This window comes from Phaeobacter gallaeciensis, from assembly GCF_001678945.1.
In the GTDB taxonomy this organism is placed as follows: Bacteria; Pseudomonadota; Alphaproteobacteria; order Rhodobacterales; family Rhodobacteraceae; genus Phycobacter; species Phycobacter gallaeciensis_A.
Map to the genome: position 1 here is coordinate 3318031 of NZ_CP015124.1, position 55416 is coordinate 3373446.

The window sequence follows — 55416 nt, forward strand, 5'->3', positions numbered from 1 at the left end:
CTGCCATCTTTGCGAACGCCGAAGATTTCGCGGTTCTTGGCCATCTGTTTAGGGTGCCCGGTGAGCAGGGAGCGCGCCACGTGAAGATGGTGTATGTTCGCATCTGCTGTGGGCATCAGCATGGTCACGTTCTGGCCCACGACCTCTTGCGCGGTATAGCCGAACAACTTTTCCGCAGCAGGGTTCATATCCTCGACTGTGCCATCGGCATCGATGGTGATGATCCCGTCCGCCGCACCGTTGAGGATGGCATCAAGCCGGTTCGCTTCCTCAATTCTGGTATTGATCATTTCCGAAAAGCTGAGCGCGAGATCGGAAACCTCATCATTGCGGCTGGTTTCAAAATTCACCGGTTCCGCGCTTTGAATCTTGCTGCGGATTTCGTGGTTGAGCCGGGTCAGGGGGGAGAGCAGGCGCGATGCGGGAAAGGAGGCCGCTAGCGCTGCCATCGCGGCCAGCAGCATCGACAGGCCGGCGGTCGTGCGCAGCTCCTGAAATGCGGGAGCAATCAGGATCTCATGCGGGGCGATGGTCAGAATGTTCAGCCGGAACGGCGTCGCGTTCTGTTGGCCCAGCACGGCCGAGAGATATCCCATGTCATTTGAGCCGGTTTCGAAAAACGCTCCTTCATCGTTGGACGTAAGCCGGTCGGAATAGGGCGGTGGCTGCCAGTCCGGATCCTGATGAAAGGCGAGTGGAGAGCTTTGGGCCTCGCCGTGATAGGAGATGTAATCGAAGTTGTTGCTGACCGCGTAGACCTGAAACCCGGGGGCAACAGAGAGTTCGGCGCTCTGCAGCAGGGGTTCAGCGTCGGCGTTGATGACGATCGCACCAAAGATGTCCCCGTCGCTGTCCTGCAGCGGTCGAACCACCCGGATGGTGGGCGGCCCAACGACACGGCCGTTTTCCCGGTTATAGGTTACTTCTGAAAAATACACCTCGCTGACGCCACGCTCTTTGATGGGCTGCAGATAGGGCTCATTTCCCTTGATCTGGAGTTCGCCAGCGGGGACGACGATCAGCTCTTCGTCAATGCGGTTGACCCGCACCAGTTCCTTCCAGTTGCCTTCTTTCACCAAGAGCCGGACTTGCGAGTATTTCGGCCTTGTCCCCAGGAATTTCAGGAAAATGTCCGATACGCTCTCGGTCCAACCCTCGGTGGATCGGGCAGCGCTGGCCCCCGGAACGTTGGGTTGTTCGTCGCTGAACCGCACCGCGCTGGGTTGTGTGGCAGTGGGTGGTGTCACTGTGGTCTCGGTCTGATCGGGCGCAGGGGCATTGGCTGTCTGCGTCAGCCCTGCGAGGCCTACCGCCTGCGGTACAGAGGCGAGAATTCCGGTATCCAGCTCCATCATGTAGAGCACGCTGTCGATCCGCTGTGCGTAGATGTCGCCGGCCCGCTTCATGCGTTCGCGGGTGGCTGTTTTTACCGTTTCCAAGGAGTGGAAATATCCATAGGCGGAAAAGATCGTCAGTGCCAGCCCAGTGGACAACAGGACAACCAGGGCTATCCGCGTTCGCAGTGTGACGCGCCTACGGTGTGGCATCAGGGCTCTCGTTCGTTAGCTTATGTCTCGCGTTGGTCGCTCCGGGAATTGTATCCGGGCAAACGGGTGTTTATCGGCCAGGTACCGCCTTGGCACTGCACTGCAGTCGCGCAATCCAAATTAGCGGAACAGGGCTTGATGCATATTATTTGCTGATCAAGGGCCGCTTGCGCACGGGTACGCCGCGGGCTGCAGCCACCACGCTCACCAGATCATCGACGAGTACCGTCAGATCCTTGCAGCCACGTTCCAGCAGCGTGAAATTCGACAGGATGACCGGATCCAGGGTCTGGTCTGCTTTCTCGATCGCCTTCAGGCCGCGCAGGGTGGCCAGGGTCTTGCTCAGGATCTCACGCATTTCCGGGCCGCAGGTCAGCATGAACCGCTCGATCACTTCGCCAACCGAGCGCTGGAAGGCCTGTGCTCCTGACAGGGCGGAAAACAAAATGCGCCGCTCGATTGCGGATGTCACGGATTTGATCAGCGCTGATACTGTCAGCTCTTCCTTGACGATGTAATCCGCGCAGCCGTTTCGCATCGCCTCGACCGCGGTATGGTGAGAGGTGACGCTGGTCAGCATGATTGGGATTGCGTCGGCCTGGTCTTCATGGGCAATCAGCGCCCTCAGCGCATCCAGCCCGGTTTCCATGCCCAGATTATGATCAAGGAACACTATATCGAACGTGTTCTGGTCCAGTTCCCGGCGCATGTCGGCGACGGTGGCGACCTCTGTGAACTCGATCTGCAGTCCTGCCTTCTTGCAGGTTTTGATCAAGCGCAATCGGTCGATCGGATCGTCATCCAAAGTCAGCGCAGTCAAAGGTTGCTGTGCTTCCTGAGGGACCTCTTCAGGAACTGTGGAACTGATGGTTTCTTCGTCAATGTCATTCGTCATACCGGATCACCTTCTAACTAACATCGGGGATCTATGGCACTTCAGATCGCCCGGGAGTGGGCTTGGCCGACGTTCAACCCCTGACACACATCGGGGTACCCTGTCACTATTCGCCACAGTGGCTAACAATCTGTAAAACGCGCTGCGGCGGCTGGTGGCCGTAAGCAGGGTATTCTGGAGGGGTTTTCGCTGCAGGGCAGTAGATTTTCCTATCCATTTTTTTGACAATTGGCAGGGCATTGAAATCGCTCAAATTATTCGCGTTAAAGGGGAGGGCGCGGGCTTTGTGTCGCGTCAGAAGCCGCGCATCCCGAAGGTTCTAGGCGCCATCTGATGATAGAGCATCAGCAAAGTTTAGGTGGCGCAAAAACTGCAATAAAAATGGTAGTTTGCGGGAATTTTATCTTGGATAGGCGAAGGAAAATCAGACAGAAGTTTTGACCTTTTTGGTATCTCTTACTGGGCTGGCGCATGGCACGCCGCCCCGGCCAGGATATCCAGCCGGGCAGGGGGAGAGAATGACCGGTGTGAACCGGCGGCTTCTGCGGTAAGTTGTGCGGTGCCATCGTGGCACTCACGATGAATTTGTGGCTTTGCTGCCGCTGTGTAGGCAAGGATAGGCGGCGGCTGGACTTTGACCTTTCACTGGACAACGGCCATTGGTACGTTCTGCACAATAACAAAAACCGAGGCAGGCAAGAGCAATGAAAACGGGCTTTATTGGCACGTTTGTCATTTCTTGGTCGCAAACAGAATTGGACGGTCTGGCGTCCGCGCCGACCGATGCCCTGAGGATGGGGGCGGTCTGGTCGTGGCACGGGGACAGCCTGCGCCTGGACGGGCCGACAGAACTGTTGCGTCTGGAAGTGGCAGAGGGTGAGGCGGATATGCGACGCCGGGCGGCGCGGTCAGTGCGCAGGCTGGTGGGCGCTGCTGTCGATCCGGGCGCAGCCACCGCGACAGGGGATGAGACGGTTCCGGATCGGAGCTTTGTCATCACCGATGGTATGCGCCGATACACCGCGACGCTGATCGAGGCCGGAGCGGGCAGGCTGCCGCTCTTGATGTTTGTGGATGAGCTGCCGCCACGGGATGCGGACCTGTGGATCGTGCATCTTGCGCTGGACGTCGGACAGGCGCCGAAGCCGCAGGAGGATGCAGACAGTGGCTTGATCTGCTTCACGCCCGGAACCCTGATCGACACGCCCTCTGGTGCATGCCCGGTTGAGCACCTCAGCCCGGGTGATGTGGTGCAGACCCGCGATAATGGTCCTCAGAAAATCCGCTGGATCGGAGCCCGCCGGATGAGCGGCGCGCGGCTGTTCGTCTACCCGGGGCTGCGGCCAATTCGGCTGCGCGCTGGGGCGCTTGCGTCGGACCGTCCCGAGGGCGATTTGCTGGTCTCCCCGGAACACCGCCTGTTGCTGCGTGGCGGACGTGTGCGGGCGCTGTTCAATACGCCGGAAGTTCTGGTCGCGGCGCGGGACCTGATCAATGGGACCAGTATCGCCGCGGACACGCAGTTGCGTGAAGTGACCTATATTCATCTGCTGTTCGAAGAGCATCAGGTGCTTTGGGCGAATGGCGTGGAAAGCGAAAGCTTTCATCCCGCCAACGCCTCCCTTACAGCCTTGTCAGAGGGGGATCGCCAGCGACTGCAGACCCTGTTGCCGGGCGTGGATGAAAACCCGCTCAGCTATGGCGCCTTTGCCCGCCGCAACTTGACCGCATCCGAGGCGGCAATCCTGCGGCACGAGGCGGCCTAGGCTGTTTTGCTCCCCGAATGGCAAAAACCGCAGCCTGCGGGTATTGACTCGGGCGAGGCTGCCTATATAAGCGCGGCTTCATTGGTGTTGGTGGCCCCCGCAAGGGGATCCCTGTCATGCCGTAAGGCAAGAGGACAACGCCCTTTATAGCCGCCGTTTGCCCGGCTGCGTTCTGGCTGATCTGGTTTGCTGGCCCCCGCGTCCGCAATCCGAAAAGTGGGAACCGGTTTTCGGATCAAATTGCGGAGCCATAAATAAAGGAGATCAGCCGTGACCAAACGCACGTCTGCCAAGTACAAAATCGACCGCCGCATGGGCGAAAACATCTGGGGCCGTCCGAAGTCCCCGGTCAACCGTCGTGAATATGGCCCCGGCCAGCACGGTCAGCGCCGCAAGGGCAAACTGTCCGATTTCGGCATCCAGCTGCGTGCCAAGCAGAAGCTGAAAGGCTACTACGGCGACCTGACCGAAAAGCAATTCCGCCGCATCTACGGTGAAGCCGAGCGTGTCAAAGGCGACACCGGTGAAAACCTGATCGGTCTGCTGGAGCGCCGCCTGGACGCCGTCGTATACCGTGCCAAGTTCGTGCCGACCGTCTTTGCTGCCCGTCAGTTCGTCAACCACGGCCACGTTCTGGTCAACGGCCAGCGCGTCAACATCCCCTCCTACCGTGTGAAAGAGGGTGATGTGATCGAGGTCCGCGACAAGTCCAAGCAACTGGCTGTCCTGCTGGAAGCCACTCAGCTGGCCGAGCGCGACGTTCCGGATTACATCGAAGCCGACCACTCCAAAATGAAAGCCACCTTCGTGCGCACCCCCTCCTTGGGCGATGTGCCTTACCCGGTGATGATGGAGCCGAACCTGGTCGTCGAATTCTACGCCAAAAACTAAGTCGGATCCCTTTCGGGATTTGCGCAGGGGCTGCCTTCGGGCAGCCCCTTTTCCATTTTGGCAGTCGTTACGACCCGCCGCTACCAACTTCACGCGGCGAAATGGTGCTGAGCGGCCGATTCTCATTTGTCTATTTGGCGTATCCAGTTGTAGGCTTGGGGCCGAGCATTGGGAATGCGCAGCCCATCAGACTGAGGTGACCAAGATGAGAACAGTATTCGGCACGTTTCTGGCCGCAGCTTCAATGACACTGGCAACGGCCCTGGCAGCTGCGCCTGTCAAGCTGCAACCAGCAGATCCGCAGCCGGGTAGCGTCCGCTCGGGTCTTGCTGTGCGTTATGCCTATCCGCAGGACGTACGCACCCTGTCCGAGGCTTCGGCGGCGTTGAAACAGGGATCCGAAGCCGGGCGCCCGCTGAAGGGCCTTGATCATCGGGATACTAACGAAGGCGACATCACCCTAACGTCGAAACAGGCCCAGCACGTGGTAGCCCGGATCACCGGCTATGTCCGCTTTGACAAACCCGGCGTCTACAATATCGATTTCCTGACCAATGACGGGCTGCGGGCGAAAATCGGCGGGCAGATCGTTGGTCAGTTCGATGGGCGGCAGACCTGTGACAGCACCGTCATGACCGAAGTCGAAGTGCCGGTAGCCGGATGGTATCCGCTGGATGCCTTGTATTTTCAGCGCCTTGGCACGGCTTGCCTTCACATGCGCATGGGCGCGGAAGGCGCGCGGATGAAGTGGATGCCTGACGCCGCCTTCGGCCACTGATCACACCGGGCCCTTCCTGCCTTCCTGCGCCCTGATCGATCACCCCGGTGAGTCACAGGGGCAGGGGGCGTCCTTCGGCAATGGCTTCCATCGCGAAATATGAGGTGACGCTGTCCAGCTCTACCCCCGCGATCAGGCGCTGGTAGACCTTGTCGTAGCTGGTCATGTCTTCGGTAACCACTTTCAGCTGGTAGTCGTAATCACCGCCGATGCGGTGGAAGTCCACGACTTCGGGGATGGTCAGAACGTGCCTGCGGAAGGTTTCCAGCCAGTCCGCAGAATGGTGGCGCGTGCGCAGCATGACAAAGACCACCAGATCCAGTCCCAGTTTCGCGCGGTCAATCCGCGCGGTTGCCCCCTGTAGCACGCCGTTCTCATTCAGCGCCTTCAGCCGCCGCCAACAGGCGTTCTGCGATAGGCCAACCTTTTCGGCGAGTTCCCGTTGTGACAGGCTGGCATCCCCCTGAAGGCAGCGCAGGATGGCGCGATCAATATGATCTAGATTGTTAGTCATTTAGCGATCATATGACACAAATTTGCGCGCCATCAACCAAAATTAGGCGGAGTATTTCCAGCTCCAGAGGGTCAAGTTTCTATGGTGAAGAGCGGAGAAACAGATGATCCTTGCCACCATAAAACAAACCCTGAAGGATGCGGCCCGCGAGGGGCGTCTGGCAGATGAACTGATCGGTGAGGGCGTGCAGATCCCTGGCGCCGATGGAATGGTGCCGCTGGTCTACGCCGATTATGTCGCCTCTGGCCGGGCGTTGCGGTCGGTCGAGGATTTCATCGTCTCCGACGTTCTGCCCTTCTACGCCAATTCCCATACCGAGGCCTCCTATTGCGGTGCCCATATGACCCGCCTGCGCCGCGCGGCGCGCGCGGAAATCGCGCGGATTACCGGGGCAAAACAGGAGGACGCGGTGATCTTTGCCGGGTCAGGGGCCACTGCCGGTTTCAACCGACTGGTCAGCCTACTGGGCGTGAATGAGGCCCGCGCGCCAGTGGTCTTTATCGGCCCTTATGAACACCACTCCAATATTCTGCCCTGGCGGGAGAGCCGCGCAACAGTCGTGGAGATCCCCGAAGCGGCGGGGGGCGGGCCTGATCTGGAGGTTCTTCAGGTGGCGTTGAGCGAATATGCCGCCTGCGATCTGAAGATCGGCAGTTTTTCGGCGGCCTCGAATGTGACCGGCATCCTGACCGATGCGGATGCGGTCAGTGATCTGCTGCATGCCCATGGCGCGCTTGCGGTTTGGGACTACGCCGGGGGCGGGCCCTATCTGCCGATCGACATGGGCGGCAAGGGGGGCGCGCGCAAGGATGCCGTGGTCGTCTCACCGCACAAGTTTCCCGGTGGACCCGGTGCATCGGGCGTGCTGATCGTGAATGGCACTGCGGTGCGCCGCAAATGCCCTTCTTGGCCCGGGGGCGGCACGGTCAGCTTTGTCTCGCCTTGGGATCATGCCTACAGCGCGGATCTGGCGGCGCGTGAAGAGGCGGGAACACCGAACGTGATCGGTGATGTTCGCGCCGCGCTGGCGTTTCTGGTCAAGGAAGCCGTGGGTGAAGCTGAAATCGCCCGCCGGGAGGCCCGCTTCGGCGCCATGGCGCGGGAGGGCTGGCAGGGCAATCCGCAGCTGACCCTTTTGGGCCACCCGACTGCGCCGCGCCTGCCGGTGTTTTCCTTCACCGTCCGGGGGGCTTCGGGGCGATCCGTGCATCAGCAGCTGTTCACTCGGATGCTGAGCGACTTCTATGGCATTCAAGCGCGGGGCGGCTGCGCCTGTGCAGGTCCCTATGCGCATCGGCTTCTGGATATCGATGCGCAGGATTCAAACGCGCTGTTCGCGGATCTTCAGGCAGGAAAAGAGCTGCGCAAACCCGGCTGGGTGCGGCTGAATTTTTCCTACCTGATGCGGGATGAAACCGCGCGATACATCATCGACAGCGTCAATGATCTGGCTCTTCGGGCCGAGGATCTGGCTGCGCGATACGAGGCGGACCCGGCGACCGCGCGGTTCCAGCCAAGGGCAGCCTGATCAGGCCAGGGTCGGCGACCACAGGACGACAGGCGGCGCAAAAAGCGCACTGCGTCTGTTGAGGGCATCTTGCGGCTTTTCGATTGCGTTGTGCGCGGGTATGAACGGGGCGGAACCAAGGAGTCCCTCTTATGACCCAGATCACACCGCAGCCCGGAATTATGGACATCGCCCTTTATCAGGGTGGGGCTGCCCATGTGGATGGGGTGAGCAACACGGTAAAGCTCTCCTCGAATGAGAACCCTCTCGGCCCCAGCCCGCGCGCCATCGAAGCGATGCGCGAGGCTGCGGCGACGATGCATCGCTATCCGAGCTCGGATCATGCTGAGCTGCGCGCCGCCATTGGTGAGGTGCATGGGCTGGACCCGGCGCAGATCATTTGCGGTGCTGGCAGCGACGAGATCATCGCTTTTCTGTGTCAGGCCTATGTGGGGCCGGGGGATGAGGTGCTTTATACCGAGCACGGTTTTGCCATGTACCGCATCAGCGCGCAGGCGGCAGGGGCGACCCCGGTCGAGGTGCGTGAGAATGAGCGGGTGACCGATGTTGACGCGCTGCTTGCAGGCTGCACCGAGCGGACCAAGCTGGTGTTTATCGCCAACCCCAACAACCCCACGGGCACCATGATCGGCGCGGCCGATGTGGCGCGTCTGGCCGATGGCCTGCCAAAGGGCGCGCTGCTGGTGCTGGATGGCGCCTATGCCGAATATGTCGAAGGCTTCGATGCAGGCGCTTCGCTGGTGGCCGAGCGTGACAATGTCTTCATGACCCGCACCTTCTCCAAGATCTACGGGTTGGGTGGTGCGCGCATCGGCTGGGGCTATGGCCCGCAGGAAATCATCGACGTTCTGAACCGCCTGCGCGGCCCGTTCAATGTCTCGACCACCGCGCTGGCTGCGGCCGAGGCTTCGGTGCGGGATACTGATTATGTCGACCGCTGCCGCGCGGAAAACGCCAAATGGCGCGGTTGGCTGGCCGAGGCATTGGCTGAACTTGGGGTGCCCTCGGATACCTCCTGCACCAATTTCATCCTTGCGCGTTTCGCCAGCCAGTCAGAGGCCGAGGCCTGTGACGATTTCCTCAAGGCGCAGGGGCTGATCGTGCGGCGGGTGGCGGGCTACAACCTGCCCAATGCGCTGCGCATCACCATCGGCGACGAAGCCGCTTGCCGCGCCGTTGCTGCTGCCGTCAAGGCCTTCAAGGCCGGGCAGGGCGCAGCATGAGCGCGCCAGTCTACAACCGTGTCGCGTTGATCGGGCTGGGGCTGATCGCCTCCTCGATGTTCTGGGCGATGAAGCGGGCCGGGCTGGCGGGTGAGGTCACTGGCTATGCTCGCAGCGCCGAAACCCGGGACACCGCCCGGCGCATCGGGCTGTGTGATCGCGTCTGCGACAGCGCCGCCGAGGCTGCGGAGGGCGCCGATCTGGTGGTGCTTTGTGTGCCGGTTGGCGCCATGGGCGCGGTGGTGCAGGATATCGAGAGCGTGCTGAAACCTGGCGCCACGGTGTCTGATGTCGGCTCGGTGAAGGCCCATGTGATCGAGGCTGTCGCGCCGCATATCCCCGATGGCGTGCATTTCGTCCCGGCGCACCCTTTGGCGGGGACTGAGCATTCCGGGCCCGAGGCAGGCTTTGCCGAACTGTTTGATAATCGCTGGAGCCTTCTGGTTCCCGTCGAAGGCACCGACCCCGATGCCGTGCAGCGCCTGCGTGACCTCTGGGAGGGGATGGGCGCCAATGTCGATGAGATGGATGCGGATCACCACGATCTGGTGCTGGCTGTCACCAGCCACGCGCCGCACCTTATTGCCTATACCATGGTGGGGGTTGCTGACGATCTGCGCCGCGTGACCGACAGCGAGGTGATCAAATACTCGGCTGCTGGTTTCCGAGACTTTACCCGGATCGCGGCCTCTGACCCGACCATGTGGCGCGATGTGTTCCTGACCAACAAGGACGCGACGCTGGAAATCCTAGGCCGTTTCACCGAGGAGCTTTTCGCCCTGCAAAGGGCGATCCGCACCGGCGACGGGGAGCATCTGCACCAATATTTCACCCGCACCCGCGCCATCCGCCGCGGAATCATCGAGGCAGGGCAGGATACGGATGCACCGGACTTCGGACGGGCAAAGAAGACATGATCGCCCGGGCTGCTTTTGCGCTGGGCCTTTTGTTGGCCGATGCCGCCGCTGCAACGGCGCCAGAGGACTCCTTGCGTCCGGCCGGGCGCCCGGCAGGCATTGCAGCCTCACCGGGCCCCGAGCTTGAGGTCTCTACCTTGGCGGGGCCCGAGCTGATGCGACCAAAAGGGCGGCCGATGTCAGAGCAAACCTTAGCCGTGGCGGCGCTGGGTGTGGTCACGTTGCCCGATGTCGGGCCGGGCAGTTCGTTGCGCCCCAGCTTGCGCCCCGATGCCATTGTTCAGCAGGTGCTGTTCAAGCGGCGCAAGCTGCGTAAAACCTCGGTCTGCGGCGATATTGATATTCAGGGAGAGCCGGTTGGCTCTGTCGTCGGCTCTCTACCGGGCTGCGGTGCGAAATCGGCGGTCCGGGTGTCCTCGGTCGCGGGTGTGCAGCTTAGCAAGAAATCGGTGATGACCTGCGATATGGCGAAATCGCTGAACCGCTGGGTCGAACGGGACGTGGAAAAGGCATTTGGCCGCCGCAACCGCGTAGTGTCGCTGCGGGTGGCTGCGCATTATTCCTGCCGCACCCGCAACAACCGCCCAGGCGCGCGCATCTCGGAGCATGGCAAGGGCAAGGCGATCGATATTTCCGGCTTTACCCTGGAGGACGGTGAGACGATCACCGTTCTGGAAGGCTGGCAGAAGCGCCGTACCCGCAGGAAGCTGCGCAAGATCTGGAAAGCGGCCTGCGGTCCGTTTGGCACGGTTCTGGGACCCGATGCGGATCGCTATCACAAGGATCACTTCCATCTGGATGTGGCGCGACACCGGGGCGGATCCTACTGCCGCTGACAGGAACCGGGTTCGTCAGAGCGCCCGATGGCCTCCTCAGTAAAGCGTGATGCGGGGAGCGGTGCCGAGCGGCAGCGGACCAAGAAACATCTGCCCGTCGGAGAAGGACAGGGCGATATCGAGATCCTGTTCGCGCCCATGCATTTCAGCCAAAACTGCGAGGATCCGTTCGGTTCCGCTGCGCAGGCGCGTTGGAAGAAGACCGGAGCGTTCGGCCATCCGCAGCATGTCGCGCCAGTTCTCGGCGCGGATTGCGACCTTGCCACTGATCCGGCCAGCCTCATCGACCTCCACGTTGCCGCTGGCCCGCAGGGCCAGTGCGCCCCAATGCGCCTCTGCCTGCGTCAGGGTGATCCGGCGCGGTTGAGGGCGGCGCAGTTCCAGCGCGCGCCGGTCCCATGCGGTGTCAAACAGGATATCCGCCGCGAGTGTGACGTCGCTCAGGCTGGGCGGCAGGTCTTCGGCTGCGATCAGCATCCGTTGCAATCTGCCGCGGGGGGTCAGCGTCTCTGCCCGGGCCGAAATGCGATAGCTCTCCGTGTCCCCCGTTCGGGTCATGTCCAGGGCAAAGGCAGGGGCGGATAGCAGGACCTTACCCGCCCGCGATATCTTCCACTCTGCCGCCTGCAGTGACATCCGTTCCAGTGACATGGCTGATCCGGGCGCGAGCTGCAGGTCCGCCTGCATGTCCGCAACCTGCAGGACTGCTGTCTTGTCGAAATGGGACAGGCGCTGCGGGGCGGGGGTGAACTGCAGCGTCACCTCCTGCGGCTTCAGGGGCAGGCTGTAGAGGCTGATCCAATCCGCGCTCCAGGCGGCGCCAGTACCGGGGTCGGCCAGCGTTGGATGCAGGATGCGCGTCCGGTGCGCTGTCGGGAAACCGGAACTTTCCAACGCAGCGTATTCCGCCAGCCAACCCTGCCGCTCCTGCTCATCGAACCATTGGGCAATACCGCTGCGCAGGCCCCAGGCGCTGGCGGCCCAATACAGGCTCCACACCAGCCCGGCAGCCACCAGAAGTTTCACAACGCGCATGCCAAAGACCCTCTTTTGCCCGGAGCAGATTTGCTGTTTACAGACAGGGATCAGAAAGGACCAGTTGTCATGACCATGTGGGTGTTCGGATACGGATCACTGTTGTGGAACCCGGGATTCCCCGTCGCGCGCCGCGAGATCGCGACGCTGCAGGGCTATGCGCGCTCCTTCTGCATGAGCTCGGTTCACCATCGCGGTACCGAAGAAAAACCGGGCCTGGTGCTGGCCCTTGATGAGGTTGCTGGCGCGCATTGCACGGGCCTTGCCCTCGCCGTGGAGGGCGGCGCCGAGGCCGAGACACTGGACTACCTGCGCGAGCGTGAGCTGATCTCCTCGGCCTATGTCGAGCGGGATCTGGAGGTGGAGCTGCACACCGGGGATCTCGTCACTGCGGTGACCTATGTGATCGACCCCCATCATGTGCAGTATTGCGGCGGGATGAGCCTTGAGGAACAGGCCCGGATCATTGCCCATGCGGTGGGCGGGCGCGGTCCCAACACCGAATACCTCTATAATACCGCAAGCCATCTGGCCGAGATCGGGCTGAATGATGAAGATCTGGACTGGCTGGCGGGGCGCGTGCGGCAGATCACAGCATAAAGCCTTGGCGTTGCAGTCTCTTTCCTTGTAGGCTTCAGGCGCGAGAAGAGCACTGAAAGAGGCAGGAGCCCCTTAATATGGCGCAGCCAGACGGTAAGATCAGGCCCCAGTTTTCCCAACCGGTCCGACAGGTCATTCTGATGCTGATTGCATTGGGACTTGCCGGTTTTGGCGCCTTTGTTGCGCTGCCACGTGTGCTGCCGGTGTTTCAGGCCAACCCCTGGCTCAACGGGTTTATCCTTTTCGTCTTTGTGATTGGGGTGCTGGCCTGTTTCTGGCAGGTCGTGCAGCTGATCGGCTCGGTGCGCTGGATCGAAAGCTTTGCCGGCGGCGGCAGCCGCGGCGAAGACCGACCGCCGTCGATGCTGGCGCCGCTGGCCTCGCTCCTGCGGTCGCGGGGGGCGCGGATGCAGCTTGGCTCTTCCTCGACCCGCTCGATCCTGGATTCCGTGGCAACGCGGATCGATGAAGACCGGGAGATTACCCGCTATATCGTCAACCTTCTGATTTTTCTTGGTCTTTTGGGTACGTTCTATGGTCTGGCGACTACGGTTCCGGCGGTTGTAGATACCATTCGCAGCCTTGCCCCGCAGGAGGGCGAAGAAAGCCTGACCATCTTTAACCGGCTGATGACCGGGCTTGAGGCGCAGCTGGGCGGCATGGGTGTTGCTTTTGCCTCTTCCCTTCTGGGGCTTGCCGGGTCGCTCATCGTCGGTCTTTTGGAGCTTTTTGCCGGGCACGGCCAGAACCGGTTCTATCGCGAGCTGGAAGAGTGGCTGTCCTCCTTTACCCGAGTCAGCTTTTCTTCGGGCGAAGATGGGGCCGGGGACAGCGGGATCGTTTCCGAGGTGCTGGATACAATGGCCGAGCAGATGGATGCCCTGCAGGGCATGTTCGCCGAAACCGCACAGGGCCGCGTCGCGGTCGAGGAAAAACTCTCGCAGCTGGTCGATAGTATCAACGACATGAACCAGCGTCAGGAACAGAATGAAACGCTGAGCGCGGCCTTGGAGCGGGTGGCTGTCGGGCAGGAAACCCTGACCGAAATCATGCGCGCCCATGGCGACGTGGGCCTTGATGCCGAAAGCCGCATGCGGCTGCGCTCGATCGACGTGCAGATGCTGCGCATCCTTGAGGAAATTTCGGCCGGTCGACAGGAAAGCCTGGCCGAATTGCGCAAGGATATCGACCTGATGGTCAAGGCCTTTGCACCGCCACGGGGCGGCCAGCGCGCAGCCAAGGCCGCCTCTCAGGACGAGGGTTGACCCATGGCCCTGTCCCGGCGCACTGGGCAACGGTTCCAGGCCTCGATCTGGCCGGGCTTCGTCGACGCGATGACCGGGCTTTTGCTGGTGCTGATGTTCGTGCTGACCATTTTCATGGTGGTGCAATCGGTTCTGCGCGAGACCATCACCGGACAGGAAAGCGAGCTGGACGAACTCTCGTCCGAGGTACAGGCGCTGGCCAATGCGCTGGGGCTGGAGGAACGTTCGAACAACCTTCTGACCGCCCGGCTTGGCGCGCTCACGGCGACGCTGAGCACGACACAGGACGAACTTCAGCAGGCCGAGGGACAGATCGCCGAGCAGAAATCGCTGATTGCCTCGCTCACATCCGAACGGGACGCGCGGGTTGCCGATCTGGAGGCCGCGCGTAGCCGCATTACCGCCTTCGAGGCGCAGGTAGCCGCCCTGATCGCCGATCAGGAGGCCACAACGGCGGAAATCGCGGATCTAAGCGCGGAGCGGAAACAGCTGGAGGCGGACAGGGCTGAGTTGCTGAGCGAGCAGGAAGCCTTGAACCTGGCGCTGGCGCAGGCTCGTGATGAAATCGATGCCGGTGTCGAAGCGGCGAGGCTGGCTGCGGCTCGGCGCGAGGCGCTGGAGGCGATGATCGCTGATTTGCAGGCGGAAGGCACGGCGCAAGAGGCTCAGCTGGCCGATCTAAAAGATCAGCTGAGCGAAGAAGAAACTGCCCGTCTGGCCGAAGCTGCGGCGGCTGAGGCCCTGCGCAAGAAACTGGAAGACGCTGATGCCGAACTGACCGCCATGACCCTGTCGCTGGAGGCGCAACGCCAGCGGGCCGAGGATACGCTGACCCTTCTGGCCGCCGCCGAGGCTGCCAAGGCGCAGCTGGACAGCCAGCTGGAAGAGGCGCTTGCCACGCTGGAAGCCGCCCGCGCGCAATCGCGGGAACGGGACGAATTGGCCGAGCGGCTGACCCGGGTTCTGGCGCAGATGGAGGTCAGCCAGTCCGAGGCCGAGGCGCGGGTCAGCGCTCTCGAGGCGGAACTCGACCGGGTGCGGACCGATGCCGACACAACCCGCGCCAGTCTGACTGCAGATCTGCAGGCCGCCCGGCAAGAGGCCGCCCGCACCCGTGACGAGTTGGAAGCGGAACTTGCGCGGCAGCAGGCTGCCTCGGTCGAGACGCAATCACAGTATGAAGACCAGCTTGCCCAGCTTCAGGCAAACCACGCCAAGGCCCGGGCGGATCTGGAAGCGGCGCTGAGCGCGGCCGAAGACAAGGCCGACGCAGAGCGGCGTGCCTTGGAACAACAGCTGGCCGAGGTCCGGGCGGATGCTGCCAGCCTGCAGGCCGGGCTTGAGGCACAACTGCAGCAGGCCCGCGCTGATCTTGCCGCTGCCCGCAGCGCTGCCAGTTCCACTGCAGAGGACCGCGCTGCGGTGGAGCAACGTCTGCTGACTGCGCTGGAAGCACTGGAAAACGCCCGCGCGGCGGCCAGCGATACGGATGTGCTGCAACAGCGCTTGCTTGCTGCGCTCAATGCCCAGAAGGAGGCAGAGACCAGCGCCGAGGGGCAGCGCAACCTTGCAGAGGAACGCGCCGCGCTGCTGGCGCAGGCCCGCGCAGCACTTGCCGATCAGAAACAGCTATCGACCAAGGCACAGCGCGAGGCGGCGCTGCTGAACCAGCAGGTCGCAGCCCTGCGCGAACAGCTGGGTAGCCTGCAGGCCATTCTGGACGATTATCAGGCGCGCGATGCAGCGCAGCAGGTTCAGTTGCAGAACCTCGGTCAGGATCTGAACGCCGCGCTGGCCCGCGCCGCCTCGGAAGAGCGCAAGCGCCGGATTCTGGAAGAACAGGAGCGCAAGCGGCTGGAGGCCGAGGCGGCAGCTCTGGCCGACAAGGCGCAGGATCTGGAGCGCTACCGGTCGGAGTTCTTCGGGCGGCTACGGGATGTTCTGGGCAGCCAGGACGGTGTGCGGATCGAGGGTGACCGTTTCGTCTTTGCCTCCGAGGTGCTGTTCGCTCCGGCAAGCGCTGAGCTGTCGGAGGCGGGCAAGGCGGAAATCGCCAAGGTTGCCCGTATCCTGCAAAGCGTGGCCGCTGCGATCCCGCCAGAGATCAACTGGATCATCCGGGTCGATGGCCATACCGACAACACGACATTGCTGGGGCATCCGAAGTTCAAGGATAACTGGGAGCTTAGCCAGGGGCGGGCGCTGTCGGTGGTGCGCTACATGATTGATGCACTTGGCATTCCGCCGGGGCGGCTGGCGGCGAATGGGTTTGGCGAATATCAGCCCGTCAACACTGCCGACACGCCAGAAGCCCGCGCCCAGAACCGGCGGATCGAGTTGAAGTTCACCGAACGCTAGGGCGGGGCGAAAGGGCGCGGATCAGTCGATCCGGATCGGCTGGATGATCCGGTCCACTTCTGCCCCGTCGCGCATCAACCGGGCAATCCCGGTATAAAGCCCGGCAGGCCAGGCTGCCCTGCGCAGACGTTTGCCCGCAGCGCGGAAGAATTGCGCCTGATCCTTTTTCAGAGTGGCCTTCTGATCGATCATTTTGCCGCTCGGCCCGTCAATGGTAAGGGTAAGGGTGTCGCCCTCCCGTCCACCAAAGGCATAGGCCCAGAACACCATCGCAGGCGCATCCTTTGCCAGCATCTCTCCCTTCGCTGCAGTGGTACCGGATTTGATCGCGTCATAGGCTGGAACGCCGGTGCTGAACCCGGCACCGAGGAAGCCACCAGCCTCATAAGCAACTGGCTGCGCCCACAGGGAGGCGCCGGATGCGGTGCCGCAGGCGGCGCTGCTATCTGGCTGGAAGGGGTCGACAACCGCGCCATCCTTGCGCAGCGACAGATGCAGGTGCGGGAATTGCGTCTTGCCGGAGAGGCCAACCTCGCCCAGGGCGGTTCCAGCGGCCACCCGGTCGCCCTTGGCGACGCGGAGCGAGCCGCGCTTCATGTGACAATACTGGGTTTCCCAGCCGCCCGCGTGGCGCAGCACCAGACCGTTGCCGCATTCTCGGTCCTTGATCTCGGCAGCGTTTGCCTTGGTCGCGTATTGATCCGGCATGCCATCGCGCAACCCCGCAACGACTCCGTCTGCGGCGGCACGCACCGTGACGCCGGTCTGCATGTCCGAAAGGTAGGGCAGGGCGATATCCGTGCCCTTGTGCCCGTCATAAGTCAGGCCGTTGCAGGTGAAATCCTGCGCCCCGGGGCCGGGATCCCGGTCGACGTATTGCTGAATGTGGCAGCTGTCGCCCAGCACGCAGTCGATGGGCCAGTTCAATGCGAAATCGCCCGCCGCAACGGGTGCGGCGAGCGATGAAAACAGCGCGAAAAGCGTGCGATACATTATTCTGCGGTCAGCAGCGGCGGCTTGTTACCGGAAATCCGGGGCTTGCCTGGGCCTTCAAGGCGCAGGTCGATCTTGCCGTCCTTGATGCCAACCTTGACGAGACCGCCCTTGGTCAGCTTGCCGAACAGCAGTTCCTCGGCCAGCGGTTTCTTGATGTACTCCTGAATGACCCGGCCCAGCGGACGCGCACCCATCTTGTCGTCATAGCCCTTCTCGGCCAGCCATTCGGCAGCCTTGCGGGTCAGTTCGATCGACACGTTGCGGTCCATCAGCTGCGCCTCAAGCTGCAGTACGAATTTCTCGACAACCTGCAGAATGACCTCTTTGGGCAGCGGCGCGAAGGAGATCACCGCATCCAGACGGTTGCGGAACTCCGGGGTAAAGGTCCGCTCGATAGCGGCGGTGTCTTCGCCCTCGCGGCGGTCGCGACCAAAGCCGATGGCGGCCTTCGCCATATCCGAGGCACCGGCGTTGGAGGTCATGATCAGAACCACGTTGCGGAAGTTCACGGTGCGGCCGTTGTGATCGGTCAGCTGCCCGTTGTCCATCACCTGAAGCAGGATGTTGAAGACATCCGGGTGCGCCTTTTCGATTTCATCCAGCAGCAGCACACAGTGGGGATGCTGATCGACGCCATCGGTCAGAAGACCGCCCTGATCAAAGCCGACATAGCCCGGAGGCGCGCCGATCAGGCGGGAGACCGCGTGTTTCTCCATGTATTCCGACATGTCAAAGCGCAGCAGTTCCACACCCAGCGTATCGGCCAGCTGTTTGGCGACCTCGGTCTTGCCGACACCGGTGGGGCCCGCAAAGAGGTAGTTGCCGATGGGCTTTTCCGGCTCCCGCAGGCCTGCGCGCGCCAGTTTGATGGCGCTGGACAGCGCGTCGATGGCATCGTCCTGACCGAAGACAACGCGTTTGAGCGATTTCTCCAGATCCTTGAGCACCTCTGCATCGTCCTTGGACACGCTCTTGGGCGGGATGCGGGCGATCTTGGCGACGACGGCTTCAACCTCTTTGACGCCAATGGTCTTGCGACGCTTGTCTTCGGGCACCAGATGCTGCGCGGCGCCGGCCTCGTCGATCACGTCGATGGCCTTGTCGGGCAGTTTGCGGTCGTTGATGTAACGCGCCGACAGCTCCACCGCCGATTTGATCGCATCGGTGGTGAATTTGACGCTGTGGTGTTCCTCGAAATAGGGCTTCAGGCCCTTCAGGATCTCGATGGCGTCTTCGACCGTGGGTTCGTTCACGTCGATCTTCTGGAACCGGCGCGACAGGGCGCGGTCTTTTTCAAAGTGCTGACGGAACTCCTTGTAGGTGGTGGAGCCCATGGTGCGCAGCTTGCCGCCCTGAAGCGCAGGCTTCAGCAGGTTAGAGGCATCCATGGCGCCGCCAGATGTGGCGCCAGCGCCGATCACCGTGTGGATCTCGTCGATGAAGAGAACCGCGTCGGGGTGTTGTTCCAGCTCGGTCACAACCGCTTTCAGGCGTTCCTCGAAATCACCGCGATAACGGGTGCCGGCCAGCAGCGCGCCCATGTCGAGCGAATAGATGGTGGTCTCGGAGAGAACCTCCGGCACCTCACCCTGCACGATCTTGCGCGCCAGACCTTCGGCGATGGCGGTCTTGCCAACGCCGGGATCACCAACCAGCAGCGGGTTGTTCTTGCGGCGGCGGCACAGCACCTGAATGCAGCGCTCCACTTCATGGCTGCGGCCGATCAGCGGATCGATGTCGCCTTCGCGGGATTTCGCGTTGAGATCGACGCAATACTTGGCCAGCGCGCTTTCCTTATTTTCGCCCTCGGCGGCCTGCGGCTGTGGTTCTTCTTCAGCCTCGTGAGCGCCGGAAACCGGGCGCGGTTCGCCAAATGCAGGGTCCTTGGCCACACCATGGGCGATGAAGTTCACCGCGTCATAGCGGGTCATGTCCTGATCCTGAAGGAAATAGGCGGCATCGCTTTCGCGCTCGGCAAAGATCGCAACCAGCACGTTGGCGCCGGTGACTTCGGTGCGGCCCGAGCTTTGGACATGGATCGCAGCCCGCTGGATCACCCGCTGGAATGCCGCGGTGGGCACAGCTTCGGAGCCGTCAATATCGGTAACAAGGTTCGACAGATCCTCATCCACGAATTCCACCAGGGCCGTTCGCAATTCGCCGAGGTCGACGCTGCAGGCGCGCATTACGCGGGCTGCGTCGGGTTCGTCCAGCAGCGCCAGCAGCAGGTGCTCCAGCGTTGCGAATTCGTGTCGCCGCTCATTCGCCAGCGCCAGCGCTGCGTGAATGGCTTGTTCCAATGTGCTCGAGAATGAAGGCACGGGCGTGCTCCTCTGTCTTGGGTTGAGGGGGGCGGGGCGGCGTATTTACCATCCTTCCCCACTCTCAACCATGGCCTCATAGTATTAGAGTTTGGTTGATAGACCGCCGGCTTCAAGCGCTTTCTTTTATTTTTCGGTCACATTTCTTGTTGCTAAGCCGGAAATGATACACGCCAGAGGTTAGAAATTGTCCTTTCTGCGCCGGATTTCTGTAAAGACATCAACGTCTTCAGCGTTCTGCATGGCCATCGATTCCTTAACGCTGGAAAGATGGGCACGCAGGAAGGGATTTGTGTCCAATTCCAGTTGCAGCGTAGAGGGCACGGTTGGCTCGCCCGCCGCGCGGGCGGTGTCGATCTGCGCGATGCGGGTCTTTAGGGCGTCGTTGCCCGGGTCGATCGTAATGGCAAAGGCGGCATTGGCCTGGGTGTATTCATGGCCGGAATAAACCACGGTTTCGGGAGGCAGGGCGGCGAGGCGCGACAGGCTGTTCCACATCTGCTCGGGGGTGCCTTCGAAGAGGCGGCCACAGCCAAGCGCCATCAGGCTGTCAGCGGTAAAGACGGCGTTGCTGTCCGGGATGTAAAAAGCGATGTGGCCGACGGTGTGACCGGAAACATCCAGCACCTGAACCTCGTGACCGAACAAATCGAAGCTTTCACCATCCTGTACTGCGCGATCCAGATCTGGCAGCCGGTGCGCATCTGCCGCCGCGCCAGTCACCGAGGCGCCAAAGGTGCTGCACAGCTCCTTGGTCCCGTCGATATGGTCCCAGTGGTGATGGGTCAGCAGGATCTCGTCCAGCCCCCATCCGCGCTTCTTAAGAGCCGCGGTGATGGCGGCAGGATCCGGAGCGTCAACCAGTGCGGTGCGCCCCGATGCGGCGTCATGCAGCAGGAAGGCATAGTTGTCAGAGAGGCAGGGAACGGTGACGATCTCAAGGGGCATGGTCATTCGCTTTTTCATTGTTAGACTGCCCCCAGAGTGACCCAAGCAGCAGGCGCCCGCAATGCATCTTGATGTTCAGGATCTGAGGAACTTCTACTACCGCAGTACCCTTGGCCGGGCCGCGCAGGCGGCAATCCGGGCGCGCCTGTTGCAGATGTGGCCCGATGCGACGGGGCAGACTGTTGTGGGCTTTGGCTTTGCCGCGCCGCTGCTGCGTCCCTATCTGGCGGATGCGCGGCGGGTGATGGCGATGATGCCGGGGCCGCAGGGGGTGATGCAATGGCCTGCGGGCATGCCGAATGTTTCGGTTCTGTGCGAAGAGGTCAGCTGGCCTATCGAAACCGGGCGCGTCGACCGGTTGGTGATGCTGCACGGGCTGGAGACCTCTGAACGCCCGTCGGATCTGCTGGAGGAAGCCTGGCGCGCACTTGGCCCCGGCGGGCGGGCGATTTTCATTGTCCCAAACAGGGCAGGGTTCTGGGCGCGGTCGGACAAAACCCCCTTTGGCTATGGGCGCCCCTACACGCTGACACAGCTGGAAAACCAGCTGCGGCTGCACCAGTTCACCATCGAGCAGCATACGGCGGCGCTTTACCGACTGCCGAGCTCCCGGCGGTTCTGGCTGAAATCCGGCGCGCTGCTGGAAAAGATGGGGCGGCGCCTGCCGGCGGTGCTGGCAGGGGGGGTGATCCTGGTCGAGGTCAGCAAGCAGACCCATCAGCAAAAGGGGCTGATGACCCGCGTCAAACGCAGCAACCCAATCCGGGTGCTGGAGGGGCTGTCGAACCCTGTGGCAGAACCCGCCTGACCTGCAACATGTCCCCGTGCCATGGCTACAGCCATGCACAGGGCGCAATGCTACCGGTGATTCCCGCAGGTGCCCTGCCGGGCGCGTGGCGTGCTCATTTTGCGGCAAGACTGCACGAAGGGGGAACAAATGCCGTTTTTTGACCCTCAGGAATCGCAATTCGATGAAGAACTTGTTCATTTTTTGTAGCCTGTGGCGGGGGCAAAGGGCCGCAGTTCCGCTAAGGCATTGAAAACACTTAACTCGGTCATTTTGCCGTTACCGTTATAGGCAGTTGATAGGTTGGGAACGCTCTGCTACATCCACGCTGATTTCGATGGCCTGCCACGCTGGTGGGCTGACTCACACCCCCGGGTGCTGCCTGACGCAGGTATGCAGACCGGGGCCAAAATAATATCGGAAGGGTGGACGTGTCCGAACCAGCTTCGATTTCTGCAGGCATCGCCGCGCGCTATGCCACAGCGGTCTTTGAGATCGCTGACGAGAACAAGGCGCTCGACAGCCTTGAGACCAGCATCAATGACCTGGCAGCTGCCCTGGCTGACAGCGAAGACCTTCAAAACCTGATCAGCTCGCCTCTGGTGACGCGCGAAGAGCAGGCCGCCGCAATCGATGCGGTCAGCACCAAGATGGGGCTGGACCCCACCTTGCGCAACACCCTGTCGCTGATGGCTGCGAAACGCCGCCTGTTCGTGGTGCCGGCTCTGATCGACTCCCTGCGCGCCAGCCTGGCTGAAGCACGTGGCGAAGTGACCGCAGAGGTCACCTCGGCCAAGGCGCTGACCAAGACCCAAAGCGAAAAGCTGGCCAAGACTCTGGCCGAGCGCGTGGGCAAGAAGGTTACCATCAATGCAACCGTCGATGAGAGCATCATTGGCGGTCTTGTCGTTAAAGTGGGTTCGAAGATGATCGATAGCTCGATCCGCTCCAAGCTCAACTCCCTACAGAATGCAATGAAAGAGGTCGGATAAATGGGTATCCAAGCAGCAGAGATTTCTGCGATCCTGAAAGACCAAATCAAGAATTTTGGTCAAGAAGCAGAGGTGGCCGAAATCGGCCGCGTGCTGAGCGTCGGTGACGGTATCGCCCGTGTGTACGGCCTCGACAACGTCCAGGCCGGCGAAATGGTCGAGTTCCCGGGCGGCATCATGGGCATGGCGCTGAACCTCGAAGCCGACAACGTCGGTATCGTGATCTTCGGTTCGGACCGCGACATTAAAGAAGGTGACACCGTCAAGCGCACCAACTCGATCGTGGACGTTCCCGTTGGCCCCGAACTGCTGGGCCGCGTTGTTGACGGTCTGGGCAACCCGCTGGACGGCAAGGGCCCCATCAACGCCAAAGAGCGCGGCATTGCCGACTCCAAGGCACCGGGCATCATCCCGCGTAAATCGGTTCACGAGCCGATGGCAACCGGCCTGAAATCGGTCGACGCGATGATTCCGATCGGCCGTGGCCAGCGTGAGCTGATCATTGGTGACCGTCAGACCGGTAAGACCGCTGTTGCTCTCGACGCGGTTCTGAACCAGAAAGTCTACAACGACGCCGCAGGCGACGACGAGTCCAAGAAACTGTACTGCGTCTACGTTGCTGTCGGCCAGAAGCGTTCCACCGTTGCCCAGCTGGTTAAGAAGCTGGAAGAAAGCGGCGCGATGGAATACTCGATCGTGGTTGCCGCAACCGCGTCCGACCCGGCTCCGCTGCAGTTCCTGGCACCCTATGCCGCAACCGCGATGGCCGAATACTTCCGCGACAACGGCAAGCACGGCCTGATCATCTATGATGACCTGTCCAAGCAAGCGGTTGCTTATCGTCAGATGTCCCTGCTGCTGCGTCGTCCGCCGGGACGTGAAGCTTACCCGGGTGACGTTTTCTACCTGCACTCCCGTCTGCTGGAACGTTCCGCGAAGCTGAACGAAGACTTCGGCTCCGGTTCGCTGACCGCTCTGCCCGTCATCGAAACCCAGGGCGGCGACGTGTCCGCGTTTATTCCGACCAACGTGATCTCGATCACCGACGGTCAGATCTTCCTGGAAACCGAACTGTTCTACCAGGGCATCCGTCCTGCTGTGAACACCGGTCTGTCGGTTTCGCGTGTGGGCTCCTCGGCTCAGACCGACGCGATGTCCTCGGTTGCCGGTCCGGTTAAACTGTCGCTGGCTCAGTACCGCGAAATGGCGGCCTTTGCGCAGTTCGGTTCCGACCTCGACGCTGCAACCCAGCAGCTGCTGGCCCGTGGTGCGCGCCTGACCGAGCTGATGAAGCAGCCGCAGTACTCGCCGCTGACCAACTCGGAAATCGTCTGCATCATCTTTGCTGGCACCAACGGTTACCTCGACAACGTCGACGTCAAGGACGTTGGCCGGTACGAAGCCGAACTGCTGAGCTTCCTGCGCGGCAAGAAGGCTGACTTCCTGCAGTGGATCACCGACGAAGACCCCAAATTCAAAAAGGGTGAGCCGGTCGAAAAAATGAAGGCGGTACTCGACGAATTCGCTGCCGACTTCGCGTAAGGAGATAAGGCAGTGCCAAATCTCAAGGACCTGAAAAACAGGATCGCGAGTGTCAAAAGCACTCGTAAGATCACAAAAGCCATGCAAATGGTGGCCGCGGCGAAACTTCGCCGCGCCCAGGAAGCTGCCGAAGACAGCCGTCCCTATGCCAAGCGGTTCAACGCCGTTATGGCATCTCTGGCAGCCTCGGTCGGCGACAGCGAAGCAGCGCCCAAGCTGCTTCGTGGCACCGGAAGCGATCAGGTACAGCTGCTTGTCGTTTTGACAGCCGAGCGTGGTCTGTGTGGTGGCTTTAACGCCAACATCGCCAAGCTGGCCCGTCAGAAGGCAGCTGAGCTGAAAGCGGCAGGCAAGACGGTCAAGATCCTGACCGTTGGCAAAAAAGGCCGCGACGCGCTGCGTCGTGACTTTGAAGCCGATTTTGTCGGTCACGTTGACCTGAGCGAAGTCAAGCGTCTTGGCTATGCCGATGCGCAGGGCATCGCAAAGGACATCCTGACCCGCTTTGACGCTGGTGAATTCGACGTTGCGACGATCTTCTACTCGGAGTTCGTCAACGTCGTGACACAGGTGCCGACGGCACAGCAGATCATTCCGGCCTCTTACGAGGGCGGCGAAGCCGAAGAAGCCTCGGCGGTATATGACTACGAACCCAGCGAAGAGGCGATTCTCGCCGACTTGCTGCCTCGTGGCGTATCCACCCAGATCTTTTCGGCGCTGCTGGAAAATGGCGCATCCGAACAGGGTGCCCGGATGAGCGCGATGGACAATGCGACACGCAACGCGGGCGATATGATCGACCAGCTGACCATCGAGTTTAACCGCTCCCGCCAGGCCGTGATCACCAACGAGCTGATTGAAATTATTTCGGGCGCCGAGGCGCTCTAAGAGACAACCGGAGACCAACAAATGGCAAATGCAAAAGGCAAGGTGGTTCAGATCATCGGCGCCGTTGTCGACGTCCAGTTCGACGATGACCTGCCCGCGATCCTGAACGCCCTCAACACCGACAACAACGGTAAGAATCTGGTTCTGGAAGTTGCGCAGCACCTGGGCGAAAACACCGTCCGTACAATCGCAATGGACGCAACCGAAGGTCTGGTTCGCGGTCAGGAAGTCACCGACACCGGCGCGCCGATCTCGATCCCCGTTGGTAACGCGACCCTGGGCCGTATTCTGAACGTCGTCGGCGAGCCCGTTGACGAAAAGGGCCCGGTGACAGCCGAAGAAACCCGTCCGATCCACGCGGCGGCGCCTGAGTTCAACGAACAGTCGACCGAGTCGGAAATCCTGGTGACAGGCATCAAGGTCATCGACCTTCTGGCGCCTTACTCCAAGGGTGGTAAGATCGGCCTCTTCGGCGGTGCCGGCGTGGGCAAGACCGTTCTCATCATGGAACTGATCAACAACATCGCAAAAGTGCACTCGGGCTTCTCCGTGTTCGCCGGTGTTGGTGAGCGGACCCGTGAAGGTAACGACCTTTACCACGAGATGATCGAATCCAACGTGATTAAGCCCGACAACCTGTCGGAATCGCAGGTTGCGCTGGTTTACGGTCAGATGAACGAACCTCCGGGAGCCCGTGCGCGTGTTGCTCTGACCGGTCTGACCCTGGCGGAACAGTTCCGTGACCAGTCCGGTACCGACGTTCTGTTCTTCGTGGACAACATCTTCCGCTTTACCCAAGCCGGTTCCGAGGTTTCGGCTCTGCTTGGCCGTATCCCCTCCGCTGTGGGCTACCAGCCGACGCTGGCGACCGACATGGGTGCGATGCAGGAGCGTATTACCTCCACCAAGAACGGCTCGATCACCTCGATCCAGGCTGTGTACGTTCCCGCGGACGACCTTACCGACCCCGCACCGGCAACCACCTTTGCTCACCTCGATGCGACCACGGTTCTTAACCGTGCCATCTCCGAGCTGGGCATCTACCCGGCTGTGGACCCGCTCGACTCCTCGTCGCGCCTGATGGACCCGCAGATCGTTGGCGAAGAGCACTACGCAGTGGCTTCCGACGTTCAGCAGATCCTCCAGCGCTACAAGTCGCTGCAGGACATTATCGCGATCCTTGGTATGGACGAACTGTCCGAGGAAGATAAGCTGACCGTGGCCCGTGCCCGTAAGATCCAGCGCTTCCTGTCCCAGCCGTTCGACGTTGCGAAAGTGTTCACCGGTTCTGATGGTGTGCAGGTTCCGCTGGAAGACACCATTGCCTCGTTCAAGGCAGTTGTGGCCGGCGAATACGACCACCTGCCCGAAGGCGCCTTCTACATGGTTGGCGGCATCGAAGAGGTGAAGGCAAAAGCCGAGAAAATGGCTGCTGAGGCGGCCTAAGGAGGGCCCTGATGGCTGATACCATGCAATTCGACCTCGTGAGCCCGGAGCGGAGCCTTGCTTCGCTTCAGGTGAGCGCGGTTCAGATCCCCGGCGCGGAAGGCGACATGACGGCTATGCCGATGCATGCGCCGACCATCACCACGCTGCGCCCGGGTGTCCTGCGGGTCGAAAGCCCCCAAGGCACTTCGGAGTATGTGGTCACCGGTGGGTTTGCCGAAATCGGTTCCGAGGCGCTCTCGGTTCTGGCCGAAAAGGCAATCCCGATGGATGAAATGACCCGTGCGCACCTGGATGAGCTGATCGAGGACGCACGTGAGACCTACAAGACCGCTAAGGAAGAAGAGCAGCCCCACGACATCGTCGAGGAAGCCGCGAAACTTCTGGCGGACATGGAGGCCCTTGGCACCCACATGAGCCTCTAAGGTTCCGCGCCAAGCGAGAAAGACTTTGTAAACCGGCCCTTATGGGGCCGGTTTTCTTTTGTGTGCTCAGATGGTTTTATGACGCTTCAGGGTTGTGGGTGCGTCAGGCTGCCCGCGAGCGGAGGATTGGAAATTCATGAAAAGACTGCGAAACCCGCGCACCGGGATTGATCAGGGCGATCTTGTGGTGTTTTCCGAGTTCGACAGCGGCGGCAGCATGTGGACAGGGGAGGGCGCCCGGGAGCGGCGCAAGACCGTGCGGTTTTCCGAAGCCTTTGCCCGCCCGCCCGCGGTGCAAGTGTCGATGTCGATGTGGGACATGGATACCTCGGCTGCCGTGCGGGCCGAACTGGTAGCCGAGAATATAACCGCCACCGGGTTTGATGTGGTGTTTCGCACGTGGGCCGACAGCCGCGTGGCGCGGGTACGGGCAGCTTGGATGGCCATTGGCGATATGCCGTTCGAGGATGACTGGGTGGTGGACTGACCGGCCTCTGAGCGCAGCTCTGCTGAGCACATCCCGGTAATCAAACGGCCCCGGCGAAGATCTCGCACGGGGCCGGTGTTATTTCGGACTTCCGGTCGCTGCACCCAGCGGGGCGCGCAGGCCGTCAGACGTGGCTGTAAAGCGACTCGTAGATCGGGATCAGGGTCTTGTCTTCGAACAGCGACGAGACCGAAGTTCCGTGCCAGATGTTGAGGATCGCCTGCGTGAATAGGGGCGCGGTCGGCAGGATACGGATGTTCGGCGCGGCCGAAACTGCCTCGGTCGGCTGGATGGTGTCTGTCAGAACCAGCGATTTCATCACGGAGTTGGTGACGCGCTCTACTGCCGGGCCGCTCATGACGCCGTGGGTGATATAGGCGTGTACCTCGCGCGCACCATTGTCGAGCAGCACCTGTGCCGCCTTGCAGAGCGTGCCGGCAGTGTCGCACATGTCGTCGACGATCAGGCAGATCTTGTCCGTCACATCCCCGATTACGGTCATCTCGGCCACTTCACCGGGCTTTTCACGGCGTTTGTCGACGATCGACAGGGGGGCATTGATGCGTTTCGCCAGCTCGCGGGCGCGGGCCACACCGCCGACGTCGGGCGACACGACCATCAGATCGGCCATGTTGTCCTTGAACTGGTGCTTCACATCCAGCGCAAAGATCGGCGAGGCATAGAGGTTGTCCACGGGAATATCGAAGAAGCCCTGGATCTGCGCCGCGTGCAGGTCCATGGTCAGGATCCGCTCGATCCCGGCGCCGGTCAGCATGTTGGCCACCAGTTTGGCCGAGATCGGCGTGCGGGCCTTGGTGCGGCGGTCCTGCCGGGCATAGCCGAAGTAGGGGATCACAGCGGTGGTTCGGCGGGCCGAAGAGCGGCGCAGCGCATCCGAGATGATCAGCAGCTCCATCAGGTTGTCATTGGCCGGGTTCGAGGTCGGCTGAATGATGAACATATCCTCGCCACGGACGTTCTCGTAGACTTCTACGAAGATCTCTCCGTCGTTGAACCGCTCGACACGGGCATCCACCAGCCCCTGATCGACGCCGCGGTGCATGCTCATGCGGCGGGCAATGGAATTGGCGAGCGGGAGGTTGGCGTTCCCAGCGATAAGCTTGGGTTCGTTCATGGTCGGCATTGGCTGATATCCCCGGGCAGCAACGGCAATGTGTCAGATTCGTGATATTGAACCCCGCTTAGCATGCGCCTAGGTTCCAGCCTAGTTCAAAGCCGGAGAAAAGCGACATGGCAACAATTGATTTCTACTTCTCGACCCTGTCCCCTTACACATATCTTGCGGGAAACAGGCTCGAGCAGCTTGCCGCCGCGCATGATGCACAAATTACGTACAAACCGTTCGATATTCAGACGCTTTTCCCGCGCACCGGCGGCACCGCTCCGAAGGACCGTCATCCGGCCCGCCAGGAATACCGCCTGATCGAGATGGAGCGTCAGGCCAAGAAGCTGGACCTGCCGATCAACCTGAAGCCCGCACATTGGCCCACCAATGCGGCGCCGTCCTCCTATGCGATCATCGCAGCGCAGAACGCAGGGGGCGGTGATCTGGGTACCCTGGTGCAGAGCATTCTGCGCGCCTGCTGGGCCGAGGAAAAGGACATCGCCGAGGATGCCGTGATCCGCGAGTGCCTGACGGCGGCGGGGTTTGATGCCTCTTTGGCAGACAGTGGCCTTCTGGCGGGCGCTGAGACGTACGGTCAGAACCTTGAAGACGCGGTTTCCGCTGGTGTTTTCGGTGCACCCTTCTATGTCACCGGTGATGGCGCCAAGTTCTGGGGCCAGGACCGGCTGGATGATCTGGACCGGCACCTGTCGGAGTAAGCCCTGGATGAAAGATCTGCCGCACGACCTGCCACAACCGGTATTCTCCCGCAGTTTCGGGGAGGGGCCCCGCCAGATGCTGGCGGTGCACTGCTCGCTGGCGCATTCCGGGACCTGGCGCGGTCTGTGCGAGGCACTGGAAGGGGCCGTGACCATCACGGCCTTTGACATGCTGTCCCATGGTCGCAGCCCGGATTGGGACCGGCAGGGTGACTATCAGGATCGCAACACGGCGGCAGGTCTGTCGCTGATGCCAAAGGGCCAGCCGATCGATCTGATTGGTCATTCCTTTGGCGCCACAGTGGCGCTGCGTATGGCGCTGGCCCGGCCGGACCAGGTGCGCAGCCTGACCCTGATCGAGCCGGTTCTGTTCCGGGTCGCGCTGGAGGATGATCCGGAAATGAGCACCCGGGTTCAGGAGGAGAACAGGCCCTTCCTGGACGCTTATGAGGCCGGGGACGAGGCGCTGGCGGCGCGGTTGTTCAACCGAAGCTGGAGCTCGGGCGCGCCGCGCTGGCCGGATCTGCCCGAGACCACCCGCGCAGCGATGACGCGGGCCATCCATATCGTTCCGGCCTGTGACGGGGCGGTCTACCAGGACCGGCCTGGCGTTCTGGCGCCGGGCGTTCTTGAGGCGGTCGATCTGCCGGTCCTGCTGCTGCGCGGCAGTGAAACCAACCCTATCATCGGCGTGGTCAACGACGGTCTGCTGCGCCGTCTGCCCAACGCCCGATCTGGGGTGATCGCGGGCGCCGGGCATATGGTGTCGATCACCCATCCTGTCGAAACTGCAGCCGCGATTCGTGACTTTTGGAGCGATACAGACCGCGAAACGGCGCCGGAAGGCCGTTAGGACCTCCCGGTTTTTATCACAATGTGGTGATTGTGGTGACGGTCTCTCTGAAGAAATCGAGCTTCCCGGCCTCCTCGTGAGAGGTGATATAGGTGAGGCTGCGCACCATACCGTCCCGCACGCCGTAGAAGAACTCCTGCTCAAAACGCGTCATCGCCCAGCCATTGCCGAGCGGCGTGGTGGAGAGGTCAAGAATACGCGTGCCCTTGGGGAAGACCTCGGTCCCGAGCCGGGCCAGCAGGCCGCCAAGCTCACCCATGCCATTTGCCTGCTGCCAACTGGTGTCGGCCTCCTCCTTGTAGTGATCGATACGGAAATCAATGTCCTCGGCCAGAAGTCCGAGGATTGCAGGATCCGCAGCCTCGAACAGGCGCAGGACCTGATCAATCACAGGGCCCTGAGATTGATCATTTGATGGCGGGGTGCCCGTCTGGATGTTCATGGTAAGCTCCACTTTCTTGCTGATGTAACGAGTGGGGTCTTTCTGGCAGACCGTAGGCCTATAGGTAATTGCTGGATCGGCTATCCATGGTATAGCTGATGCCTATGAATGATCTTGCGCCACTCAGGTATTTTCGCTCCGCTTATGAAACCGGAACCTTCAGCGCGGCGGCGCGGCTGAACGAGGTGCGCCAGCCGTCGGTCTCTGCCGCCATTGCCCGGCTGGAGGCGCATTACGGGGGGCCGTTGTTTCACAGGGGCGCTGCGGGGCTGGTGCCGACGGATCTGGGCCGTGAGCTGTACCAGATGGCAGGGGTGGTGTTGAACAGCCTCAACCAGATGGAGGATCGGCTGGCCCGGCGGGTGCGGCCCGTGCTGCGTCTCTATTGCTTTGCGGATGTGCTGACTTCGCCCTTTGAACAGGGGCTACGGGCAATCACCCGGGATGCGGAGGGCGCGGTGCTGCAGTTCACTGACGATGCGGCACTTGCCGATGTAGTGCTTTGCGCCGAAGACTGCGCGCCGCAGGGCATGCCGTTCCGATCTTTGTGGGAAGAAGGCTATGGCGTGGCCCTGCCTGTCGGGCACGCGCTGAGCCGGGAGGCCGAACTGAGCCTCGCGGATCTGGCTGAGGTGTCCATGATCGCGCGTCCCTATTGCCCCTCGGCAGATCTGTTCGGCGGGGTTCTGCAGGATCCTGACCCGGAAAAGGCTCTGCCTGTTGCGGCCAAGGCCATGCACGATGCCCAACTGCTGGATCTGGTCGCTGCCGGGCTGGGTGTGGCGCTGGTGCCGATGTCCCATGGCCGTGCTTCGCAGCGGATCGTGGTGCGCCCGCTGCGTGACGCCAAGGATGTGCGCCGCCGGATGGGGATTGCCCATAGGCGGACCAGCTTTGCCGCAGGGGCGGCAGATCGGCTGGCCTCGGCGCTGACAGGGCAGGGCGCCTGAGGCGCAGGTCAGATTACAGAAGGTTCAGAAAGGCGGTAATCTCGTCCCGACTGATCGACCAGTCGCAGACGAAGCGTGCGGTTACCATTTCATCCTCGGGACCATTCAGCGGGCCATCCCACAGGTGATAGACCGCGCCTGCATCCAGCAACCGCTGGTGAGTGGCGCGGGGCAAGGCGGCAAAGACCATATTGGCCTGCGGCATCTCCAGCGTGGCACCTGCGGCCTGCAACCCGTCTGCCAGGAAGGCGCAGGAATCATTGGCAGCCTGCGCGCTGGATAGCCAGAGATCATCGCGCAGATAGGCCAGCATCTGCGCCGAAAGATAGCGGTGTTTGGAGAACAGATGCGCCCCGCGTTTGCGGCGCAATTCGAATTCCCAGGCGTGTTTGGGATCAAAGAAAATCACCGCTTCGACGCCCATCAGCCCGTTCTTGGTGCCGCCAAAGGACACCACATCGATCCCCGCTTTCCAGGTCATGTCCGCAGGCGAGCATTTCAGCGACACCAGCGCGTTGGTGAAACGCGCGCCATCCAGATGCACCGGCAGGTCATAGTCCTTGGCCACGGCGCAGAGGGCGGAGAGTTCATCGGTGGTATAGACAGATCCGCGTTCGGTGACTTGTGTGATGGAGACCGGGCCGCGTTGCGGTCCGTGCACGCCGCGCACTTCCTCACCTGCGATGCTCTGGCGCAGGGCCTCGGCACTCATCTTGTCGCCGCCCGGCACCAGCGTCAGCTTGGCGCCACCGGTATAGAATTCCGGGGCGTTGCATTCATCCTCGTGGATATGGGCCACGGGGCTGCAAAAGATCGTCTGAAAGGGCTGCGATAGCGTTGCCAGCGCAAGGGAGTTGGCAGCGGTGCCGGTGGCGACAAGATAGATCGCTGCCTCGGGAGCTTCGAAGATATCGCGCAGGCGGTGGCGCACCGCCTCCATCTGAGCATCGGCGCCATAGCCCATGGCATAGCCCATGTTTGCCTCTGTCAACGCCTCCAGAACCTCGGGGTGCACAGGGCCGGAATTGTCAGAGGCGAAAAACATCAGATGGGCTCCTCGATGATATGGTCTTCCCAGTCTTCTTCGGGGGTGTCGAATTCGGAAACGGTCATGCCCTGTACGGATACGCCCGCCTCATGCACGCTGTGCGGGCTGCCGGTTTCCAGCGGGTGCCACGCGGGCAGCGGTTTGCCCTCCCACAACAGGCGATAGGCGCAGGTCTGCGGCATCCAATAGGCGTGGGTGTCCAGATTGTCCGGCTTCAGCACGATACATTCGGGAATGAACTGGTGGCGGTTCTCGTAATGGGCGCAACGGCAGGTCTGATCGTCCAGCAGGCGGCAGGCCACGCGGGTGAGGGCGACTTCACCGGTGTCTTCGTCTTCCAGCTTGTTGAGGCAGCATTTGCCGCAACCATCGCACAGCGCCTCCCATTCCTTCTGAGACAGCTTTTCGAGCGGCTTTTTCTCCCAAAAGCGCGGGGTCAGGCCGGAGCGTTCGATACCAGATCGTTTCATGCGTTTGCCAGTATGTCGCGGGCCTTGGCGCAATCGGCGTCCATCTGCGCGATCAGCCCCTCCAGCCCGTCAAAGGTCATTTCGGGGCGCAGGTACTCCACCAGCCCCACGGACAGGGTCGCTCCATAAAGATCACCGGTGAAGTCGAACAGGAAGGTTTCGATGTTGGGATGATCGCCATCGAACATTGGGCGCACCCCGACCGAAGCGGCGCCGTGGTAGCTGCCCTTGTGCGGGCCATCCAGCACATCGACCAGCACCGCATACACGCCGAATGCGGGTGGGTGCAGCCCATCAATGGACATGTTTGCAGTGGGGAAGCCCAGATCGCGGCCGCGTTGTTCGCCGCCGATCACGGTGCCTTCGATGCGGTGCCAGTGCCCCAGCATCGCCGCGGCGTCGCGAGGGCGGCCATCGCTCAGCGCCTGGCGGATCGCGGTCGAGGAGACGGTATGTTCGGAGTACTCCATCAGCGGCGCGATGGTGACGCCAAAGCCCAGATCCTTTCCAAAGCGGATCAGATCCTCGGCGGTGCCGGCGCGCCCCTTGCCGAAACAGAAATCGGCGCCCACCACCACGTGTTTCAGACCCAGACCTTCGGCCAGTACCTTGCTTGCAAAATCTTCCGGGGTCAGCCCGGACAGGGCGGCGTTGAAATTCAGCTGATAGAGCTTGTCCACGCCGAGTTTTTCCAGCCGCGATGCGCGCGCGGCGGCGGACATCAGGCGAAAGGGCGGCGCGGCGGGGGCAAAGAATTCGCGCGGATGCGGTTCAAATGTGACCACGCCCAGAGGGGCCTCCGGCGCCGCCTTGCGGGCCAGATCGATGACCGAGCGGTGACCGCGGTGAACGCCGTCGAAATTTCCGATCGCGGCAGAGGCGCCGCGATCCCGCTCTTCTACAAACTGATAGTCACGGATGATGCGCATGGCGCCTGCCTAGCGCCCTGTGGCGGGGCTTGCAAGCGCGCGATGTGCTGCCGTTGCGGACAGGGCCGCGCCTGATCAGTCGAACTTGCGCGAGGGCGCCATCACCATGGCTTCGCCGACCAGAACCTTCTTGCCATCGACCATGCAGCGGCAATCGAGTTTGACCCGGCGTTTGTCGATCTGGATGTCGGTCACTTCGACCTCGGCCAGCACCATGTCGCCGGGGCGCACAGGGGCGAGGAATTTGAGTGATTGGCTCATGTAGATGGTGCCATGGCCGGGCAGCTGCTCCCCGATGACGGCGGAAATCAGACCGGCGGTCAGCATCCCATGGGCAATACGGCCTTCAAAGATAGTGTCGCGGGCATAATCGTCATCCATATGCACCGGGTTATGGTCGGTCGAGACATCGGCGAACTTCTGGATGTCCTCATCCGTCACCACCTTCCGCAGGTAGCGGACCATGCCCATTTCAATGTCTTCGATGCAGATGGTTCCGCGTGGCAGGTTATCCAACATGCGCCCCTCCGGGTTGACTGGCTCGGGTAGATGCCTTTGAAATTTTTGGACGCATGGGCGCCCTGTTCTGCAACTTTATTACTTTGCAGTTGCAGAAAATCAAGGCTTTTCTGATCTACCGCAGGCGACCGATGGTAAAGGTCGGTGCGCTGTTTTCCTTGGTCAGGTATGCGGTTAGCGCCTTTGGTTCCGGCTGGTGCGACGTTTTGGTTTCCGATGCCGCAAGCCCGCCCGAGATGAAGAGGGAATCAATTCCTTCCCCCATGGCGCCCGAAATATCGGTGTGTGGGCCGTCGCCGATAGCCAGAATATCGCCATCGGCAATGTCCTGTCCCAGCTCTGCCAGGCGGCGGCGGGCCAGGTCATAGATCGGCGGATGCGGTTTGCCGAAGTACAGGCTTTCCCCTCCCATTTCCGTGTAAAGCCGCGCCAGCGCCCCGGCGCACCATTCCCGGGTCTCGCCACGATCCACCACGATATCCGGATTGGCACAGAGGAGCTTCATGCCCTTCTGCTTGGCAAAAAGGAAATCAGCCCGGTTCACGTCGGGGTCGGCCATGGGATCAAAGGGGCCACAGCAGACGATGCCGGTTGCCTCCTGCAGCGGGACGCGGGTGATCTCTACGGGAGAGTCGATCACATTGAGAGGTTCAAAGAACCCCGCATCGCGTTGCCATTCCCCCATGAAATACACCTTCTCCCCAACGGCTCCGGTGAACATCGCGGCCCGCGCGGAATCGCCGGATGTCGCGATGGTGTCATAGGCGTCCTGCGGCACGCCGAATTGCGCCAGCTGCTCAGCCACACCAGCCCGCGGTTTCGGAGAGTTGGTGAGCAGCACCACAATGCCGCCGCGCTGGCGGTAGGCCTGAAGGGCGGCAACGGCTTCGGGGTAGGCGGTGATGCCGTTGTGCACACAGCCCCAAAGGTCCACGAACAGGGCCCGGTACGGATCGGAAACCTCGGCAAGCGTTTCGATGATGCGGGTCATGATCGGGTCCTTTCCTCTGTGAACCTGCGGGCGCGGCAATACGGCGCCAGATATGCCCGAGTTCCCATCCCCACGCCAGCTTGAATTCCCCGTGCCCTGTGCGGCGGGTTTCGGCGCAAGACAGGACCTGGTGGCGAGTCTTCGCCTAGGCGGAGCAAGATGTGGGTGGGTAGGGGTTTATTAAACATTCTAAAAACACAATGTGTTTGCGTGCGAACACGACAAGTGATCTGAAAAGGCATAGCAATGACATACAAAACCTTCACTCAACGACTTGCACCGGCAATGGCGGTGGCCGTCCTTGTGGCATCGGCGCATACGGTGCTCGCATCGCATGCAAACCCCTGGGCGGAAGAGGACGACGAGGTCCTGTCCCAGTATCACGATGAAAATCAGGCGGTTTCCGAAGACACCCCGGGCGAGGATGAGATGAACGGCGTCATGACCCGGAGCGCGCATGGCAAGCTGGGCACCGCGGGCAGTGACACTGGCCAGGGTAGCGGTGGCGGTCAAAGCGCCGATGCGGGCGGTGCCGGAAATGGCGGCGGTGGCCATGGCGGCGGCAACGGCGGTGGTGGTCAAGGTGGCGCCGGAAATGGCGGCGGGGGAGCCGGAAATGGTGGCGGAGGAAATGGCGGTGGCGCTGGCAATGGTGGCGGACACGGTGGTGGCCATGGCGGTGGTCGCGGCTGAACCTATTGGACCAGTGGCGCCTGGCGCCGCTGGTCAATCTACCGCGCCGTGGTTACGGGTATTGTTACTCCCGAAAACTGTCGAGGGTTCGACCGGTTCTTTTCCGCATTGCGCGGCGTAGCGCGGTTGCATCAGCATAACCCACACGAGCTGCGATCTCATCGGCGGTCAGGCCCCGGGTTCGGAGCAAACGGATTGCTTCCGTGACCCTTAGGATCTGAACAAAGGCTGTCGGGGTCATCGCGGTAACGCGTTGCAGGTGCCGGGAAAAGGTGCGCGGAGACATGCCGCAGGCCGCCGCCAGTTCGGCAATGCTCACCTGTCGCCTGATGTTGCGACGTAAGAAGAGTTCGGCCTGCTGCAGATCGGGAGCTGCGGACAGCAAAGTGGCAACCGAAAGATAAGGCAACTGGCTGGGGCGGCTATCAGCCATCATGAAACGACGACAGTCTTCGGCAACGGCGAAACCGGCAAAGCGTTCGATCAGGTGCAACAACAAGTCGATGTGTGAGAATGCAGCCCCGGCGGTGACCAGTGGGCCATCCTCCACTACAATGTCACGGCTGTTCAATCGGACCCTTGGGTACATGGTCTTCAGCAAAGGGGCCAGCCACCATGTTGTCGTGGCCACCCGACCGTCCAGCAACCCTGCCTGTCCCAAAGCAAAACAGCCCGAACAGGACCCGGCAATGATCGTTCCGGGCGCGGCCAGTTTGACCAGAGCGTCAGTCAGCGTGGCGAATTGGACGGTTTGTGTCGTCTCACGCACCTCGCGTTCGGTCGCAAGACCCATCCCCGGCAGAATCACAAGCTGTGCCGCAGCATCCGGTGCAAGTGCCTGACTCGGAGTGAGTTGCCTGACCGTGAAATAGGGGGGCTTTCCGTTCATACGGGCAACCCGGTTGGCCGCCTCGAGCATGTCGCCCGAGATCGCGAGACTGGAGCGCTGGCAGGGATCGGGGCAAAGGATGATGGTGTCGATAGTGGGTATTTGTCCATTTTGGCCTGAAAGATGTCAAATGCGACACTATGATGCCGACGTGCCCCTGTCCATCTTGTGGCAAAGCCAGAAGGAGAGACGTGATGAAAATGGAAGGTGGGTGTTTCTGCGGTACGCTACGCTACCAGGTAGAAGGCAGGCCGTTGATGAAGGGGCAATGTCATTGCCGGTCTTGTCAGCACCATTCGGGCGGCGCGCCGAATTTGTTCATGGTGATGCCGAAACAGGGGTTCAGTTACACCCAAGGGACCCCGAGACAGTTCCGGCGTGATGCAGCCGACGCGATGGTGACGCGCGATTTCTGCGAAAGCTGCGGCACGCATGTGGCCAACCACCGCGACGGTCTGGAGGCGGTGATTGTGAAAATCGGAACGCTTGACGATCCGGCACGGTTCGGCGGCCCGAAAGTAGCGCTGTACCTGGCCGAGAAACAGGCATTCCACCACGTTCCCGCCGGTGTGCATGGTTTCGATGGATTGCCGAGTTAAGAAAAAAGGCGCCCCAAGGGGCGCCTTTTCATAAGAAAATGTGCTCGAACTCAGACCTTGAGGTTCGGGATGATCTGCTTCTTGCGGCTCATCACGCCGGGCAGAAAGACGGTGTCGCCTGTCGCATCGGCGTCAAAGCTTTTCTTGGCGACGGTTTTGACCAGATCGTTCGGCACCAGCAGGATGGCTTCTTCGTTCAGGATATCGACAACGAACAGCAGCACCTGATCCACGCCGTCTTCGCTGGCGACGGTGGTCATGCTGTCCATCAGGCTGGCCTTGCGGTCCAGAACGACGCCCGGTGCGGTGGTTTCCAGAACCGAGACGCGGAACTTGGTGCCGTCGACTTCGTATTCCTTGGAGTCCATGCGGATCAGCTCGGCATCGGAGAAGGAGGACACATCGGATTTCGCGGCGAACATCTCGGCTGCGTAGTCGGCAATGTTGATGCCCAGATCAGCGGCCAGTTTTTCGGCGACGGCGCGGTCGTGATCGGTGGTGGTGGGCGAGCGGAACTCCAGCGTGTCGGACAGGATGCAGGTCAGCGCGGCGCCTTTGATGGCTTCGGGCATCTTCGCCATGTCATCGCCGATCAGGTCGTGCATGATTGTCGCGGTGCAGGCCAGCGGACGGATGGTGATGTCGATCGGACCTTTGGTTTCCAGACCGCCAACCAGTTTGTGGTGGTCGATGATGGCCTGAACGTCGGCGCCGTTGATGTTGGCGGGCAGTTCGGCCGGGTTGTTGGTGTCCACGATGACAACGGCCTGATCATCAGCCACATCCGCGATGATCTCGGGCTTCTCGAGGCCCCAGCGCTGCAGCATGAAGGCGGCTTCGGTGTTGGGTTCACCCAGCAGTTTGGGCGCGGCGTCGATGCCTTTGATCTCGTTCAGATACCAGGCCCAGACGATGGGAGAGCCGGTGGAATCGGTGTCGGGAGACTTGTGGCCGAAAACAAGCGTGGTCATGATGCAGTCCTATACATAGCGGGCGATTTTGCGCGCCTTATAACAGGGCAGGGAGGTTTGTCACCCCGCCAGCGTTGCAGCTGTTGCGGGGCGGCCATGCAGGAGGCGCCGGGGACACGGTTTTGGGCGAAAGGTCGCACAGGAACCCGTATCACCTGAATGCAGGGTACGCCAGTCAGGTGTCAGAACGCGGCGCGTTGCAGATGATACCCCTGTTTGGCCAGAAGGTTCAGCACGCCATCGGGTCCCGGAAGATGCAGCGCCCCGACGGCAACGACGATGCGGTCGCCATCGGCAGCCTCGATCACCGGGATCCAGTTGTGGTTGCGCTCGCGGATCAGGAGTTGCATCGCCTCATCCCAGAGAGCCTCGGCCTCGGCGGCGGGCAGCTTGGTGTCGGCTTTAAAACGCTGCTTGGCCAAGGCGAGATAGAATCGGGCCTCTTCGTCGAAATAGCTTTCCGCCATGGTGTGGTAATCATCGGGGCTGCCGTTTCCGTACATCGATAGTGTGGCGCGCATCTGCCGGACCTGTTCGTCCAGCGGGTGCAGGTTCAGCGTTTCGATCACCGTCAGCGGATCTTCGAGTGATGCCGTCGCAACACCGTTTTCATGCGCCAGCATCTCCAGACGCCGGTCCATGCCGTCTTTGATTTGCTCCTTCTGTTTGAGGCACGGCGGCAGGGAAAGCGACAGTGACAGAAACCAGGGGCGCATCTTGGCGGCCATCCAGGGCGGAATGCCACGCGCCGCGCTGCGTTCAGAGAGCAGCGCCCAGTCCTCTTCTCCCATGCGGTCGATCAGGGAGGGGCCTTCGGTGATCAGATACAGGGATGGGGTTTTCCCCATCTGTTTCTGCATGGCGGTCTGATCTGCGCTCGTCGCTTCAAGCAGTAGCGTGTCGGCGCCGGTGATCAGTGGTGTCAGATCTTTGGTGATCTTCTCCATGCGGGGATCATTGAGATGCATCGTGCCAATCACATGCACCCGGCGGGTGCCTTTGGTCGCAATCCAGTGGTTGCCTTCCTTGAAGGGCACATCGGCGAGGTCGGCCTGGATCTGTTCGCGCTCGGCCGGGCTCAGCGTCAGGCGAAGGTCGTTGCCGCCGCAGGCCGCAAACACCCCACCGGGCAGCAGGCAGAGAAAAAGAAGGAGGAAGGCGCGCATGGTATGTCCTTTTGTCTGTGGCCCTCATGCTATGGGCGGGCGGCACGCACGACAAGCAGGACGCGATCTGGCTTGATGTGGTTTTTCTCGCGGTCATCGCTGGTTATGCTGCGGGCATGGCAAAAGAAGAACAGCTGTATCCCCCCATCAAGGCGCTGCTGGAACGGCAGGGCTATGAGGTGAAGGGAGAGGTCGGTGCCGCCGATGTGGTGGCGCGGCGCGGGGATGAGGATCCGGTGATCGTCGAGCTGAAGCTGCGGTTTTCCCTGTCGCTGTTCCATCAGGCCGTGTCCCGGCAGGCCGTGACAGATCTGGTCTATATCGCGGTGCCAAAACCAAAGGGTAAACAGGCGCGGCGGATGCTGAAGGACAACCTGTCCTTATGTCGGCGTCTTGGCCTTGGATTGATCACTGTTTTGGCTGATGGCCGGGCCGAAGTGCAATGCGATCCCGGCCCCTATGCACCGCGCAAATCCAAGGTCCGCAAACAGCGCCTGCTGCGCGAATTCGATCGGCTGCGCGGGGATCCGAACGCAGGCGGCGCCACCCGCCATGGAATCGTCACGGCCTATCGTCAGGATGCCCTGATCTGTGCCGCGCATCTGGCTGAGAATGGTGCCTGCAAGGGCGCCGAGGTGGCGCGGGCAACCGGCATCGGACGCGCCACGACGCTGATGCGGGACAATCATTATGGCTGGTTCACCAAGGTGGAAAAAGGCATCTACCAGTTGAGCGAACAGGGGCGCACCGGGTTAGCGGATTGGGATCACAGCCTTTCTTGAGCAGGTCCGCAGAGCTGCTTCAGATTGCTGCGTTGCGGCAGTCTGATTTTCCGCGCGGGATGGGTCAATTTTCTTGCATCAAACCTGTTGACTCGGCGCAGGCCGCTGCCTAGCTATTGCTCCGTTAGCACTCACCTGGTGTGAGTGATAACGCCTCTGCGGGGAGCAGGGGCAGACCAGATACAACAACCTTTGAGCCTATTAAGGAGCTGCAAAGATGGCATTGAAACCGCTTCATGACCGTGTGCTGGTGCGCCGCACCGAAAGCGAAGAGAAAACCGCTGGCGGGCTGATCATCCCCGATAGCGCCAAGGAAAAGCCCTCCGAAGGCGTTGTTGTCGCCACCGGCGAAGGCGCCCGCAAAGACAGCGGTGAGCTGATCGCAATGGCCGTCAAAGCCGGCGACAACATCCTGTTCGGCAAGTGGTCCGGCACAGAAGTTACCGTCGACGGCGAAGAGCTGCTGATGATGAAAGAAAGCGACATCATGGGCATCATCGAGTAAGCTCACCGGCTTCTCTGATCCCCCTTTATCGCTGACAACTACAGATTTTCTCGAGGAGAAACAGATATGGCTGCTAAGGACGTCAAATTCGACACCGATGCCCGCAACAAGATGCTGAACGGCGTGAACGTTCTCGCTGATGCTGTCAAAGTGACCCTGGGCCCCAAAGGCCGCAACGTAGTTCTGGACAAATCCTTTGGCGCACCGCGCATCACCAAAGACGGTGTTTCGGTTGCCAAGGAAATCGAACTGGAAGACAAGTTCGAAAACATGGGCGCCCAGATGGTGAAGGAAGTTGCTTCCCGCACCAACGACGAAGCCGGTGACGGCACCACCACCGCAACCGTCCTGGCCCAAGCGATCGTGCGCGAAGGCCTGAAGCAGGTTGCTGCTGGTCTGAACCCGATGGACCTGAAGCGCGGCATCGACATGGCAACCGCCAAAGTCGTTGAAGGCATCAAAGAAATGGCTCGCCCGGTGAACGACTCCGCTGAAGTCGCTCAGGTTGGCACCATCTCCGCGAACGGCGAAGCCGAAATCGGCCAGCAGATCGCAGACGCGATGCAGAAAGTCGGCAACGAAGGCGTCATCACCGTCGAAGAAAACAAAGGCATGGAAACCGAGACCGACGTGGTCGAAGGCATGCAGTTCGACCGTGGCTACCTGTCGCCCTACTTTGTCACCAACCCGGACAAGATGATCGCAGATCTCGACGACTGCATGATCCTGCTGCACGAGAAGAAACTCTCCTCCCTGCAGCCGATGGTTCCGCTGCTGGAGCAGGTCATCCAGTCGCAGAAACCGCTCCTCATCATTGCTGAGGACGTTGAAGGCGAAGCGCTGGCCACTCTGGTTGTGAACAAACTGCGCGGCGGCCTGAAAATCGCAGCCGTGAAGGCACCGGGCTTCGGCGACCGCCGCAAGGCCATGCTGCAGGACATCGCGATCCTGACCGGCGGTCAGGTCATCTCCGAAGATCTGGGCATGAAGCTCGAGTCCGTCACCATGGACATGCTGGGCACCGCCAAGAAGGTCGAGATCACCAAAGACGAGACCACCATCGTTGACGGTGCAGGCGAGAAGGCCGAGATCGAAGCACGCGTTGCTCAGATCCGCACCCAGATCGAAGAAACCACCTCGGACTATGACCGTGAGAAGCTGCAAGAGCGCGTTGCCAAACTGGCAGGCGGTGTTGCTGTGATCCGCGTCGGCGGCATGACCGAAGTCGAAGTGAAAGAGCGCAAAGACCGTGTGGATGATGCTCTGAACGCGACCCGCGCAGCCGTGCAGGAAGGCGTGATCGTCGGTGGCGGTGTTGCTCTGGTTCAGGCCGGCAAGGCACTGGAAGGTCTGGAAGGTGCAAACTCCGACCAGAACGCCGGTATCGTGATCGTGCGCAAGGCTATCGAAGCGCCGCTGCGCCAGATCGCCGAGAACGCAGGTGTCGACGGTGCGGTTGTGGCCGGTAAGGTCCGCGAAAGCTCCGACAAGAACTTCGGCTTCAACGCTCAGACCGAAGAATATGGCGACATGTTCTCCTTCGGCGTGATCGACCCGGCCAAAGTGACCCGTACCGCGCTGGAAGACGCAGCCTCGATCGCGGGCCTGCTGATCACCACCGAAGCCATGGTTGCTGACAAGCCGTCGAAAGATGGCGCAGCTGGCGGCGGCATGCCCGACATGGGCGGCATGGGCGGCATGGGCGGCATGATGTAAGTCACGCCATCCAACCGGATGATTTGGGGTCGCCTTCGGGCGGCCCCTTTTTCTTTTTTGGGGGAGAGAGTGTGCCTCCTTGCCTGTTTTTCGCTCCAGACCTGCGCCAATACCGAAATATTTTGATTTTCTTCGAAGTTGTCCCGTACGCTGAACCCGTTCAAAAAAATGTGCACTGGGGGACGTGATGAAGGGATTGGCACTGCTGGCGGTTGTTGCTGCCACTTTTGGAGCTGTCGAGACAGCAAAGGCGGACAGTCTGAAATGGACGATACGCAGCGATTATCCGCATATCGTAAGTCTGGAATTCTACAGTCAGGACTATCGCCGTGCCTGGCCCGGAGACGGTCAGGTCTATATCGTCGACGACTACGATGTCCGCGAATATAGCCTCAGCTGTGAGACCGGCGAGACGATCTGCTATGGCGCCTGGGTGCGGGGCGACAGCAACAAGTATTGGGGTGTCGGTCTCAACAATTCACAAAGGTGCAATGACTGTTGCTACACCTGCGGATACGGTGATACCGACCTGCGTATTCTGAACTGATAGGCGGGTCTTTCCGGCCTGAAACGGAGGCCGGTGATGAAACTCGTTGTTCTGGTTCTGCTCGTTCTGATTGCCTTTGCGGCGAATTCGGTTCTAGGCCGCATGGCCATCGGCTGGGGCTATATGGATGCGATGGGCTTTGGCCTGCTGCGCCTTGCTTCTGGCGCCGTAGCCCTGGTGCTTCTCGTCGCGCTGCAATCGGCCCGGTCACGAAGCAAGGGGGCGGGGGAGACGCCGGTCGCAGGATGGAAAGACGCCCTGCTGGGCGGGGCGGCTCTGACCCTCTATATGATTGGATTTTGTCTCGCTTATCAGGGGCTTGATGCTGGTCTTGGCGCGCTGGTCCTGTTTGGCGTGGTGCAGATTTCCATGTTCGGCTGGGGCGCGCTGCGTGGCAGTCGGACAACGGCTGGTCAGGTATTGGGGGCCTTGGTGGCGTTTGCGGGTCTCGCCTATGTGGTCTGGCCCAGCGGCCCGGTGCAGGTGCCGCCGGGGGCTGCTGCGCTGATGACGCTCAGCGGTCTGGGCTGGGCGGCCTATACCCTGCTTGGGCGTGGCGCGGGCGATCCTTTGCGGGCCAGCGCGATGAATTTTGTGGTCGCAACCCTAATGATGCTGCCCTTCATGCTGTTTGCGGCGGCATCGCTCCATGCCTCGCCCGAAGGTATCCTGCTGGCGGTGATATCCGGGGCTGTCACCTCGGGGATGGGCTATGCGCTTTGGTACCGCGTCTTGCCCGAATTGCAGCCTGCGGTCGCGGCAACAATCCAGCTGAGCGTGCCGATCATAGCCATTCTGGGAGGCTTTGTGTTTCTGGCCGAACCCGTGGGGCTGCGGCTGGCATTGGGAACCTGTGCTGTCCTTGGCGGGATCGCCCTGGTGATCTGGAGCGCACCGCGCGCGCGATAGGGGCTTTTCGCTGGCGCGGTGCATGTCTATCTGATCTGCATGAAACGTCTTCTGTCCCCTGTTCTTGCAGCGCTGTCCCTGTTGCTGCCTCTGCCCGCTCTGGCGGATTGCGCCATCCTGCTGCACGGGCTGGCTCGCACGGAATCGTCCTTCTCGGTGATGGAACAGGTTCTGGAGGGGCGCGGCATCACCGTGCAGAGCCCGGGCTATCCTTCGACCGAGGAACCTGTGGCCGTGCTGGCCGAACAGACGCTGCCTGATGCCTTTGCGGCCTGCGGCGATCAGCCGGTGCATCTGATTACCCATTCGATGGGCGGCATTCTGGTGCGGCAATGGCTGCAGGACAACCGACCGGAAAATCTGGGCCGCGTTGTCATGCTAGCGCCTCCGAACCATGGTAGCGAACTGGTGGACGAACTGGGCGACTGGGAGGTGTTTGGCCTGCTGCACGGACCGGCGGGTTTGCAGCTGGGCACCGGGCCGGAGAGCCTGCCGAACCGGCTGCCGCCTGCGGATTTCCCCTTGGGGATTATAGCGGGGAACCGCTCGCTCAACCCGGTGTGGTCCAGTCTCATTCCCGGTCAGGACGATGGCAAGGTTTCGGTTCAAAGCACCCGGCTCGAAGGGATGGCCGATCACATCGTGCTCCCGGTCACCCATACATTCATGATGAACAATCCGCTGGTCATCGCCCAGGCGCTACATTTTCTGGAGCATGGCCGGTTCGATCCCAAGATCACCTGGCTTGATGCGGTGCTTGGCCTGCCCGACGGCCTGTGCGATGAGGGCGCGTGTACCGACAAGGCGGCAAAGGAGCCGGGAGCTGATGACACTTGAACTGACGCTGCAGGGCGCCGATGTGCTGCTGCCTGAGGGGCGGCTGGTGCCGGGCGCGGAACTCTCACTCGCGGAGGGGGCAATCGTCGCGGATCGCGCCGGTCGCGCGGTGGATCTGTCTGGCTATCTGGTGCTGCCGGGCATCATCGACCTGCACGGCGACGGGTTCGAACGCCATCTCGCCCCCCGGCGCGGCGCGATGAAGCAGATGGACGAGGGCGTGATCGCTGCCGAGGCAGAATTGGCTGCCAACGGTATCACCACGGCGGTTCTGGCGCAGTTCCACAGCTGGGAAGGCGGGCTGCGCGCGCCGGACTATGCCGACCAGGTCTTTGCCGCGATCACTGCTGTGCGGGACCGGGTAGTGACGGATATCCTACCACAGCTGCGGTTCGAGACTCATATGCTGGATGACTACGCGGGTCTGCCTCAGCGTATTGCGGCGGCCGGAGTGGGCTATGTTGTTTTCAACGATCACCTGCCGCATGACCGGCTGGCAGTGGGAAAGAAACCGCCCCGGCTTGTGGGGCAGGCGCTGAAGGCGGGACGCAACCCGGAGGTCCACTGGCAGATGCTGCAGGATATGCACGCCAGATCGGATGAGGTGCCTGCTGCCCTGGATGCAATCTGCGCCGAACTTGGCACTATGGGCGTGCGTCTTGGAAGCCATGATGACCAAAACGCGGCCATGCGGACCGAATGGCGGGATCGCGGTGTGCGGATCAGCGAATTTCCGGAAACATTGGAAGCGGCAGAGGCGGCACGGGCCGGGGGCGATCATATCATTCTGGGCTCCCCAAACGTGGTGCGGGGTGGCTCGCATAAGGGCAACGTGTCTGCGGTTGAGCTGATCGCCATGGGGCTCTGTGATGCGATCGCCTCGGACTATCACTATCCCAGCCCGCGCCGCGCTGCGCTGATGCTGGCCCGCAGCGGGCTGCTGGATCTGGCAGGGGCCTGGGATCTGGTGTCAAAGGGCCCTGCCGAAGTTCTGGGGCGGGACGACCGTGGAGAGTTGGCGCCAGGCAAACGCGCCGATGTGGTGATCCTTGAGAAAGATAGCCAGCGGGTTGCGGCAACCCTGTCGGGCGGGCGCGTCAGCTATATGAGCGGCGATATCGCAGCGCGCTTTCTAGGCTAACCTTCAAACGGGTAGGGGGGGGAGCGCAGCCTCTCACGCCCGGCTGGCGGGCCCTCGGTGCTGCGCCCGAAACCCGCCATTGGCGAATTTCGGATGCGTGCGGCTGGCGAAGTGTTATTTCTGCGCGCGAATGACCCGGTTGATATGGCCCATCTTGCGCCCGGGTTTGGCGTCGGCCTTGCCATAGAGATGCAGGGCGCAATCGCGCTCGCGTGCCAGCTCGGGGATACGGATGACGTCATCGCCAATAAGGTTTTCCATCACCACATCGCTGTGCCGCTGACCGTCGCCCAGCGGCCAGCTGACCACTGCACGGATGTGCTGTTCGAACTGATCCACCGCGCAGCCGTTCTGGGTCCAGTGACCGGAGTTGTGGACGCGCGGCGCGATCTCGTTGACCACCAGCCCTTTGGGGGTGACGAAGAGCTCGACCCCCATCACGCCGACATAATCGAGCGCGTTCAGGATCTTCGCCGCCATCAGCACCGCATCCATGCGCTGGCTCTGGCTGAGGCGGGCAGGCACGGTAGTGGTGTGCAGGATGCCGTCGCGGTGCACGTTCTCGCCGGGATCGAAACAGGCGACCTCGCCGCTAGGGCTGCGCGCGGCAATCACCGAGGCTTCATGGGTGAAGTTGACAAACCCTTCGAGAATGGCAGGCGCCCCGGCGAGCGAGGCCAGCGCGGGGGCTGCGTCCTCGGCGGTCATGATCCGCGCCTGCCCCTTGCCATCATAACCAAAGCGTCGCGTCTTCAGGATCGCGGGCGCGCCGATCTCTGCCAGCGCCGCATCCAGTGCGACCTGATCTGGGATGTCGGCAAAGGGGGCGGTTTGCAGGCCTAGATCCTGCAGGAAGGCCTTTTCCGTCAGCCGATCCTGCGACACGCGCAGGGCTTCGCGCCCGGGGCGGATCGGGCGGTGCTGCTCCAGCACATCCAGCGCCGCAGTGGGGATGTTTTCGAATTCATAGGTGATGACATCCACCGAGGCGGCAAAGGCGGCCAGCGCGGCCTCATCCTCATAAGGTGCGGTTGTGACCATGTGAGCGACATCGCCTGCGGGCGGGTTGGCGCCGGGTTCAAAAATATGCGTCTTGAAGCCAAGGCGGGAGGCCGCAACTGACAGCATGCGCCCCAGCTGACCGCCGCCGAGAATTCCGATTGTTGCGCCGGGCTGCAAAGGATCAGTCATCGACGGGTTCCTCCGGGATCGAGGCAGAAAGGGCTGCGCGCCAGTCGTCCAGACGTGTGGCAAGCGCGGGATCCTGCAGGGCGAGGATGCCAGCGGCCATCAACCCGGCATTGGCAGCACCGGCGGCGCCGATGGCCATGGTGGCGACGGGAAACCCCTTGGGCATCTGCACGATCGAATAAAGCGAATCCACACCCGACAGCGCCCGCGTCTGCACTGGGACGCCTACCACCGGAACGCGGGTTTTCGAGGCAACCATGCCGGGAAGATGCGCCGCGCCACCAGCGCCGGCGATGATGACCTGCAAACCGCGTTCTGCCGCGCTCTTGCCATAGGTCCACAGCCGGTCAGGGGTGCGGTGCGCCGACACGATTTTTGCCTCGTAGGGCACGCCCAGTTCATCCAGAATCGTGGCGGCCTCTTTCAGGGTGGGCCAGTCTGACTGGCTGCCCATGATGATGCCCACTTTGATGTCAGCGGTGGTTTCAGGCATGTGATCCGGTCCTGTCATGCCGCAGGCCTGCATGGGACCTGCTGGGGTGGAAGGAGCGCGCACTATAGTCGAAGACGCGCATGGTGCAATGCGGCAATGCGGGCAAAATAAGGCTGTGTCGGCGCGGAAACGCCCGGGGGCCCAGGCTACCGGTTTGCGTGACCGCGGCGCGCCCATGCGCGCTGCCGGGCCCAAGGGGTTTGCCTGCGGCAGTATCGCTGCCGACCTGCAAAGAGCGCGGGAGTGATTGTTTGGGTGAACAGCCGTCGCTGGGGTACAGCTCTGTGGCGTCAGGAGGGAGAAATTCATCGGGCGGCGGGGCCGTTACCAAGTGTCAGGCAGCCCGCAGCGGAGTCAGGCGATGATATCCGGTGTCAGCCTGTCTTCGATCAGGGCGATCTTGTCTTTAAGGCCCAGTTTCTGCTTTTTCAGCCGCCGGATGGTCAGCTGATCTGCGGTGCCGCGTTCCTGCAGGGCGGTAATCGCCTCGTCCAGATCCCGGTGCTGCCTGCGGAACACCTCAAGCTCAACCTTGAGGACGTCGTCGGTCTTCATCGAGATATCGGTAGGGGCGTTCATTGGCGACTCGGAGGCTGGTGAAAGATGCGGGGTTCAAGATACTTCGTTAACGGCTTTTCGGCTAGGCCTATGCGTCCACGCTCTTGAGTAATCAAAAGAACTTACCATATTCTGTAAGAGCGGTCGCCTGTTGGGGCCGCAAGACTTTCCGTCGCTTTCGAACAAAGGACGTAACACGTGTCGAAACTTACCTTGGGCTCTTACCCGCATATGCTGGGGTTTGAGCAGCTTGAACGCCTTCTGGAACGCTCGGCCAAATCCGGCAACGAGGGGTATCCCCCCTATAACATCGAGCAGACCTCGGATCATTCCTATCGCATTACCCTGGCCGTGGCCGGGTTTGCCGAAGAGGATCTTTCCATCACCGTCGAGGACCGCCAGTTGGTCATCCGTGGCCGTCAGCGCGACGACAGCGATGGCCGCGTCTTCCTGCACCGGGGCATCGCCGCGCGTCAGTTCCAGCGCATGTTCGTGCTGGCCGACGGGGTCGAAGTGGGCGAGGCGCTGATGGAGAATGGCCTGCTGCACGTGGACCTGACCCGTGCCCGCCCGGAAACCGTGGTTCAGACCATCAATATTCGAAAGGGGTAAGAGACATGCATACACCATTTGATTTCAACGAAACCGGCAAGCGGATCGTCTACGTCAAGGCGGTTGATGTTGCGGACCTGCCCGAGGATGTGCAGGCCGGTGCCAAGGGGCACAAGCATCTTTACGCGGTGCACGACGCCGAAGGCGAACAGCTGGCGCTGGTGGCAGACCGCCGCATGGCCTTTGTTCTGGCGCGCCAGAATGACCTGTCGCCGGTGACGGTGCACTGAACAACTCCTTCAGGGGCGCGAATGCGCCCCCCCGGATTGCCCCGCTGTGGCGGGGCAGTCGTGCCTTTGGATAGCTTCCAGAAACCTCCCGCGAGAGAGCGGGAGAATAACGGTCCAAAACGGCTGTTGAGGCGCAAGTCGTGTCCCCGACGGGCTTTCGCGGCTGGATCATTGCTCTCTGCGCCGGTAACGTCCCGGTAAAACAGCGGTTTGGGGCATCTGATATCATGACATCGTTTTCTTTTGACTGGGTGGATGCGTTTTCGGATCGCCCCTTTGGCGGCAATGGCTGCGCGGTCGTGCATGAGGGTGCCAGCCTGCCGGTGGAGGTCTGCACCGCCTTCGTGCGGGAGACTTCTCTGGTCGAATGCACCTTTACCGGGCCGTCGCAGGTGGCGGATTTCAAAGTGCGCTATTTCCTGGCCAGCCGCGAAATCCCCTTTGCCGGCCATCCTACCATCGCCACCGTTGCCGCGCTCAAGGATCGCGGGCTGATCAACGGCACCTCGGTGACGCTGGAAACCGGCGCGGGAATTGTTCCGGTGCAGATCGAGGGCGACCTGATCGAGATGACGCAGGTGGCGCCAGAGTTCGGCCCGCAGCCGGATCCGGCCCTGGTTGCGGCAGCAGTGTCCCTGCCGCCCGAAGCCATTATCGGTGAGCCGCAGAAAGTGTCGACCGGCTTGCCCTTTTGCGTCACCGTGCTGAAGGACCGCGCCGCGCTAGAGGCGGCAAGGCTGGATCTTGATGCCCTTGCCCGGCTGACGGCACAGCTGGGCGCCGATGGGATCGACATGATGGAGCCTTTTCTGGTGACGCTGGATGGCGCCACAGAGGCGGGGGATACCTTTTCCCGCCTGCTGATGGCGCCGCCGAGCCCACCGGAGGATCCCTTTACTGGCTCAGCAACCGGCGCGATGGCGGCCTATCTGTGGAAGCACGGGCTGATGCCCAAGGACAGCTTCGTGGCTGAACAGGGGCACGGGCTGGGGCGGCCGGGGCAGGCGCGTGTGACCCGCGTGGGACCGGCAGAGGCGCTGACGGGGGTAAAAGTTGCCGGAGAGGGATTTGTTCTGATGCGGGGAGAGGTCGATCTTCCGCCGCACGCTTAGTTGGGAGCATGTGATTGAGTTCTGAGTTCTCTTGCGTCCCATGCTGGAGCGGTTGCCATGACTGAACCTGCGATTGCTATCCTACCTTACGGCCAGAAACTTGATCGGGGGCTGCCGCAGATGCCGCTGGCGCAGTTGCACTGGCCACTGGGCTGCCCCGACCGGCTGCAGGGCGGCAGCGTTGGCAATCTGACCGCGGCGGATCATTTGATCGTCTTTGCCAAGACGGCTATGCATTTTCAGCTAAACTGGTATTGCCGCGCGCAGCTGTCGCTGATGGTGATGGAGCCGAAGATCATGTCGGCGTCCCACCACCGTCTGCTGCGGCTCAGCCATCGGCGGTTCTTCCGCGTTTTTACCTATGATCCGGATCTTCTCGCGCGATTGCCCAACGGGCTGTTCCTGCCCTTTGGAACCACCTGGGTGCCGGAATGGCAGGATCTGGATCTTGAAAAGACCTTAGATCTGTCGTTGATCGCCTCGGCCAAACGCGACCATCCCGGGCACAAGCTGCGGCACCAACTGGTTGAATACCTGCAGAAAAACGTGCCCGATGCGCGCATTTTGGGCCGTGGTTACGCGCCTTTCGAGCATAAATCAGAGGGTCTTGCCCCCTTCCGCTATTCGGTGGTCATCGAAAATGTGCAGGAGCCGAATTGCTTCACCGAGAAATTGATCGATGCGATCCTCTGCGAGACTGTGCCGATTTACTGGGGCTGTCCGAATATCGGGGATTTCTTCGACACTGAGGGCATGATCCTCTGTAATGATCTGGCGGATATGGAGCGGGCGGTCCGCAGTATCAGTGCAGAGAATTACGCCCGGCGTCTGCCCGCCCTGCGCGCCGCCAAACCTGCGGCGGCGCATTATGGCGATCTGTTCCTCCGCGCGGCGGAGGCATTGCGCGACAGCCTCTAAGGCGGCAATGCTCCTCAGCGCGCGTTTGCGGCTCTGGCTTCCTTGCGGGCCCTTCGGGTGGATTTTTTCTTTTCGTACCAGTGGCGCAGGCCCTTGCTCTTCAGCTCGGCTTGCGGTTCGAACAGCAGGATCGCGTTGCGCAGGGTCCAGTCCGTCAGATTGCCCCGGCAGCCTTTCTCTGGCCAGAGGGAACGTTCGGACCAGATATAGCGGGGGCGGTTGGGCTGTACGCTAACTGGACGGGCCGCAGCCTCGGTTGCGAGATTGGCCATCAGCACCATAATGTTTTCCTGCTCCAGCACCTTTTCACGCGCCGTGGCGATGGCGTCCTGGGCGGCTTCCCAGCGGCCGTTCTGGATTTCCTGGACCATGCGCCGGGCCTCGGCCACCGGATCGTCCAGATTCAGAGTCTCATAACTGTCCACCGGGAAATAATCGTCCACGTTGGAACAGCCTGCGTAGAAGGGGAAGGACCAGCACAGCCAGGGGTCGGTCAGTTTCTCTGTCCAGACATGCGGCCCTTCGCCATTCTCGATGGCGAGGTTGTACTTGTTGGGCAGCAGGGCGTCTGCCTTGTCGCCAATGGGTTTGAAACCGCGCCCGAAGAGTTCGATATGCTCGGGAATCTCGTCGATCAGGGTTTCAACAAACCGCATCCGTTTGCGGTGATATTCGGTGTGCACCTTGGTCGAGGTGACGATGGCAATCTTGTCCTGTTTCTGCGGCGGGGTCAGCGTCTTGAACCAGTCATAGCCACGATGATTGCCGTTGTCCGAGAAATCAAAGCCCGCCCACCAGTACCAGCAGACCGCCCGGTTGCGTTTTTCCGTATCCAGCGGTTTTTGCGTCGTCGTCAGAACCAATCCGAACTGGTTTAGGAACCGGCAGCTATAGGGGTGGATGACATCTGGTTCGGCAGCGATGAAAATCGTCCGCTCTTTCGGAACCTGCGTCTTGATGGTGTAGGAAGACCGGTTGAAAGCGATGAGCACATCGGTGTCGTCCGGAACCTCGGTTCCAAAGGTAAAGGCTACCGAACCAATGCAGGGTTGCTGCCCCGGCGCCTGCTTCAGAAAAGACTGCGCTGTGGTGTCGGTAAACACATGTGCCTTAACGGGCGTAACCATACTTGGGCTCCAGAACACGAAATATTGAACCTGTGTAGGGATAAATTTACTTGCAAAAAAGATCCATTTTGGTCGCGGCGTTCAGGTAAAACAAAACGGCCCGCCAAAGGGCGGGCCGTTTCAACAGAAATCAGAGTGGGGTCAGTCAGGGATCAACCGGTGATCAGCCCCATGCTTTCCAGCTTCAGCAGAACCTGGTGGGCACAGTTGTCGACATCGACGTTTTCCGTCTCGACGCTCAGCTCGGGGTTCGCAGGCACGTCATAGGGATCGGAAATACCGGTGAATTCCTTGATCTTGCCTTCGCGCGCCAGCTTGTAGAGCCCCTTGCGGTCACGGCGTTCGCATTCCTCGATCGAGGTCGCGACGTGCACTTCGATGAAGGCACCGAACTGTTCGATGTCTTCGCGGACGGCGCGGCGGGTCGCTGCATAAGGCGCGATCGGCGCACAGATGGCGATGCCGCCGTTCTTGGTGATCTCGGAGGCAACATAGCCGATACGGCGGATGTTGAGGTCACGGTGCTCTTTCGAGAAGCCGAGTTCCGAAGACAGGTTCTTGCGCACGATATCGCCATCCAGCAGCGTCACCGGGCGGCCACCCATTTCCATCAGCTTCACCATCAGCGCGTTGGCGATGGTGGACTTGCCGGAACCGGAGAAGCCGGTGAAGAACACGGTAAAGCCCTGCTGGCTGCGCGGCGGCTTGGTGCGGCGCAGTTCCTTCACTACCTCGGGGAAGGAGAACCATTCCGGGATTTCCAGGCCTTCGGCCAGGCGGCGGCGCAGTTCGGTGCCGGAGATGTTGAGGATGGTCACGTCATCCTTGTCCGCGATCTCGTCTGCGGGCTCGTACTGGGCGCGCTCCTGCACATAGACCATGTGCTTGAAGTCGACCATTTCACAGCCGATCTCCGACTGATGCGCACGATAAAGGTCCTGCGCGTCATAGGGGCCGTAGAAATCTTCGCCGGCAGAGTTTTTGCCCGGGCCGGCGTGGTCACGGCCAACGATGAAGTGGGTGCAGCCGTGGTTGGCGCGAATCAGCCCGTGCCAGACGGCTTCACGCGGGCCTGCCATACGCATGGCCAGGTTCAGCAGCGACATGGTTGTGGTCGAGGCCGGATATTTGTCCAGCACCGCCTCGTAGCAGCGCACGCGGGTGAAGTGGTCGACATCGCCCGGTTTGGTCAGGCCAACAACCGGGTGGATCAGCAGGTTGGCCTGTGCTTCCTTGGCAGCGCGGAAGGTCAGTTCCTGGTGCGCACGGTGCAGCGGGTTGCGGGTCTGGAAGGCCACGACCTTGCGCCAGCCCAGCTTGCGGAAGTAGGCGCGCAGTTCGTTCGGGGTGTCGCGGCGACCACGGAAATCATAGTGCACGGGCTGCTGGATACCGGTGACCGGACCGCCGAGGTAGATCTTGCCTGCGTGGTTGTGCAGGTAGTTCACGGCCGGGTGCGCCTCGTCATCGGCGCCAAAGACCTTTTCTGCCTCGCGAGATTTGTTGGGCTCCCAGCGGTCGGTGACCGTCATGGTGGCCAGGATGACGCCTTCCTGATCGCGCAGGGCGATGTCTTCGCCCACTTCCAGAGAGCTTGCGAAATCTTCGCTCACGTCCAGGGTGATCGGCATCGGCCAAAGCGTGCCGTCCGCCAGGCGCATGTTTTCGACAACGCCGTCATAGTCTTCCTCGGTCAGGAAGCCTTTCAGCGGGTTGAAACCGCCGTTCATCAGCAGTTCCAGGTCACAGATCTGGCGTGGGCTCAGATCGTGGCTTTTTAGCTCACCGGCCTCGACCTTCAGCTTCTGGGCAGAGTCATAAGATACATAGAGCTCGGGGATCGGAGCCAAATTACTCAACATAGTCATGTGAATTCTCTCTTCACTTGCGCGGGAGGGGGCGCCCGTGTCGCGGACGGCTTAAGGCCGCGCAATAGCCCAAAGGTTTCTTGAATGTCTAGCGAGCTGGGGAAAAAAGGACGATGTGTGCCTATTCCTTCACAAACGGATGTCGTTTCGCACCGCACAGGCAATCATGGAATATCGTTCTGCCCTATGCGTGCTGGTTATGGTGCTGCTCGTGCTGAGCAGTCAGCAGATCGAACAGATCCTCTGCTCGCAGGGCCGCAATCGCGGTTACCGGTTCAGCGACGCCGCGTAGCTGGAAGGATTGCAGCGCGCTCTCGGGGGCGGCAAAACCAGAAGCGTCCAGCACGGCGGCAGAGACCAGCAGTTCGACGCCCAGGGCTTTGGTCTCGGCCTCAAGCCTGCTGGCAGCATTGACGCTGTCGCCGATGATGGTGCGCGGGGCGTGATCGGCAGAGCCGATTTCGCCCTGAACAAGATCGCCCAGATGCAGGCCAATGCCGATCCGGACCGGCGAGCTGTCTTCTTCTTCCAGTCGCGCGTTGAATGTCCGCAGCGCCGTACCAATCGCGGCCGCTGCATTCAGCGCCGCGCGGGCGGAATGAGCCGGGGAGGGGGCGTCGAAGACCGCCAGCAGCCCATCGCCGAGGTATTTGTCCACGTGGCCCCCGGCCCCGGTGATCGCGGGTACGATGGCGTCGAAGAACCGGTTCAGCAGGAACACTACATCATAAGGCAACTGACCTTCGGTACGGCTGGTAAAGCCGCGGATGTCGAGAAACAGGATGGCGAGCCTGCGTTCTTGCCCCTGGCTGGCGTGGGCCCGTGTGGTCCGCCCGTCGGGCCGGAACATGCGGCAGACGGTCAGCGGTGCGGTAGGCCGTATCTGGCAGGCCAGCCGCATGGTGCTGCTGGCCCGCACGGCGGCAAGGCTGCGCGCCTCAGCATCAGAAGGGGGATGAAGCGCATCCAATCCGTCTTCGACAACCACCCGGCAGGTGGTGCAGCGCCCTTTGCCGCCGCAGAGAGAGGTATGAGGTACGCCGCTGGCGCGGGACATTTCCAAGAGGGTCAGCCCCTTTTCGGCGCTCACCACAGGACCGTTCACATAGGTGATCCGCACCGCCCGGCGTTTGCGCAATGCCTTTTGCAGCAGCACGGCGGTTCCGGTCAGCACAAGAAGCGCCAGAAACAGGCCGATCCAGAGGTTTTCATTCTCTCGGAGGCTTAAGAATGTCGGCTGGTCGGGCCAGTTGTAACCTGCCATCAGCGCCGCCCGCTGACTGCCCTCGACAAACAGATCGTAGATCCGGCGTCCCTCGCTCAACGCGCCGGCCAGGGCAAAGGTGGGGATGAAGACCGAGAGCCCGATCATATAAGTCTGTGTTCGGCGCCACCAGCGCGTCAGCCGCAGCCAGTAGTGCAGCCCCATGCAGCCATGGATCCAGACGGCCAGCAACAGCAGTGCCTGCCACCAGATCGATGGCGAGTTCCACATCAGGACAAGGATGAAGCCCATCTCA

Annotated in this window: 56 protein-coding genes (2 of these 56 cut by a window edge); 33 read left to right on the top strand and 23 right to left on the bottom strand. The window is 61.5% G+C overall.

The window, feature by feature from the left end:
- Positions 1-1493: the 5' portion of a sensor histidine kinase gene (locus tag JL2886_RS15690; protein WP_065272854.1), read on the bottom strand. The gene continues 826 nt to the left of window position 1, outside the view; 1493 of the gene's 2319 nt are visible here — the first part of the coding sequence; its start codon is at positions 1491-1493; its stop codon lies beyond the left edge, outside the window.
- Between the two features lie 199 nt (positions 1494-1692).
- A complete protein-coding gene (locus tag JL2886_RS15695) occupies positions 1693-2442 on the bottom strand; it encodes a response regulator (protein WP_082996108.1) in 750 nt (249 codons plus the stop codon).
- Between the two features lie 704 nt (positions 2443-3146).
- Here JL2886_RS15695 and JL2886_RS15700 point away from each other — a divergent pair.
- The 3 genes from JL2886_RS15700 to JL2886_RS15710 all read left to right on the top strand — a co-directional run bounded on the left by JL2886_RS15700 (position 3147) and on the right by JL2886_RS15710 (position 5877).
- Complete coding sequence (locus tag JL2886_RS15700; protein WP_065272855.1) at positions 3147-4208, top strand: Hint domain-containing protein; 1062 nt, start codon at positions 3147-3149, stop codon at positions 4206-4208.
- 270 nt (positions 4209-4478) lie between these two features.
- Entirely contained in the window at positions 4479-5099 is a 621-nt protein-coding gene (gene rpsD / locus JL2886_RS15705; RefSeq protein WP_065272856.1) for a 30S ribosomal protein S4, read from the top strand.
- 205 nt (positions 5100-5304) lie between these two features.
- On the top strand, positions 5305-5877 hold the full coding sequence (locus JL2886_RS15710; protein ID WP_065272857.1) for a PA14 domain-containing protein: 573 nt from the start codon (positions 5305-5307) through the stop codon (positions 5875-5877).
- Between the two features lie 52 nt (positions 5878-5929).
- Here the strand turns inward: JL2886_RS15710 and JL2886_RS15715 are convergent, their stop codons facing one another.
- The gene (locus JL2886_RS15715) at positions 5930-6391 is read right to left on the bottom strand and encodes an Lrp/AsnC family transcriptional regulator (RefSeq protein ID WP_065272858.1); all 462 of its coding nucleotides are present in this window, start codon (positions 6389-6391) and stop codon (positions 5930-5932) included.
- Positions 6392-6494: 103 nt separating this feature from the next.
- Between JL2886_RS15715 and JL2886_RS15720 the strand changes: the two genes are divergently transcribed.
- The 4 genes from JL2886_RS15720 (at position 6495) to JL2886_RS15735 (ending at position 10895) form a co-directional block, all read left to right on the top strand.
- A complete protein-coding gene (locus JL2886_RS15720) occupies positions 6495-7919 on the top strand; it encodes an aminotransferase class V-fold PLP-dependent enzyme (RefSeq protein WP_065272859.1) in 1425 nt (474 codons plus the stop codon).
- A 131-nt stretch (positions 7920-8050) separates the two neighbouring features.
- A complete protein-coding gene (gene hisC, locus JL2886_RS15725) occupies positions 8051-9142 on the top strand; it encodes a histidinol-phosphate transaminase (protein WP_065272860.1) in 1092 nt (363 codons plus the stop codon).
- Positions 9139-10059, top strand: coding sequence for a prephenate/arogenate dehydrogenase family protein (locus JL2886_RS15730; protein ID WP_065272861.1), 921 nt, complete (start codon positions 9139-9141; stop codon positions 10057-10059). Before hisC ends, JL2886_RS15730 begins: the two co-directional genes overlap by 4 nt.
- Positions 10056-10895 (top strand): extensin family protein, encoded by an 840-nt coding sequence (locus JL2886_RS15735; RefSeq protein WP_065272862.1) that lies wholly within the window; start codon positions 10056-10058, stop codon positions 10893-10895. Before JL2886_RS15730 ends, JL2886_RS15735 begins: the two co-directional genes overlap by 4 nt.
- A gap of 36 nt (positions 10896-10931) precedes the next feature.
- Here JL2886_RS15735 and JL2886_RS15740 read toward each other — a convergent pair whose 3' ends face one another.
- Entirely contained in the window at positions 10932-11930 is a 999-nt protein-coding gene (locus tag JL2886_RS15740) for a DUF2125 domain-containing protein (protein WP_065272863.1), read from the bottom strand.
- A gap of 69 nt (positions 11931-11999) precedes the next feature.
- Between JL2886_RS15740 and JL2886_RS15745 the strand changes: the two genes are divergently transcribed.
- From JL2886_RS15745 to JL2886_RS15755, 3 genes are all read left to right on the top strand, one after another.
- Positions 12000-12530 (top strand): gamma-glutamylcyclotransferase, encoded by a 531-nt coding sequence (locus JL2886_RS15745; protein WP_065272864.1) that lies wholly within the window; start codon positions 12000-12002, stop codon positions 12528-12530.
- Positions 12531-12607: 77 nt separating this feature from the next.
- On the top strand, positions 12608-13795 hold the full coding sequence (locus tag JL2886_RS15750) for a biopolymer transporter ExbB (protein WP_065272865.1): 1188 nt from the start codon (positions 12608-12610) through the stop codon (positions 13793-13795).
- Between the two features lie 3 nt (positions 13796-13798).
- Complete coding sequence (locus JL2886_RS15755) at positions 13799-16153, top strand: peptidoglycan -binding protein (RefSeq protein WP_065272866.1); 2355 nt, start codon at positions 13799-13801, stop codon at positions 16151-16153.
- A gap of 21 nt (positions 16154-16174) precedes the next feature.
- On the opposite strand, the gene JL2886_RS15760 is transcribed toward JL2886_RS15755, so the two are convergent.
- From JL2886_RS15760 to gloB, 3 genes are all read right to left on the bottom strand, one after another.
- Complete coding sequence (locus JL2886_RS15760; RefSeq protein ID WP_065272867.1) at positions 16175-17146, bottom strand: M23 family metallopeptidase; 972 nt, start codon at positions 17144-17146, stop codon at positions 16175-16177.
- The gene (gene clpA / locus JL2886_RS15765; protein ID WP_065272868.1) at positions 17146-19470 is read right to left on the bottom strand and encodes an ATP-dependent Clp protease ATP-binding subunit ClpA; all 2325 of its coding nucleotides are present in this window, start codon (positions 19468-19470) and stop codon (positions 17146-17148) included. The genes JL2886_RS15760 and clpA overlap by 1 nt, the downstream gene beginning before the upstream one ends.
- Before the next feature lie 180 nt (positions 19471-19650).
- Entirely contained in the window at positions 19651-20424 is a 774-nt protein-coding gene (gene gloB / locus JL2886_RS15770) for a hydroxyacylglutathione hydrolase (protein ID WP_065272869.1), read from the bottom strand.
- Positions 20425-20479: 55 nt separating this feature from the next.
- Here gloB and JL2886_RS15775 point away from each other — a divergent pair, with 55 nt between their 5' ends.
- From JL2886_RS15775 to JL2886_RS15805, 7 genes are all read left to right on the top strand, one after another.
- Positions 20480-21226 carry a methyltransferase domain-containing protein gene (locus JL2886_RS15775; protein WP_065272870.1) on the top strand — a complete coding sequence of 249 codons (747 nt, stop codon included), beginning with the start codon at positions 20480-20482 and terminating at the stop codon, positions 21224-21226.
- A 410-nt stretch (positions 21227-21636) separates the two neighbouring features.
- Positions 21637-22197, top strand: coding sequence for a F0F1 ATP synthase subunit delta (locus JL2886_RS15780; RefSeq protein WP_065273759.1), 561 nt, complete (start codon positions 21637-21639; stop codon positions 22195-22197).
- On the top strand, positions 22198-23739 hold the full coding sequence (gene atpA / locus JL2886_RS15785; RefSeq protein WP_065272871.1) for a F0F1 ATP synthase subunit alpha: 1542 nt from the start codon (positions 22198-22200) through the stop codon (positions 23737-23739).
- A gap of 12 nt (positions 23740-23751) precedes the next feature.
- A complete protein-coding gene (locus JL2886_RS15790) occupies positions 23752-24627 on the top strand; it encodes a F0F1 ATP synthase subunit gamma (RefSeq protein WP_065272872.1) in 876 nt (291 codons plus the stop codon).
- Positions 24628-24648: 21 nt separating this feature from the next.
- Positions 24649-26073 carry a F0F1 ATP synthase subunit beta gene (atpD, locus tag JL2886_RS15795; protein WP_065272873.1) on the top strand — a complete coding sequence of 475 codons (1425 nt, stop codon included), beginning with the start codon at positions 24649-24651 and terminating at the stop codon, positions 26071-26073.
- Between the two features lie 11 nt (positions 26074-26084).
- A complete protein-coding gene (locus tag JL2886_RS15800) occupies positions 26085-26498 on the top strand; it encodes a F0F1 ATP synthase subunit epsilon (RefSeq protein WP_065272874.1) in 414 nt (137 codons plus the stop codon).
- 136 nt (positions 26499-26634) lie between these two features.
- A complete protein-coding gene (locus JL2886_RS15805; protein ID WP_065272875.1) occupies positions 26635-26985 on the top strand; it encodes an H-type lectin domain-containing protein in 351 nt (116 codons plus the stop codon).
- A 124-nt stretch (positions 26986-27109) separates the two neighbouring features.
- Here the strand turns inward: JL2886_RS15805 and JL2886_RS15810 are convergent, their stop codons facing one another.
- Positions 27110-28129 carry a ribose-phosphate pyrophosphokinase gene (locus tag JL2886_RS15810; RefSeq protein WP_065272876.1) on the bottom strand — a complete coding sequence of 340 codons (1020 nt, stop codon included), beginning with the start codon at positions 28127-28129 and terminating at the stop codon, positions 27110-27112.
- A 107-nt stretch (positions 28130-28236) separates the two neighbouring features.
- On the opposite strand from JL2886_RS15810, the gene JL2886_RS15815 reads away from it, so the two are divergent.
- Positions 28237-28830 carry a 2-hydroxychromene-2-carboxylate isomerase gene (locus tag JL2886_RS15815; protein WP_065272877.1) on the top strand — a complete coding sequence of 198 codons (594 nt, stop codon included), beginning with the start codon at positions 28237-28239 and terminating at the stop codon, positions 28828-28830.
- Positions 28831-28837: 7 nt separating this feature from the next.
- Entirely contained in the window at positions 28838-29683 is an 846-nt protein-coding gene (locus tag JL2886_RS15820) for an alpha/beta fold hydrolase (RefSeq protein ID WP_065272878.1), read from the top strand.
- Positions 29684-29699: 16 nt separating this feature from the next.
- On the opposite strand, the gene JL2886_RS15825 is transcribed toward JL2886_RS15820, so the two are convergent.
- Positions 29700-30125 (bottom strand): hypothetical protein, encoded by a 426-nt coding sequence (locus JL2886_RS15825; protein ID WP_065272879.1) that lies wholly within the window; start codon positions 30123-30125, stop codon positions 29700-29702.
- A gap of 98 nt (positions 30126-30223) precedes the next feature.
- On the opposite strand from JL2886_RS15825, the gene JL2886_RS15830 reads away from it, so the two are divergent.
- Positions 30224-31075 (top strand): LysR family transcriptional regulator, encoded by an 852-nt coding sequence (locus JL2886_RS15830; RefSeq protein WP_082996109.1) that lies wholly within the window; start codon positions 30224-30226, stop codon positions 31073-31075.
- 13 nt (positions 31076-31088) lie between these two features.
- Here the strand turns inward: JL2886_RS15830 and JL2886_RS15835 are convergent, their stop codons facing one another.
- The 5 genes from JL2886_RS15835 to JL2886_RS15855 form a co-directional block, all read right to left on the bottom strand.
- A complete protein-coding gene (locus JL2886_RS15835; protein WP_065272881.1) occupies positions 31089-32120 on the bottom strand; it encodes a threonine aldolase family protein in 1032 nt (343 codons plus the stop codon).
- Entirely contained in the window at positions 32120-32593 is a 474-nt protein-coding gene (locus JL2886_RS15840; RefSeq protein WP_065272882.1) for a YcgN family cysteine cluster protein, read from the bottom strand. The genes JL2886_RS15835 and JL2886_RS15840 overlap by 1 nt, the downstream gene beginning before the upstream one ends.
- Positions 32590-33522 (bottom strand): bifunctional riboflavin kinase/FAD synthetase, encoded by a 933-nt coding sequence (locus tag JL2886_RS15845; RefSeq protein ID WP_065272883.1) that lies wholly within the window; start codon positions 33520-33522, stop codon positions 32590-32592. Before JL2886_RS15845 ends, JL2886_RS15840 begins: the two co-directional genes overlap by 4 nt.
- A gap of 75 nt (positions 33523-33597) precedes the next feature.
- Positions 33598-34041: a MaoC family dehydratase gene (locus JL2886_RS15850; protein WP_065272884.1), complete on the bottom strand. Its 444-nt coding sequence runs from the start codon at positions 34039-34041 to the stop codon at positions 33598-33600.
- A 115-nt stretch (positions 34042-34156) separates the two neighbouring features.
- A complete protein-coding gene (locus JL2886_RS15855; RefSeq protein WP_065272885.1) occupies positions 34157-35032 on the bottom strand; it encodes a TIGR01459 family HAD-type hydrolase in 876 nt (291 codons plus the stop codon).
- A gap of 246 nt (positions 35033-35278) precedes the next feature.
- On the opposite strand from JL2886_RS15855, the gene JL2886_RS19790 reads away from it, so the two are divergent.
- Complete coding sequence (locus JL2886_RS19790; RefSeq protein ID WP_133245384.1) at positions 35279-35725, top strand: hypothetical protein; 447 nt, start codon at positions 35279-35281, stop codon at positions 35723-35725.
- Between the two features lie 64 nt (positions 35726-35789).
- On the opposite strand, the gene JL2886_RS15865 is transcribed toward JL2886_RS19790, so the two are convergent.
- Positions 35790-36644, bottom strand: a complete 855-nt coding sequence (locus JL2886_RS15865) for a GlxA family transcriptional regulator (RefSeq protein ID WP_065272887.1) — start codon at positions 36642-36644, stop codon at positions 35790-35792.
- 164 nt (positions 36645-36808) lie between these two features.
- Here JL2886_RS15865 and JL2886_RS15870 point away from each other — a divergent pair, with 164 nt between their 5' ends.
- Positions 36809-37213 carry a GFA family protein gene (locus JL2886_RS15870; protein WP_065272888.1) on the top strand — a complete coding sequence of 135 codons (405 nt, stop codon included), beginning with the start codon at positions 36809-36811 and terminating at the stop codon, positions 37211-37213.
- A gap of 50 nt (positions 37214-37263) precedes the next feature.
- Here the strand turns inward: JL2886_RS15870 and JL2886_RS15875 are convergent, their stop codons facing one another.
- Both JL2886_RS15875 and JL2886_RS15880 read right to left on the bottom strand, forming a co-directional pair.
- A complete protein-coding gene (locus JL2886_RS15875; RefSeq protein ID WP_065272889.1) occupies positions 37264-38184 on the bottom strand; it encodes a manganese-dependent inorganic pyrophosphatase in 921 nt (306 codons plus the stop codon).
- Positions 38185-38366: 182 nt separating this feature from the next.
- On the bottom strand, positions 38367-39350 hold the full coding sequence (locus tag JL2886_RS15880) for a TraB/GumN family protein (RefSeq protein WP_065272890.1): 984 nt from the start codon (positions 39348-39350) through the stop codon (positions 38367-38369).
- Positions 39351-39466: 116 nt separating this feature from the next.
- Here JL2886_RS15880 and JL2886_RS15885 point away from each other — a divergent pair, with 116 nt between their 5' ends.
- The 7 genes from JL2886_RS15885 to JL2886_RS15915 all read left to right on the top strand — a co-directional run bounded on the left by JL2886_RS15885 (position 39467) and on the right by JL2886_RS15915 (position 45787).
- Positions 39467-40132, top strand: a complete 666-nt coding sequence (locus JL2886_RS15885; protein ID WP_065273760.1) for a DUF2161 domain-containing phosphodiesterase — start codon at positions 39467-39469, stop codon at positions 40130-40132.
- 217 nt (positions 40133-40349) lie between these two features.
- Positions 40350-40637 carry a co-chaperone GroES gene (locus tag JL2886_RS15890; protein WP_065272891.1) on the top strand — a complete coding sequence of 96 codons (288 nt, stop codon included), beginning with the start codon at positions 40350-40352 and terminating at the stop codon, positions 40635-40637.
- Positions 40638-40703: 66 nt separating this feature from the next.
- Positions 40704-42353 (top strand): chaperonin GroEL, encoded by a 1650-nt coding sequence (gene groL / locus JL2886_RS15895; protein WP_065272892.1) that lies wholly within the window; start codon positions 40704-40706, stop codon positions 42351-42353.
- A 187-nt stretch (positions 42354-42540) separates the two neighbouring features.
- Entirely contained in the window at positions 42541-42900 is a 360-nt protein-coding gene (locus tag JL2886_RS15900; RefSeq protein WP_065272893.1) for a hypothetical protein, read from the top strand.
- Between the two features lie 36 nt (positions 42901-42936).
- The gene (locus JL2886_RS15905) at positions 42937-43809 is read left to right on the top strand and encodes a DMT family transporter (RefSeq protein WP_065272894.1); all 873 of its coding nucleotides are present in this window, start codon (positions 42937-42939) and stop codon (positions 43807-43809) included.
- Positions 43810-43848: 39 nt separating this feature from the next.
- Positions 43849-44646, top strand: a complete 798-nt coding sequence (locus JL2886_RS15910; protein ID WP_065273761.1) for an alpha/beta fold hydrolase — start codon at positions 43849-43851, stop codon at positions 44644-44646.
- On the top strand, positions 44633-45787 hold the full coding sequence (locus JL2886_RS15915) for an alpha-D-ribose 1-methylphosphonate 5-triphosphate diphosphatase (RefSeq protein WP_116560359.1): 1155 nt from the start codon (positions 44633-44635) through the stop codon (positions 45785-45787). Before JL2886_RS15910 ends, JL2886_RS15915 begins: the two co-directional genes overlap by 14 nt.
- Positions 45788-45901: 114 nt before the next feature.
- Here JL2886_RS15915 and JL2886_RS15920 read toward each other — a convergent pair whose 3' ends face one another.
- From JL2886_RS15920 to JL2886_RS15930, 3 genes are all read right to left on the bottom strand, one after another.
- Positions 45902-46978, bottom strand: coding sequence for a 5-(carboxyamino)imidazole ribonucleotide synthase (locus JL2886_RS15920; RefSeq protein WP_065272896.1), 1077 nt, complete (start codon positions 46976-46978; stop codon positions 45902-45904).
- Positions 46971-47471: a 5-(carboxyamino)imidazole ribonucleotide mutase gene (gene purE, locus JL2886_RS15925; protein ID WP_065273762.1), complete on the bottom strand. Its 501-nt coding sequence runs from the start codon at positions 47469-47471 to the stop codon at positions 46971-46973. Before purE ends, JL2886_RS15920 begins: the two co-directional genes overlap by 8 nt.
- 354 nt (positions 47472-47825) lie before the next feature.
- The gene (locus tag JL2886_RS15930) at positions 47826-48050 is read right to left on the bottom strand and encodes a YdcH family protein (protein WP_065272897.1); all 225 of its coding nucleotides are present in this window, start codon (positions 48048-48050) and stop codon (positions 47826-47828) included.
- Between the two features lie 177 nt (positions 48051-48227).
- Between JL2886_RS15930 and JL2886_RS15935 the strand changes: the two genes are divergently transcribed.
- From JL2886_RS15935 to JL2886_RS15950, 4 genes are all read left to right on the top strand, one after another.
- Positions 48228-48641 carry an Hsp20 family protein gene (locus JL2886_RS15935; RefSeq protein WP_197492324.1) on the top strand — a complete coding sequence of 138 codons (414 nt, stop codon included), beginning with the start codon at positions 48228-48230 and terminating at the stop codon, positions 48639-48641.
- Positions 48642-48646: 5 nt separating this feature from the next.
- Positions 48647-48871, top strand: coding sequence for a DUF1150 family protein (locus tag JL2886_RS15940; RefSeq protein WP_065272899.1), 225 nt, complete (start codon positions 48647-48649; stop codon positions 48869-48871).
- 227 nt (positions 48872-49098) lie between these two features.
- Positions 49099-49983: a PhzF family phenazine biosynthesis protein gene (locus tag JL2886_RS15945; protein WP_065272900.1), complete on the top strand. Its 885-nt coding sequence runs from the start codon at positions 49099-49101 to the stop codon at positions 49981-49983.
- 57 nt (positions 49984-50040) lie between these two features.
- Positions 50041-50901, top strand: a complete 861-nt coding sequence (locus tag JL2886_RS15950; RefSeq protein ID WP_065272901.1) for a hypothetical protein — start codon at positions 50041-50043, stop codon at positions 50899-50901.
- Positions 50902-50915: 14 nt separating this feature from the next.
- Here JL2886_RS15950 and JL2886_RS15955 read toward each other — a convergent pair whose 3' ends face one another.
- From JL2886_RS15955 to JL2886_RS15965, 3 genes are all read right to left on the bottom strand, one after another.
- Positions 50916-52028 carry a hypothetical protein gene (locus JL2886_RS15955; RefSeq protein WP_065272902.1) on the bottom strand — a complete coding sequence of 371 codons (1113 nt, stop codon included), beginning with the start codon at positions 52026-52028 and terminating at the stop codon, positions 50916-50918.
- 152 nt (positions 52029-52180) lie between these two features.
- Positions 52181-53896 (bottom strand): bifunctional sulfate adenylyltransferase/adenylylsulfate kinase, encoded by a 1716-nt coding sequence (locus JL2886_RS15960; protein ID WP_065272903.1) that lies wholly within the window; start codon positions 53894-53896, stop codon positions 52181-52183.
- Positions 53897-54080: 184 nt separating this feature from the next.
- On the bottom strand, positions 54081-55416 hold the 3' portion of the coding sequence (locus JL2886_RS15965) for an adenylate/guanylate cyclase domain-containing protein (RefSeq protein ID WP_065273763.1). Its footprint extends 365 nt past the window's final position; the window shows 1336 of its 1701 coding nt (coding positions 366-1701); its start codon lies off the right edge, out of view — the gene reads right to left on this strand; it ends in the stop codon at positions 54081-54083.

Coding starts and splice junctions, on each gene's coding strand:
- JL2886_RS15695 (WP_082996108.1), bottom strand. CDS start 2,442: ATGACGAATGACATTGACGAAGAAACCATCAGTTCCACAGTTCCTGAA.
- JL2886_RS15700 (WP_065272855.1), top strand. CDS start 3,147: ATGAAAACGGGCTTTATTGGCACGTTTGTCATTTCTTGGTCGCAAACA.
- JL2886_RS15710 (WP_065272857.1), top strand. CDS start 5,305: ATGAGAACAGTATTCGGCACGTTTCTGGCCGCAGCTTCAATGACACTG.
- JL2886_RS15715 (WP_065272858.1), bottom strand. CDS start 6,391: ATGACTAACAATCTAGATCATATTGATCGCGCCATCCTGCGCTGCCTT.
- JL2886_RS15720 (WP_065272859.1), top strand. CDS start 6,495: ATGATCCTTGCCACCATAAAACAAACCCTGAAGGATGCGGCCCGCGAG.
- hisC (WP_065272860.1), top strand. CDS start 8,051: ATGACCCAGATCACACCGCAGCCCGGAATTATGGACATCGCCCTTTAT.
- JL2886_RS15730 (WP_065272861.1), top strand. CDS start 9,139: ATGAGCGCGCCAGTCTACAACCGTGTCGCGTTGATCGGGCTGGGGCTG.
- JL2886_RS15735 (WP_065272862.1), top strand. CDS start 10,056: ATGATCGCCCGGGCTGCTTTTGCGCTGGGCCTTTTGTTGGCCGATGCC.
- JL2886_RS15740 (WP_065272863.1), bottom strand. CDS start 11,930: ATGCGCGTTGTGAAACTTCTGGTGGCTGCCGGGCTGGTGTGGAGCCTG.
- JL2886_RS15745 (WP_065272864.1), top strand. CDS start 12,000: ATGACCATGTGGGTGTTCGGATACGGATCACTGTTGTGGAACCCGGGA.
- JL2886_RS15750 (WP_065272865.1), top strand. CDS start 12,608: ATGGCGCAGCCAGACGGTAAGATCAGGCCCCAGTTTTCCCAACCGGTC.
- JL2886_RS15755 (WP_065272866.1), top strand. CDS start 13,799: ATGGCCCTGTCCCGGCGCACTGGGCAACGGTTCCAGGCCTCGATCTGG.
- JL2886_RS15760 (WP_065272867.1), bottom strand. CDS start 17,146: ATGTATCGCACGCTTTTCGCGCTGTTTTCATCGCTCGCCGCACCCGTT.
- gloB (WP_065272869.1), bottom strand. CDS start 20,424: ATGACCATGCCCCTTGAGATCGTCACCGTTCCCTGCCTCTCTGACAAC.
- JL2886_RS15775 (WP_065272870.1), top strand. CDS start 20,480: ATGCATCTTGATGTTCAGGATCTGAGGAACTTCTACTACCGCAGTACC.
- atpA (WP_065272871.1), top strand. CDS start 22,198: ATGGGTATCCAAGCAGCAGAGATTTCTGCGATCCTGAAAGACCAAATC.
- atpD (WP_065272873.1), top strand. CDS start 24,649: ATGGCAAATGCAAAAGGCAAGGTGGTTCAGATCATCGGCGCCGTTGTC.
- JL2886_RS15800 (WP_065272874.1), top strand. CDS start 26,085: ATGGCTGATACCATGCAATTCGACCTCGTGAGCCCGGAGCGGAGCCTT.
- JL2886_RS15805 (WP_065272875.1), top strand. CDS start 26,635: ATGAAAAGACTGCGAAACCCGCGCACCGGGATTGATCAGGGCGATCTT.
- JL2886_RS15810 (WP_065272876.1), bottom strand. CDS start 28,129: ATGCCGACCATGAACGAACCCAAGCTTATCGCTGGGAACGCCAACCTC.
- JL2886_RS15815 (WP_065272877.1), top strand. CDS start 28,237: ATGGCAACAATTGATTTCTACTTCTCGACCCTGTCCCCTTACACATAT.
- JL2886_RS15820 (WP_065272878.1), top strand. CDS start 28,838: ATGAAAGATCTGCCGCACGACCTGCCACAACCGGTATTCTCCCGCAGT.
- JL2886_RS15825 (WP_065272879.1), bottom strand. CDS start 30,125: ATGAACATCCAGACGGGCACCCCGCCATCAAATGATCAATCTCAGGGC.
- JL2886_RS15830 (WP_082996109.1), top strand. CDS start 30,224: ATGCCTATGAATGATCTTGCGCCACTCAGGTATTTTCGCTCCGCTTAT.
- JL2886_RS15835 (WP_065272881.1), bottom strand. CDS start 32,120: ATGTTTTTCGCCTCTGACAATTCCGGCCCTGTGCACCCCGAGGTTCTG.
- JL2886_RS15840 (WP_065272882.1), bottom strand. CDS start 32,593: ATGAAACGATCTGGTATCGAACGCTCCGGCCTGACCCCGCGCTTTTGG.
- JL2886_RS15845 (WP_065272883.1), bottom strand. CDS start 33,522: ATGCGCATCATCCGTGACTATCAGTTTGTAGAAGAGCGGGATCGCGGC.
- JL2886_RS15850 (WP_065272884.1), bottom strand. CDS start 34,041: ATGTTGGATAACCTGCCACGCGGAACCATCTGCATCGAAGACATTGAA.
- JL2886_RS15855 (WP_065272885.1), bottom strand. CDS start 35,032: ATGACCCGCATCATCGAAACGCTTGCCGAGGTTTCCGATCCGTACCGG.
- JL2886_RS19790 (WP_133245384.1), top strand. CDS start 35,279: ATGACATACAAAACCTTCACTCAACGACTTGCACCGGCAATGGCGGTG.
- JL2886_RS15865 (WP_065272887.1), bottom strand. CDS start 36,644: ATGCTCGAGGCGGCCAACCGGGTTGCCCGTATGAACGGAAAGCCCCCC.
- JL2886_RS15870 (WP_065272888.1), top strand. CDS start 36,809: ATGAAAATGGAAGGTGGGTGTTTCTGCGGTACGCTACGCTACCAGGTA.
- JL2886_RS15875 (WP_065272889.1), bottom strand. CDS start 38,184: ATGACCACGCTTGTTTTCGGCCACAAGTCTCCCGACACCGATTCCACC.
- JL2886_RS15880 (WP_065272890.1), bottom strand. CDS start 39,350: ATGCGCGCCTTCCTCCTTCTTTTTCTCTGCCTGCTGCCCGGTGGGGTG.
- JL2886_RS15885 (WP_065273760.1), top strand. CDS start 39,467: ATGGCAAAAGAAGAACAGCTGTATCCCCCCATCAAGGCGCTGCTGGAA.
- JL2886_RS15890 (WP_065272891.1), top strand. CDS start 40,350: ATGGCATTGAAACCGCTTCATGACCGTGTGCTGGTGCGCCGCACCGAA.
- groL (WP_065272892.1), top strand. CDS start 40,704: ATGGCTGCTAAGGACGTCAAATTCGACACCGATGCCCGCAACAAGATG.
- JL2886_RS15900 (WP_065272893.1), top strand. CDS start 42,541: ATGAAGGGATTGGCACTGCTGGCGGTTGTTGCTGCCACTTTTGGAGCT.
- JL2886_RS15905 (WP_065272894.1), top strand. CDS start 42,937: ATGAAACTCGTTGTTCTGGTTCTGCTCGTTCTGATTGCCTTTGCGGCG.
- JL2886_RS15910 (WP_065273761.1), top strand. CDS start 43,849: ATGAAACGTCTTCTGTCCCCTGTTCTTGCAGCGCTGTCCCTGTTGCTG.
- JL2886_RS15920 (WP_065272896.1), bottom strand. CDS start 46,978: ATGACTGATCCTTTGCAGCCCGGCGCAACAATCGGAATTCTCGGCGGC.
- purE (WP_065273762.1), bottom strand. CDS start 47,471: ATGCCTGAAACCACCGCTGACATCAAAGTGGGCATCATCATGGGCAGC.
- JL2886_RS15930 (WP_065272897.1), bottom strand. CDS start 48,050: ATGAACGCCCCTACCGATATCTCGATGAAGACCGACGACGTCCTCAAG.
- JL2886_RS15940 (WP_065272899.1), top strand. CDS start 48,647: ATGCATACACCATTTGATTTCAACGAAACCGGCAAGCGGATCGTCTAC.
- JL2886_RS15945 (WP_065272900.1), top strand. CDS start 49,099: ATGACATCGTTTTCTTTTGACTGGGTGGATGCGTTTTCGGATCGCCCC.
- JL2886_RS15950 (WP_065272901.1), top strand. CDS start 50,041: ATGACTGAACCTGCGATTGCTATCCTACCTTACGGCCAGAAACTTGAT.
- JL2886_RS15955 (WP_065272902.1), bottom strand. CDS start 52,028: ATGGTTACGCCCGTTAAGGCACATGTGTTTACCGACACCACAGCGCAG.
- JL2886_RS15960 (WP_065272903.1), bottom strand. CDS start 53,896: ATGACTATGTTGAGTAATTTGGCTCCGATCCCCGAGCTCTATGTATCT.